Raw genomic sequence first — 55,629 nt, forward strand, 5'->3', positions numbered from 1 at the left:
GGTCACGGCCCCCCTTCCGATGGTGGGTCGGTGGGACGGCTACGATCTCCGTCCTGAGGGCGAGTCGCCGGGACGGCTAAGGCCCCCGCCCCGAGGGTGAGTTGGCGGGGAGGTCACGGCCCCCCTTCCGATGGTGGGTCGGTGGGACGGCTACGATCTCCGTCCTGAGGGCGAGTCGCCGGGACGGCTAAGGCTCCCGCCCCGAGGGTGAGTTGGCGGGGAGGTCACGGCCCCCCTTCCGAGGGTGAGTCGCCGGGACGGCTAAGGCTCCCGCCCCGAGGGCGAGTTGGCAGGACGGCTGCGACCTCCATCCCGAGGGTGAGTTGGTGGGACGGCTACGATCCCCGTCCCGAGGGCGGGTCGGGGGAACGGCTACGATCCCCGTCCCATGGACGTGGACATGATCGAGCTGACCTACCGGCCCACGCGGGCCGACATCCTCGCCGGGGTCCTGGTGCGTGAGCGCCTCCGTCGCCTGCACCTCGTCCGCTGGGGTTTCACGGCGCTCTTCGGGGCGGCCGCCCTGCTGTCCCTGGCCGCGCGGGAGGCCACCGCGGTGTCGGCCGTACTGGCCGTCTTCTGCGCCCTTCTGATCTGGGCGATGCCCCACTTCCAGGCGCATCACGCGCTGCGTACCGTCTCCTGGCAGGGGGAGTACCGCACGTCCGTCGGCGAGTCGGGGATCACGGCCGAGACCGCGCACGTGACGCTCCTCCAGCGCTGGTCGGTCTTCCGCGGCTACCGAGAGACCCGCGACCACCTCGTGCTGCTCAGCCGCGACCCGAACATCCTGCTCGTGGAGGTGCTGCCGCTGCGCGGGCTGAGCTCCGCCGAGGACGCGGAGCGGCTGCGGGAGCTGCTGGAACGACAGTTGACCCGCCTCTGAGGGGCAGGGGGACGCGCTGTTAGCCTGCTCGGCATGATCGGGAAACGCGCGAGGCTCCGCATATCCGGCTTACCGAGATCGAGCGGCCCGCAGCGTGCCCTCATCGTCGCGAGCTTCGTGAGCCGGGTGGGCAACGGTCTGTTCAACACCGCCGCGATGCTCTACTTCACGCTGGTCGTGCACCTGCCCGCAGTGCAGGTCGGCCTCGGCCTCACGATCGCCGGGCTCGTCGGGCTGCTCGCCGGGATCCCGGCCGGGAACCTGGCGGACCGGTACGGGCCGCGTACGGTCTGGCTGACGGCCGCCATGGCGCAGGCCGTGACGATGGCCGCGTTCGTCCTCATCGACGGCTGGGCCACGTTCACGCTCATCGCCACCCTGGACCGGCTGGCGGCGACGGCGGGCAACGCGGCGGGCGGGGCGCTCATCGCCCGCGCCGGAGGGGAACGCCCGGCCGCCTTCCGGGCGAGGCTCCGCACGTTCGTGAACATCGGCGTGGTCCTGGGCACCCTCGGCGCCGCCTTCGCCGTCACGGTCGACACCCGCGCGGCGTACACCGTGCTGATCCTCGCCAATGCCGCCAGTTTCGCCGGGGCCGGCCTGATCGGCCTCGTCGGCGTCCCGAACTACCAGCCCCTGCCCCGGCCCGAGGAGCACCGCCGCTGGGCCGTCCTGGCCGACCGGCCGTACGTGACCTTCACCGCGCTCTACGGCGCCATGGGCCTGCAGTACCAGACCGTCGCCCTGCTCCTGCCGATCTGGCTCGCCGCCCACACCGACGCCCCCCGCTGGACCGTGGCGGCGGTCAACGCGGTCAACAGCGGGGTGTGCATCCTGCTCCAGAGCCGGATCGGCTCCCGCGTGGAGACGCCCCGCCAGGGCGGCCGGGCGTTCCGTGTCGCCGGGCTGCTCTTCCTGGTCAGCTGCCCCCTGATGGCCCTGACGGCGGACGTCCCGGCCTGGGTCGCGCCCGTGCTCGCCATCCTCGCCGTCTGCGTCCACAGCCTCGGAGAGGTGTGGGAGTCCTCCGGCGGCTGGACCATCGCCTTCGACCTCGCCCCCGACCACGCCCAGGGCCAGTACCAGGGCTTCTTCGGCATCGGCTTCAACGCCGGGCAGGCCCTCGCCCCGGCCGTCCTCACGACCGCCGTCCTCGGCCTCGGCCACGCGGGCTGGCTGCTCCTCGGCGCCTTCTTCGCCGCCGTCGGCGCGGCGGGCCCGCCCGTGGTCGCCTGGGCGGAACGCACCCGCCGCCCCCACCCCGGCACGGCCGGCGCGGAGGAGGTCAGCGCTGCCAGAGGAACGCCGCCTCGCCGCAGTGCTGGCAGCTGAAGACGTAACCGAGGCCCCCTCCGCCGAAGTTCGCCGCGGTGGCGTAGTCGTGGCCCTCCTCCAGCTGCGCGGTGAACGCCATGTGGCGGGCGCAGGCGGGGCAGACGGGGGTCTCGTCGTCCTGGAGCCACTCCGGGGCGCCGCCCAGGCGCCCCAGGACCGGTCGACGGGTGGGGGCGTGCTCGGGGTGGGGGAGCAGAGCGGTGACCGCGCCGAGGGCCGTCTCGCCCTCGGGCGGAACGGCGGCCGGTGCGAGCTCGCCCCGGAAGAGGAAGGCGGCGTTGCCCCCGGAGGTGGCGTCCCAGTCGTCGCACATGCCGGGGTCGTTCTGGCAGAAGAAGACCGCCACCACGCCGAACGGCATCGGGAGGTGGACGAGGAACTGCATGGGCCCGCCGCACTCGCCGCACCGGGGCCAGACGAAGCCGTCCGGGACGAGCGGGACGCCTCCGGTGCGCGGGACGGGCGCATCGGCGGTCGTCGTTCCGCCGTGGATCAGGAGCATGCCGACAGCCTACGGTCGGCATCCGGAGCACGATTCCACGGACGGGGGCTAGTGGGCCTGGAGGACTCCGACGCCCGCGTGCTCCGTCGCCGCCACCGCCAGCGCGCGGACCAGCGGGTGCGGGCGGGTGCCGTCGCCCGAGAGCTCCGGCTGGAAGAGGGTGGCCAGGAAGAACGGGTGGGAGGGGAGTTCGGCGATGCGGATGCCGCCCTCCTCGTCGGCGCCCGTGAAGCGGAGGCCGTGGGCCCGCAGGGTGTCCAGGTGGCGGCTGTCCGCGCCGTAGTTGCAGTGGTAGCGCTCCGTCGTCCGCTCCGCGCCCAGCGCCTTCTCGGCGAGCGAGCCCGGGGTGACGCGTACGACGCCCTCGTGGCCCACGAGCGAGCAGGCGAGCGGCGCGATCAGCAGGTCGTCCGGGTCCGCCGAGGGGTCGTTCTCGGCGTGCGCCGCCCGCTCCAGACCGCAGACGTCCCGGGCGAACTCGATCAGGGTGTGCTGGAAGCCGGCGCAGGTGCCGAGGAACGGGATGCGGTCCTCGCGGGCCGTGCGGATCGCCGCGAGCGCCCCCGCCTCGCTCGCGTACGGGCTGCCCGGCAGCACCCACACCGCGTCGAAGCCCCGCACCGCGCCCGGCGCCTCCGCGTCGACCGTCGGGATCCAGTACGCGTCGAGGGTGAGCCCGTCCCGCTCGGCGAGGGCGTCCAGGAGGAGCGGGATGCGGACGTGCGAGCGGACGTGCGGGGAGCGGTCGCCGACCAGGGCGATCCGGGGGGTGTACGTGTTGGTGTTCATGACCGCCATGCTGGGCGGCGTCCCTCGTTCACGTCCAACGATGATTCCTGCACTCTCCATCGCGGATGCTTATCCTCACCCGGCTAGGGTGGGCGCATGACGAACGATCACGACTGGGAAGCCCGCGTCACCGCGCTCTGGGAGAGCCTCGACGCGCACGAGCCCGCCGACTTCCGCGCCCGTGTCGCCGCACTCGCCGCCGAGCGGCCCGAGGACGACGCGGCCGCCGTCTTCGAGCTGGGCGCCGCCCACGACTCCACCGGCATGCCCGAGGAGGCCGTCGTCCACTACCAGCGGGCCCTCGACCTCGGCCTCACCGGACTGCGCCGCCGCCGGGCCGTCATCCAGCTCGCCAGCAGCCTGCGCAACCTCGGCCGCCCCGACCGCAGCGTCGAACTCCTCACCGCCGAGCGCGCCCTCCCCGCCGACCGGCTCGACGCCGACGAGCAGGCCCTCTCCGGCGCCGTCGACGCCTTCCTCGCCCTCGCCCTCGCCGACACCGGCCGCGACCGCGAGGCCGCCTCCCTCGCCCTCGGCGCCCTCGCCCCCCTGCTGCCCCGCTACAACCGGTCCCTCGCGCACTACGCCAAGGACCTCCTGAAGACGCGCCAGGGCTCCTGAGTGGACCCGCACCTCCTCCGCACCTTCGTCACCGTCGCCCGGCTCGCCTCCTTCTCCGACGCCGCGCGCGACCTCGGCTACACCCAGTCCGCCGTCTCCCAGCACATCGCCGCCCTGGAGGCCGACCTCGGGCTGCCGCTGCTCACCCGGCGGCCCGTCGCCCCCACCCCCGCCGGGGAGCGGCTCCTCGAACACGCCGGGGCGCTGCTGCTCCGCCTCGACGCGGCCCGCGCCGACCTCGACCGGTTCGCCGCCGCGCCCCGCGCGACCCTGGACGTCGCCGCCTCCCCGCTCGCCCTCACCCCCCGCACCCTCGCCGCCCTGCCCGCCACCGGGGCCACCCTGCGCGGGCTGCCCCGCGAGGAGGTGCCCGCCGCCGTCGCCACCGGAGAGGCCGACGCCGGACTCGTCGACGGCATCGCCGCCCCCAGCGACCCGCTGCGGCTCACCGACGTCGCCCCGCTCGCCGCGACCGCCGTCGCCGAGGAACCCCTCGCGGTCGTCCTGCCCGCCCACCACCCGCTCGCCGGACGCCCCGGCGTCCGCCTCGACGACCTCGTCGACGCCCGCTGGCTGGACGCCCCCGACGCGGGCATCCCCCTCGACCGGCTGCGGGCCGTCCACGGCGGGCCCGCCGGGCGCGGCTTCCGCGACGCCCTGCGCTACGAGGGCACCGACACCCGCACCCTCGCGGCCCTCGCCGCCGCCGGGCACGGCCTGGCCCTCCTGCCGCTGCCCGCCGCGCGGGAGGTCCCCGGAGCGGCGGCCGTCCCCCTGGTCGCGCCCCGCCTCGTCCACCGCACCGAACTCCTCCTCCCGGCGGCGGCGGGCGGCGAACCCACCGGACCGGTGGCCGAGTTCGTACGACGGCTCAAGCGCTGACACCCGCAGTCGCTACCCTGTGCGCAACGGCGACGGAAGGCGGACGGGCGTGGGGTGGCTGCGACGAGGACCCAGGCGGGACGGCGACGACGCACCGAGGGACCCCGAGTTCGCGTACTTCTCCCAGCGCGAGGCCGCGCTCTTCCGCGGCCGGGTCCGCGAGACCTTCGCCGAACTCGGGCTCGAAGTCACCGTCTACGCCGACCACGTCATCGACGACAAGGGCCGCCGCTTCGGCCTCGGCAACCTCGCCGCCGTCTGCCACCAGGACCGGCGCGGCCCCCGCGTCTGGCCCGGCATGATCCACCGCCACGTCGGCCTCGTCGTCCGCGCCCTGGACGGCCCGTCCGCGCTCGACACCCTGCCGCCCGAGCAGATCCGCGCCCAGCTCTACCCCCGGGTCGTCAGCGGCGACGGCATCGACGCCGCCTCCTTCGGCTACGCCAGGACCGTCGCCCCCAACCTCTACGAGGTCCTCGCCCTCGACCTGCCGGAGAGCGTCATGATGCTCACCGACGAGGCCCTCGAACGGCTCGGCGACCACGCGCAGCTCCGCGACCGGGCCCTGCGCAACCTGCGCGGGCTGCCCGTCGAGGAGCACGAGACCGTCCGCGACGCCGACGGCATGTGCTTCGAGGTCATCCTCGGCGACTCCTTCTACACCGCCAGCCGCGTCCTCGACCTCGACGGCGTCGCCCGGCGCGTCACCGGCCTCCCGCTCGGCGAGCACGGCGCCCTCGTCGCCCTGCCCTTCCGCCACCAGCTCGCCTTCCACCCCATCCGGGACACCTCGATCATCCCGGCCCTCGGCGCGATGGCCTCCTTCGCCGCCGCCGGGTACGAGGACGTGCCGGGCGCCATCAGCCCGTACGTCTTCTGGTGGCGCGGCGGCACCCTCACCCAGCTCAGCGAGCACGACGAGGAGCGGGGCGAGCTGCGGATCGTCGTCGGCGACGACTTCCACGCCCTCCTGGAACGGCTCATCGCACAGGGGCCCGACCGCCACTGAGCCCAGGCCCCGACCGCCACTGAGCCCAGGGCCCCGGCCACCGCTGACCGGTCGCCCCGCTCCGGTATCCGGTCGCGCCCCGCGCCCCCGCCCGGCAGGATGCTGTACGTCGCACCGGACGCAGACGTCGAGGAGAAGCCACCATGTCGGAACAGGTCGTGCCCTTCACCGCGGACGACTACCGGGCCCGGATGGCCCGCGCCGCCGAGTCCGCCGCCGACGCCGGACTCGCGGGCGTGCTCGTCGCCCCCGGACCCGACCTCGTCTACCTCACCGGCTACCAGCCGACCGCGATCACCGAGCGCCTCACCGTCCTCGTCCTCGCCGCCGGTCAGGAACCCGTCCTCGTCGTCCCCACCCTGGAGGCGCCCGACGCCGAGAAGGCCGTCGGCGCCGCCGCGCTGACCCTGCGGGACTGGACCGACGGCAAGGACCCGTACGCCGTCACCGCCCCCCTCCTCGACGTCGACGGCCGCTTCGGCGTCAGCGACAACGCCTGGGCCATGCACCTCCTCGGCCTCCAGCAGGCCCTGCCCGGCACCTCGTACGTCTCCCTCACCGAGGCCCTGCCGATGCTCCGGGGCGTCAAGGACGCCCACGAGCTGGCCAGGATCGCGGCCGCCGGGGCCGCCGCCGACCAGGCGTACGGCGAGATCCTCAAGGTCCGCTTCGCCGGTCGCAAGGAGACCGACGTCGCCGCCGACCTCGCCCGGCTCCTCATGGAGTTCGGCCACTCCCAGGTCGACTTCACCGTCGTCGGCTCCGGCCCCAACGGCGCCAACCCGCACCACGAGGCCGGCGACCGGACCATCGAGCGCGGCGACATGGTCGTCCTCGACTTCGGCGGCCTCAAGCACGGCTACGGCTCCGACACCACCCGCACCGTCCACGTCGGCGAGCCCACCGACGAGGAGCGCCGCGTCCACGACCTCGTCCGCGAGGCCCAGCAGGCCGGCTTCGAGGCCGTCCGCCCCGGCGTCGCCTGCCAGGAGGTCGACCGCGCGGCCCGCAAGGTCATCACCGACGCCGGCTACGGCGAGTACTTCATCCACCGCACCGGCCACGGCATCGGCGTCACCACCCACGAACCCCCGTACATGATCGAGGGCGAGGAACTCCCCATCGTCCCCGGCATGTGCTTCTCCATCGAACCCGGCGTCTACCTCCCGGGCCGCTTCGGCGTCCGCATCGAGGACATCGTCACGGCCACGGAGGACGGCGCGGGCCGCCGCTTCAACAACACCCCGCGCGAGATGGCGATCGTCGAGTAGCGCCCCACCGGCCGGATCAGCCGTCGGCCAGGACGATCGCCGACTCGCCCGGGAGGCGGAGCAGTCCGTCCGCCGCCGGGGCGTCGACCGGGTCCCAGGAGGCCAGGACCCGGTCGCGGCCGTTGGAGCCGAGGGGGATGACCGCGGGCTCCCCGCCCAGGTTGACGGCGACCCGCAGGTCGCCGCGCCGGAAGACCAGCCAGCGGGCCTCCTCGTCGAAGGCGACCTTCACGCCCCCGAGGTCCGGGTCCGTCAGGTCGGGCAGGGTGCGGCGCAAGGCGATGAGCTGGCGGTGCCAGGCGAGGAGCCGCTTGTGCGGGTCCCGTTCGCGTTCGGAGCGGTCGAGGACCGAGCGGTCGCGGGTGGCCGGCTCCTGAGGGTCGGGGACCTCGTCCTCGGACCAGCCGTGCGCCGCGAACTCCCGCTTGCGGCCCCGCCGTACGGCCTCCGCGAGCTCCGGGTCGGTGTGGTCGGTGAAGTACATCCAGGGCGTGCTCGCCCCCCACTCCTCGCCCATGAACAGCATCGGCACCGAGGGGCCCGTGAGGACCAGCGTCGCCGCGCAGGCGAGCAGACCGGGGGAGAGCGAGGCCGAAAGGCGGTCGCCGAGGGCCCTGTTGCCGATCTGGTCGTGCGTCTGCGCGTAGCCCAGGAAGCGGTGGGCGGGGGTGCGCTCCCGGTCCACCGGACGCCCGTGGTGGCGGCCCCGGAAGGACGAGTACGTGCCGTCGTGGAAGAAGACCCGGGTGAGCGTCTTGGCGAGCGCCGCCATCGGGGCGCGCGCGAAGTCGGCGTAGTATCCCTGCGATTCGCCGGTCAGGGCGGTGTGCAGGGCGTGGTGGAAGTCGTCGTTCCACTGGGCGTGGACCCCGAGGCCGCCGAGCGTGCGGGGGGTCGTCGTGCGCGGGTCCGCGAGGTCGGACTCGGCGATCAGGAAGTGCTGGCGGCCCTGCTCCTTCGCCAACTCGTCCACGGCGGACGACAGTTCCTCCAGGAAGGTCAGTGCCCGCGTGTCGGCCAGGGCGTGCACCGCGTCCAGCCGCAGCCCGTCGATCCGGTAGTCCCGCAGCCAGGCGAGCGCGCTCCCCAGGAAGTACGCCCGCACCTCGTCCGAACCCGGCGCGTCCAGGTTCACCGCCGCGCCCCACGGCGTGTGGTGGGTGTCCGTGAAGTACGGCCCGAAGGACGGGAGACGGTTGCCCGACGGGCCCAGGTGGTTGTGCACCACGTCGAGGACCACGCCCATGCCGAGCCCGTGCGCCGCGTCCGTGAACCGCTTCAGCGCCTCCGGACCGCCGTACGGCTCGTGCACCGCCCACGGCGCCACCCCGTCGTACCCCCAGCCCCGCACCCCGGGGAACGGGCACAGCGGCATCAGCTCCACATGGGTGACGCCGAGGCCCGCGAGCTCCCCGAGCCGCGCGGCCGCCGCGTCGAGCGTGCCCTCCGGGGTGAAGGTGCCGACGTGCAGCTCGTACAGGACGGCGCCGCGCAGCCGCAGCCGCGGGGACCCGTTCCGCCAGGCGTACGCCGAGTGGTCGACGACCGCGCTCAGCCCGTCCGGCCCGTCGGGCAGCCGGCGCGAGCGCGGATCGGGGAGCACGGGCCCGCCGTCGAGCGAGAAGCCGTACCGGTCGCCGTCCCCGGCGGGCACCACGCCCGACCACCAGCCGTCCCGCTCCGCGTCCCGGTCCAGGGGATGGGCGGAGCCGTTCAGCTCCAGCGTCACCCGGTCACGGGCGCTCGGCGCCCACACCTCGAAGAGCACGGGAATCCCCTCGTCGACGGTCACTCACGCACGGTTACCGCGACCATCCTGGCAGTCAGGAACCCGACGCGCCCGGCACGTCCCACACGTAGTTGACCGCGTGCTCGAACGCCACGTAGCCCGCGCGGGCGAACGACGCCGCCATCGGCACGTTCCCCAGGTCCGTCGCCGCCCGGATCCGGGGCACCTCGGCGGCGGCCAGGATCCGGGTCCCCTCCGCCAGGATGTCGTCGACGTACCCGTGCCCGCGATGGGCGGGCAGCACACCGATGTACGCGATCGTGTGGTGGTAGTTGTTCCGCGCGGGGACGACGAAGCCGACCGGCTCGCCGCTCCCCGGCAGCTGGGCGACCCGCCACCACGCGCGCGGCGAGGAGTAGTTCCCGAGCTCCTCGTCGAAGTGCAGCTCCGCCGCCTCCCGCGCCGACAGGCCCGAGGCCAGGTCGGCCTGCCCGTGCGCGTCGAGCGTGCCCTCCATCACCGGCGTCATCAGCGCCACCAGGTCCTCGCGGTCCCGCACAGGACGGAACTCAAGACGACCCTTCGGCTCCGGTACGGGGGTGCCGGGCCGCCACTCCAGACGCAGCCGCTCGACCAGCGGGCGCGCGCCCGTGCGCTCCAGGACGGAGAACACCGACCCCAGGAGCGCCCGGGTCTCCGGCACCTCGCGCCAGTCCGCCGGCATGAACCGCCCGAACTCGGGGCGCCGCGCCCCCGCCGGGACCACCGCGGCCGTCGCCGTCTCCAGGAGCCGCAGACCGACCTCGGCGCGCTCCTCCTCGGACAGCTCCGGGGCGAGGTCGAAGAAGTCGAGCGCCTGCGGCCCGGCCCCCGGCGTGCCCGTCCACCAGGCGAGCCGGCCGAGGAGCCGGTCGCCGTCGAGCGCCACCCACATCCAGCCGGGGAGGCGGCGGCCGGTGGCGAGGTCGTCGGCGAGCTCGTGGTCGAGCGAGTACGTGAGGCGGAGGAACAGGTCGAGTTCCCCGGGCCCGTCGAGCGGGCGGATGACGAGGTCGGTGGTGGACGGTGCGGAAGACGTGGTCACGTCGTGGTTCCCCCGGGGGATCTGTGGTTGCAGAGCCCGCAGACCGTAACAGCGATGTCGCCGTACCGGTACGGAGTTTCCAGGTCAGCGGCCCTTCTGGACACGTCGGGGCCGACCGGCGGACAATCAGTTGCGTGACGACCCCTTTCGAGCTTCCGGCGAACTCTCCTCGGCTGACCGACGCCGAGCGGGACCGCGCGCTGGGGCTGCTCCGTGAGGGCGCCGCTCAGGGCCGCCTCTCGCACGACACCTTCCTCTTCCGGATGGAGCGCGCGCTCCAGGCCCGGCGGCCCGACGAACTCGCCCTGCTCACCGCCGACCTGAGGACCGAGGGCACCTGGACCCGGCGCGTCGTCGGCGCGGTCGAGAAGATGTCCGCGTTCACGGCGCGGATCGGGCGGGCCTGGAGCGCCGAGCGGCTGCCGAAGCTGCTCCTGCCGCACCCGGGCCCGTATCCGCTGCGGATCGGCCGCGACCCGGTCAACGGGCTGCGGCTCAGTCACGAGACGGCCTCGCGGCTGCACGCCGAACTCTCGCTCCAGAGCGGGACCTGGGTGCTGCGCGACCTCGGCTCGACGAACGGCACCACCGTCAACGGACGCCGGGTCACCGGCGCCGTGGCGGTCCGGCCGGGGGACGTCGTCGGCTTCGGCCAGATGTCCTTCCGGCTGTCGCACGACTGAAACGCACGGCACGACTGAACCGCACGGCACAAATGAACCGCACGGCACAGCTGAAATGCACGGCATGGGCTGAATCGGACCTCGTGGGCGTTCACCCGTTCGGCGGTACGCGGCGGGCGGTGGGGCCCCCGCGATGATGGGCTGGGCAGACGCGCGCCATGATCTCCGGCCGCGGCACCCACCGCCGACCGACAGGGGGCGCGATGAGCGACGAGCCGAAGCGGGGCACGGGGAACGACCTGCCTTCCGGGGGCCGCCCGCCTTCCGGGGACCGCCTGTCTCCCGGGAACCGCCTGTCCTCCGGGGATCCCTGGACGCGACTGCCGTCGATGGCGCCGGCGCCGCCCGCGGGGGCGGCCGTCCCCGGGCGGGTACGGACCCTCGCCGACCCGGCCGCCGCCGGGCCCGTCCCGCCCGGCGGGCGGACCGTCGCGCCCAGTCCGCTCGACCCCGGCGCCTCGCGCGACCCGCACGGGATCCACCGGACCCTGCGCGAGGAGTTCCCGCTCACGTACGACCCGCTGCTGCGGGCCTGGGTCCTCAGCCGGTACGCGGACGTGGCCGCCGCCCTCACCGACGCGCGCTTCACGCACGGGCACCGGCCCGGCGACCCGCCGTGCGCGCGGGCCCACGTCGACGTCGACATCGAGGCCCTGCGCGCGGTCACCGAACGGACGGCCTACGTCCTGGCCCGCCGGATCGCCGAACGGCCCCAGGCCGACCTGGTCGCCGACTTCTGCCACTGGCTGCCCGCCGGAACCGTCGCCGCCGCCGTCGGCGTGCCCTACCGCGACATGATGCGGCTCGTGCGCGGCCGGGCGGCGGGCGCGCTCGCGGGGGAGTGCGGCGGCCAGATCGCCGTACGGGAGAAGGCGCTCGCCTCCTTCCTCGGCAACGTCCTCGCCGATCCCGACCAGGTCGCCGCCCTCCGCGACGCGCCCGCCGGTCTGGTCTCCCGCGCCTGGACCGAGTCGCTGCGCCGGGACCCGCCCGTGCAGATCGCCGTGCGCCGCACCGCCGCCGAGGTGCCGGTGAGCGGCGGTGTCATCCCGGCGGGCGCGTCCGTCGCCCTGCTCGTCGGCTCGGCGGGACGCGACCCGGAGCGGTTCCGCGAGCCCGATCGTTTCGATCCCTTTCGCAACGACCCGGGCCAGCTCACCTACGGGTCGGGCTTCTGCCCGGCGGTCCTCCTGGCCGGATTCGAGGCCGAGTACGCCCTGCGGGCCCTCTTCACGGCCATGCCCCGCCTGCGTCTCGCCGACGGCTTCCGTCCCGTGTCCACGGGCCTCATCACCCGCGCTCCCCGCAGTCTCATCGTCCGGCCGGGCGGCTGAGAGGCCCCGTCCCCGCTGCTAGGGTGACGTGCGCCCGTCAACCGGACGCTTGAACTGCCACTTTCCACGGGGATTTACATATGAACATGCGCCATGTCCGTGCCATCGCCGTCTTCGGCGTCGCGGTCGTCGCCCTGACCGGCGCCCGCGGCTCGCACGGCGGCAGCTGCGGCGGCGGCCACAGCTCCGGCAGCCACAGCAGCAGCAACCACGGCGACGACCACGACGGCACCTCGGGCAGCGGCTCCGGCGGCTCCGTGTCCGGCAGCACGGGCAGCGCCGACAAGGCCATCCGCGATCTGACCGTCGACTCGTGCAAGTACGACCCGGCGACCAGGAACCTGGTCGCCCGGATCACCGTGAAGAACGACAACACGTTCGACTACGACTACGACTTCACGACGGAGTTCAAGGGCGACACGGGCACCGGTGTCGCCCCGGCCAGCGTGAGGACGACCGCCGTCGCGGTCGCCGCGGGCGCCTCCAAGAGCGTCGACGTGTCCACCCGGTACCCCGGAACCGGTGACGCCTCCGAGTACACCGAGTGCTGGGTCACGCGGGCGTCCCGCTCCTGACCTCGGACGCGGCCGGGTTCGTACGGCCCGGCCGCAGCACCGAGGCGAGCAGCAGGACGCCGGGGAGAACTCCGGCGACGGTCCTGATCGCGACGACCGGGAGGTCGAGGGCCGCGAGCGCCAGGCCCGCCGCGCCGCAGACCGCGATCGAGGCTCCGAGCGCGTGGAGCGCGGGCCTGCGCCAGGCGACCGCCAGGCCGAAGAAGTGCACGCCGACGACGAAGGCGATCCAGCCCACGGACGCCTCCGGGGCATGCAGCACGCGGGCGATCACGAAGAGTCCGGCCGCGAGCCCGGCCACCTCGACCGCCACCACGTACCAGTAGCGCCGGCCGAACCGGGTGCCGGATTCGGCCGGTGCCGATGTTGTTGCCGCCGCCCGGCCGCGCCGCCCGAGGACGGCCACCCAGAGGAACCCGGCGAGGGACAGCAGCCGTAGCGGCGCGGCGACCGCCGTCGGCAGGGCGACCGCGTTGGCCTGGATGAACACGAGTCCGAACGCGGCGCCGATGATCCGCCCGGTCTGATCTTTCGTCATGATCATCAGCTTGTCATGGCCGTGGCATCACGACTCACTCCACCCGGGCCAGCAGCGCCACCGGCCGCTCCTCGAACAGCTCCGCCAGCTTGACCTCCGTCGCCGGGCCGCCCGTGAACTCCCGTACGCCGTCGAGCGCGTCGGTCCAGCGCCCCTCGGGCAGCACCAGCTCCGTGTCCTGCCAGCCGCCCGCCCGGGCGAGCCGCAGGGAGAGCCGGGTCACGGCCGTGATCACCCGGCCGGAGCGGGCGAAGGCCAGGCAGTGCGCGGCCGCCGGGCCCTCCGCCGCCAGCGGGACGTACGTGCCGCCCGGGCCGAAGGCCTCCGGACGCGCGCGCCGCAGCCGCAGCGCCGCCCGGACCAGAGCGGTGTGGTCGTCGTCCGCGCCGACCGCGAACGGCGCCCGGTTGTCCGGGTCGACGAGCGCCCGGTACTCCCGCTCCGTGTTCTGGTAGAGCTCCGGCACCCCCGGCATCGTCAGCTGCGCGAGCAGGGCGCCCAGGGCGTGCGCCCGGATGTGCGGCTCCAGGGCGAAGGCCGCCGCCGAGGCCGCCCGGAGCGGGATCCGGCCGGGCCCGGCCGCCGCGAACTCGGCCACCGCCCGCTCGTACGCCGCGTCCGGCTCGGTCCAGCTGGTCCGCAGCCCCGCCTCCCGTACGGACTTGAGGATCGCCGGAACGAGCCGGTCGGGGTCCGGGGCGCCGAAGCCGAAGGCCGTCTGCCAGGCCGTCCACGCCACGTGCGGATCGGGCGCGGGCACCCCCGAGACCTCCGCGAGGAGCTCCGCCCACACCTCCGGGCACTGGGCGAGCACCGCGATGGCGGCCCGGACGTCCGCGCTGCGCTTGGTGTCGTGGGTGGAGAGCACGGTGCCGGTGCCCGGCCAGTCCCGGGCGATCCGCAGGCAGTACGCGTGGAACTCCTCCACCGGCACCGCCGGACGCCCCGCGTCCCCGCCGACCTCGTTCGCCGAGAGCAGCGGCGTGTACCGGTAGAAGGCCGTGTCCTCCACGGACTTGGCCCGCAGCGCGGAGGACGTCTGCGCGAACCGCGCGCGGAACGCCCGGTGTTCGGGACCGTCGCCGAGCGCGCCGAGCGCCAGGTCCCGCACGACGTCGACCGCCGCCGCCTCCTCCGGCACCGCGAACGCGGCCTTCGCGCCGCGCGCCGCCTCCGGGGTCAGCACCTCCTCGCCGCCCGTCCGGTAGGTCCGGTAGACGGGGACGCGGACGAGGAGCTCGCGGACCGCGGTGCGCAGCGCCCAGGGGGCGTGGTCCCGCAGCGCCGGGTCGGCGGCGCAGATCCGGCCGGCGATCCGGGTCAGCGCGGCCGTCTCCGAGGCCAGGTCATGGGTGACCACCTCGTACGCCGCGCGGCGCTCGGTCGCCTCCCAGCGGCCGCCCCGGTCCCCGGCCTTGCCGACGAACTCCCGGTAGACGTCGGCGAGTTCGGCGACTCCCAGCGGGTCGGTGAAGACGCCGTCGAGCCGCCGCAGCGCGTCGTACCCGGTGGTGCCCGCGACCGGCCAGGAGGCGGGCAGGGTCTCCGCGCCCGTGAGGATCTTCTCGACGACCGTCCAGCAGCGCCCGCCGGTCGCCTCCCTCAGGTCCTCCAGGTAGCCCTGCGGGTCGGCGAGCCCGTCCGGGTGGTCGATGCGCAGCCCCTCGATCACCCCGTCCGCGACCAGCTCCACGATCTTCGCGTGGCTCGCCGCGAACACCCCGGGGTCCTCCACCCGCACCCCGATGAGCTCCGAGACGGTGAAGAAGCGCCGGTAGTTGAGCTCGGTGCGGGCCAGCCGCCACCAGCCGAGCCGGTACCACTGGGCGTCGAGCAGCTCGTCGAGCGGCAGGTCCTCGGTGCCGGGGCGGAGCGGGAACTCCTGGCCGTCCAGGTGCAGGGAGCCGTCCGCGACCCGGAACCGGTCCCGTACCTCCGGGAGCCGCGCGGGCAGCACCGGGAGCAGCAGCCGCCCGTCCCCGGCCCGCCAGTCGACGTCGAACCAGCGGGCGTACGGCGAGTCCGGGCCGTCGCGGAGCACGGCGCGCAGCGCTTGGTTGTGCCGGGGGGAGGCCGCCATGTGGTTGGGCACCAGGTCCACGACCAGGCCGAGGCCGTGCGCCCGCGCGGTCGCCGCGAGTGCCCGCAGCCCCTCCTCGCCGCCCAGTTCGGCCCGTACGCGGCCGTGGTCGGTGACGTCGTAGCCGTGGGTCGAGCCGGGCACCGCCTCCAGGACCGGGGAGAGGTGCAGATGCGAGACGCCGAGGCCGGCCAGGTGCGGCACGGCGCGCTCGGCGGCCGCGAACGGGAACTCCGGCTGGAGCTGGAGCCGGTAGGTCGACGTGGGTGGATTGGGCGTCATGCGAACGTACGTACCCCGCCGGAGGGCTTCTGTGTCATCGCCCCATGCGCCCGTTCGAGTGCATCGCGTTACGTTCGCGTGATGCTTCGGATGTATCGCGACACGCTGTCCCTGCTCGGACCGGCCCTGCCGGTCGTCTCCTTCCTCGGCCGGCTGCCCACCGCCATGTGCCAGCTCGGCAGTCTGCTCCTGGTCGCCGAGACGAGCGGCTCGCTCGCCACCGCCGGCCTCACGGGCGGGGCGCTCGCCGCGGGACAGACCGTCGCCGGGCCCGTCATCGGCCGGCTCGCCGACCGGCACGGACAGCGCGGGGTCGTCCTCGCGGCCTCCCTGGCCAACGCGGTCGCCGTCACGGCCCTGGTCCTCGCCGCCCTCGCCGACGCGCCCACCGGCGCGCTCATGGTGCTGGGCGCGCTCGCCGGGGCCACCGTCCCGCAGGTCGGACCGCTCGCCCGGACCCGCTCCGTGGCCCTCGCCCGCCGCTCCGGCGCGGACGACCGGCTCGTCGGCGCGGTGCTCTCCTTCGAGGGCACCCTCGACGAGGTCTCCTTCGTCCTCGGCCCGGCCCTCGTCGGCCTCGCCGCCGCCCTCGCCCACCCGGCCGCCGCGCTCCTCCTGGCGGCGCTGCTGCTCGCCGTCTGCGGGACGGCCTTCGCCCTCCATCCGACGGCCCGGGCGATCGCGCCGGCGGCTTCCACCCGTACGAGTGCCGCCGAACGGACGCGGCTGCCGGGATCCGCGTACGCCCTGCGCGTCACGATGGTCCTCCAGGGCGCCATGTTCGGCGCCTCGCAGGCCGGGATCACCGCCCTCACCGAGGAGCTCGGCGTCCCCGCCCAGGCCGGGCTCGTCTACGCCGCCATGGGCGTCATGAGCGCCGCCGTCGGCCTCTCCATGGCCGCCGTGCCCGCCCGGATCGGGCTCACCACCCGCTGGCGCGCCGCCACCGCCGGGCTCGTCGTCCTCTCCGTACCGCTGCTGTTCGTCGGCTCCCTGGGCGCGCTGTACGCGGTCGTCATCGTCCTCGGCGCCGCCTACGCCCCGCATCTGATCACCGTCTTCGGGCTCACCGAGCGGACCGTGCCGGCCACCCGGCTCGCCGAGTCGATGGCCTTCCTCACCAGCGGGATCGTGGGCGGTCAGGCCCTGGCCCTCGCCGTCTCCGGCCGGCTCGCCGAGGGGCAGGGCGCCCCCGCCGCCTTCGCGGTGGCGGTGGGGGCGGGCGCGGCCTGCGCGGTGCTGTCCTGGACGGTCCGGGTCGCGTCTCCCGTGCGGGAAGAACTCACGCCGGCGGCGTGAGCCCCGTACGGGAAGCACTCAGGCCGGCCTCCGCAGCACCGTCAGGCTGAGCGGCGCGAGGGTCACCCGCTCGCCGGCCGTGATCTCCGGGCCCTCCTGCGGCGGCATCCCCTCCGGGTCCGAGGTGTCCACGACCATCCGCCAGCAGCGGCCGTGGCTGTCCGGGACCGCGAACTCCAGCTCCTTCGACGAGGCGTTGAACATCAGCAGGAAGGAGTCGTCGGCGATCCGCTCGCCCTGGGGGCCCGGCTCCGAGATGGCGTTGCCGTTGAGGAAGACGGTCAGTGCCTGGGCGTGCGCCGCCTGCCAGTCGCGGGAGGTCATCTCCTCGCCCTCGGGCGTGAACCAGGCGATGTCGGTCAGCTCGTCGTGGGTGCCCTCCACCGGCCGGCCGTGGAAGAAGCGGCGGCGCCGGAAGACCGGATGCTCCCGGCGCAGCCGGACCATCGCACGCGTGAAGCGCAGCAGGGTGGCCTCCGCCTCGCTGTTCTCCTTCGGCCACCGCACCCAGGAGACCTCGTTGTCCTGGCAGTACGCGTTGTTGTTGCCGCCCTGCGTCCGCCCGAACTCGTCGCCGTGGCTGAGCATCGGCACGCCCTGCGAGAGCATCAGGGTGGCGAGGAAGTTGCGCGTCTGGCGGGCGCGCAGCTCCGCGATCCCCACGTCCTCGGTCTCGCCCTCCACCCCGCAGTTCCACGACCGGTTGTAGCTCTCGCCGTCCCGGTTGCCCTCGCCGTTCGCCTCGTTGTGCTTGTCGTTGTACGAGACGAGGTCCCGCAGGGTGAAACCGTCGTGGCAGGTCACGAAGTTGACCGAGGCGAGCGGCCGCCGCCCGTCGTCCTGGTACAGGTCGGAGGAGCCGGTCAGCCGGGAGGCGAACTCGGCGAGCGTGCGCGGCTCGCCCCGCCACAGGTCCCGCACGCAGTCCCGGTACTTGCCGTTCCACTCGGTCCACAGCGGCGGGAAGTTCCCCACCTGGTAGCCGCCCTCGCCCACGTCCCACGGCTCGGCGATCAGCTTCACCTGGCTCACCACCGGGTCCTGCTGCACCAGGTCGAAGAACGAGGACAGCCGGTCCACCTCGTGGAACTGGCGGGCCAGCGTGGCCGCCAGGTCGAAGCGGAAGCCGTCCACGTGCATCTCGGTCACCCAGTACCGCAGCGAGTCCATGATCAGCTGGAGCACGTGCGGGGAGCGCATGAGCAGCGAGTTCCCGGTGCCGGTGGTGTCCGTGTAGTACCGGGGATCGTCCGCGAGCCGGTAGTACGAGGGGTTGTCCAGGCCCCGCATGGAGAGCGTCGGGCCCAGGTGGTTGCCCTCGGCGGTGTGGTTGTAGACCACGTCGAGGATGACCTCGATGCCCGCCTGGTGCAGTGCCCGGACCGCCGACTTGAACTCCAGGACCTGCTGGCCCCGGTCGCCCCAGGACGCGTAGGCGTTGTGCGGGGCGAAGAAGCCGATCGTGTTGTAGCCCCAGTAGTTGGAGAGCCCCGCGTCCACGAGCCGGTGGTCGTTCACGAACTGGTGAACGGGCATCAGTTCGAGAGCGGTGACGCCCAGTTCCTTCAGATGGCCGATGACCGAGGGGTGCGCGAGGCCCGCGTACGTCCCGCGCAGCTCCTCCGGAAGGTCCGGGTGCAGCATCGTCAGGCCCTTCACGTGGGCCTCGTAGATCACCGTGTGGTGGTACTCGGTGCGCGGACGCCGGTCGTCGCCCCAGTCGAAGTAGGGGTTCACGACCACCGAGGTCATCGTGTGCGGCCCCGAGTCGAGGTCGTTGCGCGCGTCCGGCCGCCCGAAGGGGTAGCCGTACACCGCCTCGCCCCACTTCACCTGCCCCGACACCGCGCGCGCGTACGGGTCGAGCAGCAGCTTCGCCGCGTTGCAGCGCAGCCCGCGCTCCGGCGCGTACGGGCCGTGCACCCGGAACCCGTACCGCTGACCGGGCATCACGCCCGGCAGATAGGCGTGCCGCACGAACGCGTCGGTCTCGCGCAGCTCCACCGCCGTCTCCGAGCCGTCGTCGTGCAGCAGACACAGCTCGATCCTGTGGGCGGCCTCCGAGAAGACCGCGAAGTTGGTGCCCGCTCCGTCATAGGTGGCGCCCAGGGGGTACGCCTGTCCCGGCCAGACCTGCATGGATACGACTCTTCCTCTTCTGTCCGGGTTTTGTAGGTGTTATTCGGTCAGATCCTGCCCGAAAGAGCAGCAACCTCCTAGGACTTCGCCCCGTCCTACCGGGTGACCGCAGACCATGAGGGGGACAGAGGGGGAAATGTGTACGAAATAGTCCGCCGCCACCTGGGGAAGGTGGTGGCAGGGGCGGCCATGGCGGTGACGGGAACCGCCGTCGCCGTGGCGATCAGCCTGCCGGGACAGGCAGGGGCGAACGGGGCCGCCGGAACCGGAGGGGCCATCGGCATCGCCGGAGCAGCCGGCACGAGGGCAGGGGGAGGCCCGGACGGCGCCTCCCCGCAGGGGGAGGCGGACGCACGGGCCGCGGGCTCCGCGCCGCAGCCGGCCACCGTGGCCCCGCCCCCGGCCGAGGGGGCCAAGGGCGTCGGCAGCGACCCGCTCACCGACGACGAGCTCGCACGGGCCGAGGCACTGGCGCTGACCCCGCCCGCCGCCTCCGCCCAGCACGACGTCACGGGCGGCCGGGGCCCGCAGCGCCTCGGCACCCGACTCGCCGACCCGCTGCCCGGCGACGCGTCGCGCCGCGCCGAGGTCCGCCTCTACGACTACGGGCGGGACGAGCTCATCACCGAGACCGTCAACCTCGACACCGGCAAGGTCGAGAAGTCCGGCACGCAGCGCGGGGTCCAGCCCTCCGCCCACCCCGACGAGCTCCGTGAGGCGCTCGAACTGATCCTCGCCAGTCCGCTCGGCAAGGGCGTCAAGGAGGACTACGAGGACGCCACCGGCAAGGAGCTCACCTCCAGCCGGCAGCTGTGGTTCAACGGCGACGTCTACCGCACCTACCGCGAGAGGAACGTGCCCGCGCAGCTCGCCCGTTGCGGGGAGCACCGGTGCGTCCGGCTCGTCACCAAGGTCCTCAACGGGGCCTGGATCGACACCCGGAACCTGATCGTCGACCTCTCCGCCAGGACCGTCACCCGCGTCGGCTGACCACCGCCGCACCGGTCCCCGGCCCCACGACACGTACGAGGGAGTACGTCCGCATGTCCATGCAGCTCGACCCGCGCACCCGCAAGCGGGGCGCCGTCCTGGCCGCCGCCGTCCTGCTCGGCACCGCCACGGCCGCCGCGGGCCCCGCGACCGCCGCGCCCGCCCCGCCGGCCCCGACCTCGCCCACCACGCCCGACTGCTCGGTCGCGTACCGCATCACCCAGAAGCTCGACGGCGGCACCACCTGGCGCATGTGCTGGCGCTACGACACCGACGCCGGGCTCACGCTCGACAAGATCACCTACCAGCCGCCCGGCGCCGCCGCCCCCATCAGGGTCCTCGACAGCGCCCGGCTCGCCCAGATCCACGTGCCCTACGACGACGGCGGCGCCGAGTACGACGACCTCACCGGCGCCGGCTTCGGCTACGGCCTGCAGAACCTCAAGCCGGCCGAATGCCCCGGCGGCACCCTCACCACCGTCAAGGTGACCGACGTCGGCAACGTCAAGGGCCTGTGCACCACCACGCGCGCGCGTGGACACGCGTACCGCATGGCCAGCGACGGCGGCACCAAGGTCTGGCAGGCCCAGGCCAAGGACCTGCTCGTCTACACCGTCAACAAGGTCGGCTGGTACGAGTACATCACCGAGTGGCGCTTCACCGCCGACGGCACCATCGGCGCCAACGTCGGGGCCACCGGCAGCCTCTCGCCCGTCGACTACAACGCCACCGACGGCCGCGGCTGGCCCCTCGGCAAGGGCGCCAAGGGCTACGCCACCAGCCACGCCCACAACGTCTTCTGGAAGCTCGACTTCGGCCTCGACGGCTCCACCAAGGACCGGATCGAGCAGTTCGACTCGGCCGTCACCGCGCCCACCGGCGGCGGCGGACCCACGGTGAAGACCACGAAGACCGTCGTCACCAAGGAACTCGCCGGAGACGCGAAGAACATGCGCTGGTGGCGGGTGGTCAGCGGCACCGGCAAGAACGCCGACGGCCACGCCCGCTCGTACGAGATCGTGCCCGGCCACACCGACACGCACGCGGGCCGCGGCTTCACCAAGCACGGCGTCTACTTCACCCAGTCCCGCGCCTGCGAGAAGTTCGCGAGCAACAACATCGGCAACTGCGGGCAGGGCGCCCCGGACAGCGTGGACAAATGGGTCAACGGTGAGACCCTGACCAAACCGTCCGTGTGGGTCAACATCGGGTTCCACCACATCGCCCGGGACGAGGACCAGCAGCCGATGCCCGTCCACTGGCAGGGCTTCCAGCTCGTGCCCAGGGACGTAACCGCTATGAATCCGCTCACTCCGGCAGATCTCGCCTCCCAGAACGGGCAGCCCGATCTGGGGAGTTGAGGAAGCAGCCTGACGATCCTGCTGCACCGCCCTCCGCTCGCGGAGTACCCTTCCTTGATCGTTGTCACATGGTCATCCAGTCCGCCGGAACGGGTGTCCGGGAGCAGAAGGCGGTGCGCGGGTGAGCTCGGGAGGTCTGGAGCTTCCCCCAGGGGACGCGGGTCACGAGGGGGGCCCGGCCGACCCCGCGGAGGCGCCGCCCGGAACGGTCGCGCCGCCGGGCTCGGCCGTCCCGCCGGGCGTCGTCCTGCCGCCGGGCGCGGGCACCCCGCCCGGCACGGTCACGGTCGGCCGGCCGGTGGAGATAGGCGCGGAGCTCGACTGGGACGCCGAGGCCTGGGGCGAGGTCCGCACCCGGGCCCAGCGCGCGGGCCGCGCCTACATCTGGCTCAACCTCGTCGAACAGCGGCTGCGGGCCGTGGTCGCCGCCGTCCTGCGGCCCGTGTACGAACCGGTGCACGGCGAGGAGTGGGTGGTGGCCGCCGCCGGACCGGCCGGCCAGGAATGGGTCCAGCGGGCGGTCGCCGTCCGCGAGGTCTCCCGGCGCAAGGGCTACCTCCTCGACCCGGCCGACGACAACGTCCTGAGCTTCCTGACGCTCCCGCAGCTGCGGGAGCTGATGGTGCAGCACTGGCCGTGCTTCGAGCCCTACTTCGACGACCGGCGCGAGGTCGAGCTCGCCCTCGACGAGCTGGAGGTCACGCGGAACGTGGTCTCCCGCAACCGGGCCCTCTCGCTGACCGTCCTCGCCCAGTCCGAGCGGGCCTCCGCCCGCATCCTGGAGATCCTCGGCAGCGGCGCCGGAGTGCCCTCCGCCGACCGGCTGCCCGTGGACGCGGTCGAGGACCTCGTCGGCGACCGGTACGCGGACGTCGTCTCCGTCCACCCCGACCGGGTCCGGCTCCAGCGGCAGCTGCCCGCCGAGGACCTCTTCGGCGGGGCCCGCCGCCTCGACGCCACCGGCATAGGCCTCAATCTGCTCGTGCAGAACTTCTCCGGCCGCCGCATGGTCCGCCTCGCCGAGTCCGGCTGCCGCACCCGCCTCCTCTTCCTCAACCCGGCGAGCAGCGCCGTCAAGCGCCGCGAGCGCGAACTCGGCCTGAAGAAGGGGGAGCTGAGCCGCTCGGTCGAGATGAACATCCTGCACATGCGACGGGTCCGCTCGAAACTGCGCGACCCGGGCGCCTTCCAGATCCACGTCTTCGACGAGACCCCCCGCTTCACCGCCTACCTGGTGGACGGCGACGGGCCCGACGGGGTGGGCGTCGTCCAGTCGTACCTGCGCCGGGCCCGGGGCATGGAGGCCCCCGTCCTCGTCCTGCGCGGCGGCGGACGGAACGTCGTCCGGCACGGGCAGTCCGCCCGTGACGGAGATCACGGACTCTTCGAGACGTACCGGGAGGAATTCGAGTCGGTCTGGCTCGACTCCCGGCCCGTCTCCTGACCCCCTCCGGCGCATCCGGAGGGGGCAGCGGGGGACGTTGTCAGTGGCGCGTGCGAGGGTGGTGAACACCACGGGGGAGATCACGTAAGGAGGACCCGATGGCTTGGCATGGGGAACCGCTGGTCGGCTTCGACCTGGAGACGACCGGCACCGACCCGCTGGAGGCCCGTATCGTCACGGCCTCGATCATCGAGGTCGGCGGCGGGGGGCAGGTCGGGAGCCGACGGGACTGGCTCGCCGACCCGGGCGTCCCCATCCCGGAGGAGGCCTCCGCGATCCACGGCATCAGCACCGAGCGCGCGGCCGCCGAGGGCCGCCCGGCCCGCGAGGTCGCCGACGAGATCGCGAAGATCCTCGCCGCGTACTGGGAGGACGGCGTCCCGGTCGTCGCGTACAACGCCTCCTTCGACCTCACGCTCCTCGCCGCCGAGCTGCGCCGCCACGGGCTGCCCTCCCTGGAGGAGCGGCTCGGCGGGACGGCCATCGGCCCGGTCGTCGACCCGTACACCATCGACCGGGCCGTCGACCGCTACCGGCGCGGCAAGCGGAACCTGGAAGCCGTCTGCGGGGAGTACGGCGTGGTCCTCGAAGCCGCGCACGAGGCCGCCGCCGACGCGCTCGCCGCCGTCCGGGTCGCCATCGCGATAGCCGAGCGGCACCCCCAGGTGGCCGCCCTGAACCCGGCCGAACTGCACGAGCGGCAGATCGGCTGGTACCGGGCCTGGGCCGAGAACTTCCAGGACTTCCTGCGCCGCAAGGGCGACGCGGAGGCGGTCGTCGACTCCACGTGGCCCCTGCGGTCGGCGGTCACGGTGGCCGGCTAGGAGTTCTCCTTCAGGAAGGAGAGCAGCAGCTCGTTGAGCTTCTCCGGCTGGTCCAGCTGGAGCCAGTGGCCCGCGTCCTCGACCCGCTCGTAGCGCCAGGACCCGGCGACGTACTCGCCCGTCCCGGACATCGAGCGCTCGGTGAGGAAACGGTCTCCGGTCGACCAGACGCCCATCACGGGGACCGACTCGGGCAGCGGCACCGCCGGCGGCTCGGGGCCGAACTGGACCTCCGCCGTCAGGCCCGCGCGGTAGACGTTCAGCGCGGCCGTCAGCGCGCCCGGCGCGCGCAGCTGCTCGATCACGGCCTCCGCGTCCGGGTGCTCGCCCAGCATGTCCCGCAGGTTGGCGAAGCCGTCCCGCGTCAGCCAGTCCTCGGCCACCCCGGCCAGCTGGAACAGCAGCATGTACCAGGAGCGCTGCTTCTGCTCCCAGCCCGCCGACCGGATCGCCGCCAGATGGCCCACGGACAGGATGCTCAGGCTCCGCACCTTCTCCGGGAAGAACTGGGTCACGGCCTGCGCGATGCCCGAACCCCAGTCGTGGCCCACCAGATGGACCCGGTCGAGGCCGAGGCGCGCCAGGAGCTCGACCAGGTCGCCGACGTGCTTGCCCGGGTGGAACGCCTCCGGGCCGCCCTCGGGACGGTCGGAGGCGCCGAAGCCCCGCAGGGTGGGGGCGACGGTGGTGAAACCGGCCGCGTTCAGCGCCGCGACCTGGTGGCGCCACAGGTGGTGGCTGTCGGGGAAGCCGTGCACGAGCAGTACGGCCGGTCCCTCCCCGCTCACCTCGACGTCGAGGGTCACCTCGGACAGTTCGACTCGCATCCCAACACCCCGTTCGCTACCGGCCGGTTCGACGGGCACCATGATGTCAGAACGGGTACCAGCGGACCTCGGGGTCGCCGTCCCGCAGCGAGGCCACCCGCCGCTCGAACTCGGCGAGCGCCTTCGGGTTCGAGGGCGCGTGCTGCGCCACCCACGCGCAGCTCGCGGTCTCCCGCGCCCCGCGCAGCACCGCGCACCCCTCCCACTCCCGCACGTCCCAGCCGTACGCCTCGGTGAAGGCCTCGTACGCCGCCGGGTCCAGGCCGTACCGGTCCCGGGAGAGGGCGAGGACCACGAGGTCGTGCTCCCGCAGGTCCGAGGAGAAGGTCTCCAGGTCCACCAGGACCGGCCCTTCGGGCCCGACGTGGACGTTGCGGGGGAGGGCGTCCCCGTGGATCGGGCCCGGGGCCAGGTGCGGGGTGAGCGCGGCCGCCGCCGGGGCGAAGGAGTCGCGCCGCTCCCGCAGGAACGCCGCGTCCGCCGGATCGATCGCGTCCCCCGCGAGCCGCAGCCACCGCTCGACTCCGCCGAGCAGCTCACGGCGCGGGAGGGCGAACCCCGCCGGCTCCGGCAGCGCGTGGACGGCCCGCAGCAGCGGGGCCAGATCACGGGGCTCCGTGGGCCGCACCGCCTCCGGCAGCCGGTGCCAGAGGGTGACGGGATGCCCGTCCACCAGGCGCGGCTTCTCCTCGGCCGCCCGGACCGCCGGGACACCGGCGTCTTCCAGCCAGGACGCCAGCGCGAGTTCCCGCCCGGCCCGCTCGAACAGCTCCGCGTCCCGGCCGACCTTCACCACCAGACCGCCCACCGCGAAGACCGCGTTCTCGCCCAGGGCCAGCAGCCGCGCCTCCGCGACCGGCAGCCCCGCGCCGTCCAGGATCTCCCGTGCCCGCGCCTCGTCCATCGACCTCTCCCTCACCGGTGTCTTCGCGCCAAAGTCTCCCATCCGCGCAGCTCCCGGTCCTCGCCCGCTATCGGCGCAGATGACGGATTCGCCATTACGAAACCTTGTTGAATAAGTCACAGATGGGTGAAGGGTCTTCTCCGGGCCCCCTCCATCGGACAGGGTTCGAACCGGCCACCGTGCCGCCCCCCACGAGGCGCGGTGGCCGCCCTAGATTGGGATCATGACGAAGACATACGCGGCCCTGCTCCGCGGCATCAACGTGAGCGGTCGACGCAGGGTCCCCATGGCGGAGCTCCGCGCCCTCCTCGAAGGCCTCGGGCACACGGACGTCCGCACCTACCTCCAGAGCGGGAACGCCGTCTTCGCCACCGACTCCGGCGCCGGCGAGGAAGAGCTCAGGACCACCCTGGAGGACGCGATCGAGGAGCGCTTCGGCTTCCGCGTCGACTGCCTCGTCCGCGACGGCGGCTACCTCGCCGCCGTCGCCGACGCCTGCCCCTTCCCGGCCGCCGAACTGGAGGGCAGGCAGCTCCACGCCATCTACTACTCCGAGCCCGCCGACCCCGAGCGCTTCGCCGCCATCGACCGCGAGGCCCACCTCCCCGAGGACTTCGCCCTCGGCGACCGCGTGCTCTACCTCTACACCCCCGAGGGCCTCGGGAACTCCAAGCTCGGCGAGGCGGTCTCCCGCCCGTCCGTCGTGAAGGGCCTCGTCGCCACCGGCCGGAACTGGAACACCGTGGTCAGGCTCGTCGAGATGACACGGGAGCACTGACCCCGAAGTGGCCCAGTCGGGAGATCTCCGAATGGCCCGTGGCAGCGGGCCAACTCCCCACTAGATTCATACCCATGACGAGCACCGAGACCACGAACCGCCCCAGCGTCGACTTCTACTTCGACCCCGCCTGCCCCTTCGCCTGGATAACCTCCCGCTGGATCCTGGAGGTCGAGCGCCACCGGGACATCGACCTCCGCTTCAAGGTCATGAGCCTGTACTTCCACAACGAGGGCAACGAACTCCCCGACTGGTACCGCGAGCTCGTCGACGCCTCCATCGGCCCGGTCCGGGTCGCCGCCGCGGCCGCCGAGAAGTACGGCGACGAGATCCTGAGCCCGCTCTACACGGCGTACGGCACCCGCATCCACGAGCAGAAGAACAAGGACTTCGACGCGGTCGTCGCCGAGTCCCTGGCCGAGCTCGGACTCCCCGCCGAACTCGCCGCCGCCGCCCACGACCCGGCCTACGACGAGGCCGTCCGCCGCAGCCACGACGCGGGCAAGGACCCCGAGGCCGAGGGGTACGTCGGCACCCCCACGATCCACGTCGACGGCACCGTCTGGTTCGGCCCCGTCCTGCGCGCCATCCCGCGAGGCGAGAAGGCCGCCGAACTCTTCGACAGCTTCCGCGTCCTCGCCTCCCACCCCGACCTCTTCGAGATCAAGCGCACCCGCACCGGCGGCCTCGACTTCAGCTGACCGGGCCCCTGTCGCGAAAGTTCAAGACCCGGCGCCCGGCCGCTCCGTACCGTCGACGGCATGAACGAGATCCACACCCACCTCACCGTCTGCGCCGCCGAAGCGAGCCGGGTCGCCCGCGGCGTCACCGCCGAACAGCTCGGCACCCCGTCCGTCTGCGCCGACTGGACGGTCCGCGAACTCGCCAACCACCTGGTCCTCTACTCGGCCCACGGCCTCGAACACCGCGCCCTGCGCACCCAGCTCCCCGAGGAGACCGTCCAGCGGGACTTCGCCACCGAGGACGGCTGGGCCGAGGCGTACGCCGCCCAGCTCGACCGGGCCCTGGCCGCCTGGGAGAAGCCGGAGGCCTGGGAGGGGGACGTCGACATGGGCGGCAGCGCCCTGCCGGCCACCGAGATCGCCGCCATGCTCGTCGAGGAACTCGCCCTGCACGGCTGGGACCTGGCCCGCTCCACCGGACAGGACTTCACCCTCCCCGAGGGGACGGCGGTCTTCCTCCTCGACGTGGTCGGGCGGTACGCGGAGATGTACCGCCAGTACGAGGGCTTCGCCACGGCCGTCGACGTACCGGACGACGCCCCGGCGCTCGACCGGGCGCTGGCGATGAGCGGGCGGAACCCGAAGGACTAGGCGGTCCGGGCGACCGGCCGGGCCGCCGCCTCGTACCGCTCCAGGAGCAGACGGGCCAGTTCGGGGGAGGGACCCAGGACGTCCGCGAGGACGTCGGCACCGGCCGCGCCCGCCGCGATGCGGTCCGGGAGGCGGCCCGGGGCGATGACGTACGGGGCGACGGCCACCCGGTGGACGCCCGGGTCCGTGCGCAGGGTGCGGACCGCGTCCTCCGTGCGGGGAAGGCCCCCGGCAGTCACAGCGGAGGCGAACGCGGGCCGCACGGAGCACCAACCGGTGCGCCGCAGCTCCCGCGCCGTTTCTGCGATCACCGCGATCGCCTCCGGGTCTGTGGAGCCCGCCGAGGCCAGGACGACCCCGGTCGTGGGCTTGTCGGCGGGCGTGAGGCCCGCCTCGTACAACCGCCGCTCCACCGCCGCGATCAGCAGCGGCGAGGGGCCGAGGACCTCCGCCTGGCGGACGGCCAGGGACGGGGGAGCCTGGCGCAGCACGGCGGGGATGTCGGCCTTCGCGTGGAAGGCCCGGGTGAGGAGCAGCGGCAGCGCCACGACCTCCCGCACCCCGTCCGCCGCGAGCCGGTCGAGGACGCCCGGCACCGACGGCAGGTTGAAGTCCAGGAACGCCGTCTCCACCCGCAGCCCCGGCCGCAGCGCACCGGCCCGGCGCACCAGCGCCTGGACGGTCGCCGCGTGCCGCGGGTCGCGGCTGCCGTGGGCGATCACGAGGAGGACAGGGCGGTTCATGGTCAGGCCTTCGTGAGCAGGCCGCGGCGGCGCAGGACCGCGCGCTCCAGCGGACTGAAGATGAGCAGGTCGATGGCGATGCCGACGATCAGGATCAGGATGATCGCCAGGAAGATCCCGGCCATGTCGATGTTGTTGCGACCGTTCTCCAGGAGCTGGCCGAGGCCGAGGCCCAGGTCCGGCGAGGAGGCGATGATCTCCGCGGCCATCAGCGAGCGCCAGGAGAACGCCCAGCCCTGCTTGAGACCGGCCAGGTAGCCGGGGAGCGCGGCCGGCATCACGATGTGCCAGGCGCCCTTGAGGCCCGTCGCGCCGAGCGTCTGGCCCGCCCGCAGGAAGAGCGGCGGGACCTGGTCGACGCCGGCGACGAGGCCGTTGGCGATCGACGGGACGGCGCCCAGCAGGATCACCGCGTACATCATGCTGTCGTTGAGGCCGAGCCACAGGACGGCGGGCGCCACCCAGGCCACCGAGGGCAGCGACTGGAGGCCCGCGAGGATCGGGCCGATCGCCGCGCGCACGAACTTCACGCGGGAGACGAGCAGACCCAGCGGGGTGCCGATGGCGAGCGCCAGGAGGAAGCCGAAGAGGGCCCGGGAGATGCTGGTCCAGAGGACCTGGAGGAGCGTGCCCTCCAGCCACATCGCGGTCAGGCTGTCCCACACCGCGGACGGGGCGGGCAGCTTGTAGTCGTCCGTCACCTTCAGGGTGACGAGCAGCTGCCAGACCACCAGGACGAGCACGACGGCGACGACCGGCGGCAGCACCTTCTTGACCAGCACCTGGCGGACCGGGAGCCGCGAGACGTTCACGGTGTCGAGGGCGTCCAGGCCCGCTTCGAGACCGGCCAGGTCGTCGGTGTTCGGGCTGATGTCAGTGCTGGCCATGACGGCGGATCTCCCCACGCAGGTGCTCGGTGATCTCGAGGGACAGCTCCGCGACGGCGGCGTCCTCGATGCGGCGCGGCTGAGGGATGTCGATCTTCCACTCGTGCGCGATCCGGCCGGGCCGGGACGAGAGGAGGACGACGCGCTCGGCCAGCCGCACGGCCTCGCGCACGTTGTGGGTGACGAAGAGCACCGACAGCTTCGTCTCCCGCCAGATCCGGGTCAGCTCGTCGTGCAGCACGTCCCGGGTGATGGCGTCGAGCGCGGCGAACGGCTCGTCCATCAGGAGCAGGTCGCTGTCCTGGGCGAGCGCGCGGGCCAGCGCGACCCGCTGGCGCATGCCGCCGGACAGCTCGTGGACCCGCTTGTCGTACGAGCCGCCGAGCCGGACGAGGTCGAGCAGCCGCTCGGCCTCCCCGCGCCGCTCGGCCTTGGCCACCCCGCGCAGCCGCAGGGCCAGTTCGATGTTCTTGCCCGCGGTGAGCCACGGGAAGAGGGCGTGCTCCTGGAACATCAGGGCCGGCCGGCCGCCGGGGGTCTCGATGGACCCCGCGGACGGCCGGTCGAGCCCGGCGACCAGGTTGAGCAGCGTGGACTTGCCGCAGCCCGAGGCGCCCAGGAGGGTGACGAACTCGCCGGGGGCGACATCGAGCGTGATGTCGTCGAGGACGAGCTGCCCGCCGGCGGGTCCGCCGAAGGACTTGGAGACGTGCTCGATGCGGGCGGCATGGGTCACCGCCGCACGGTCCTCGGCCTTGGCGAGCGTCGTGGTCGTGGCCATGGTCGTCACCTCCTGGGTTTCAGCTGCGGGCTGTTACTTCGCGCCGAGACCGGCGTCGGAGACCTCGGGCTGACCCGCGGCCTTCAGGACCTTGTTGAGCGGCTTCAGGTCGTAGATGCCGGACAGCTCGGGCTGCTTCAGGAGACCGGCCTTCACCGCGTGGTCGGCCTGGGTCTGCAGGGTGGCCGCCAGCGGGTCGTTGGTGAACTGGATGGACGGCCACGCGGCGTCGATCACCTTCGCGCCCAGCGCCTTGCCCGAGAGGGCCTTCAGCTTGGCGTTGGCCGAGGCCTTCGCCTTGTCCTGGTTGGCGTTGATCCACTCGTTGGTCTTCACCGAGCCGCGCAGGAACGCCTCGACGACGTCCGGGTGCTCCTTCAGGAACTTCTGCGACACGATGATGTTCGTGATGACGAACTTCTTGTCCGGCCACAGGTCGGACTCGTTGAGCAGCACCTTCGCGCCCTCGCTGACCAGCTTCGACGCGGTCGGCTCGGGTACCCAGGCGCCGTCGATGGCGCCGGAGGAGTAGGCGTTCGGGGTGACCTTGTTGTCCGTGCGGACCACGGAGACGTCGCCCTTGCCGCTCTGGGCGTCGACCTTCCAGCCCTTCTCGGAGATCCAGTTGAGGAAGGCCACGTCCTGCGTGTTGCCGAGCTGCGGGGTGGCGATCTTCTTGCCCTTGAGGTCGTCCGGGGTCTTGATCTTCGCCGGGTTCACCACGAGCTTCACGCCGCCGGAGGCCGCGCCGCCGACGATGCGGAGGTTGGTGCCCTTGGTCTTGACGTAGCCGTTGATGGACGGCGAGGGGCCGATGAAGCCGATGTCGATGGAGCCGGCGTTCAGCGCCTCGATCTCGGACGGGCCCGCGTTGAAGGTGGTGGGGACCAGCTTGGTGCCGCCCAGCTCCTTCTGGAGGATGCCCTCCTGGTCACCGACGAGCGCAGTGGCGTGCGTGAGGTTGGGGAAGTACCCGAGCCGTACGGTGTCGGCGGAGAGCTTCTCGCCCTCGGCGGCCGCCTTCTTCGGGGCGTCGTCCTTCGCGGCCTCGGAGCCGTAGCCGCAGGAGGCGAGCGCGCCGATCAGCAGCGGCAGGGCGGCAGCGGCGGCGAGGCCGCGGCGCAGGGTGGTACGGGTGGTGGCAGGCACGGGTGGAGTTCCCCTCGATTCGACTTCTCAGCGAAGTCTGCGTCTATGTCTTTCGGGGTGGAGCAGGTGGTGCGGGTGGAGCCGGTTCGCACCGCACACGCGGTACGTCGAGGTCAGCACGCACATCGCGCGACACCTCCCATGCCCGCGCCGAGGGCGCCGGAGCCGACCCGGCCGCCCTCCTTCGCGAAGGTGGCGTAGACGTTCTGTCTCATCTCAGAAATCCCACCCTTCTTCCTCGTCGACCGCGGCGACGGCCTTGGCCGTGGCGAAGGAGTCGCCCGCCATGCCGGCCGCGAGCGTGGTGCCGTCCGCGGGGTCGATCAGCAGGAACGAACCCGTACGGCGGGAGTCCGCGTACGAGTCGAGCGCGAGCGGCTCGGCCGTGCGGACCTTGACGCGGCCGATGTCGTTGGCGACCAGCTGCCCGGGGTTCGGGTGCTGGGACAGGTCGTCGAGGGTCAGCCGCGAGGGGATGTCCTTGACGATCGCCTTGACCGTGCGCGTGGTGTGCTTGAGCAGGACCCGCTGGCCGACGGTGAGCGGCTGGTCCGCCACGTGGCAGACCGTCGCCTCGACGTCCTGGCTGGTGGCCGGGGCGTCGCCGCTCGGCGCGAGCAGGTCGCCGCGCGAGATATCGATGTCGTCGGCGAGCCGGATCGTCACCGACTGCGGGGCCCAGGCGATGTCCACGGACTCGCCGAGCGCGTCGATGGCGCTGATCGTCGACTTCTTCCCCGAGGGCAGGACGGTGATCTCCTCGCCGACCCGGAAGGCACCGGCCGCGATCTGACCGGCGTAGCCCCGGTAGTCGGGGTGCTCGGCGGTCTGCGGGCGGATCACGTACTGCACCGGGAAGCGGGCGTGGCAGGCCGTCAGGTCGTGGCTGACCGGGACGGTCTCCAGGTGCTCCAGGACGGTCGGGCCGCCGTACCAGTCCATGTTCGCGGACGGCTCCACGACGTTGTCGCCGGCGAGCGCCGAGATCGGGATCGCGGTGATCTCCGGGACGCCGAGCTCGGAGGCGTACGTCGTGAACTCCTCGGCGATCGCGGCGAAGACGGACTCCTGGTAGTCGACCAGGTCCATCTTGTTGACGGCGAGGACCACGTGCGGGACGCGCAGCAGCGCGGCGACCGCGGCGTGCCGGCGGGTCTGCTCGACGACGCCGTTGCGGGCGTCGACGAGGACCACGGCCAGCTCGGCGGTGGAGGCGCCGGTGACCATGTTGCGGGTGTACTGCACGTGCCCGGGGGTGTCGGCCAGGATGAAGCGGCGGCGGGCGGTCGCGAAGTAGCGGTAGGCCACGTCGATGGTGATGCCCTGCTCGCGCTCGGCCCGCAGGCCGTCGGTGAGGAGCGCCAGGTCGGGCGCCTCCTGGCCCCGCCTGAGGGACGCGGCCTCGACGGCCTCCAGCTGGTCGGTGAGGACCGACTTGGAGTCGTGCAGGAGCCGTCCCACCAGGGTGGACTTGCCGTCGTCGACGGACCCGGCGGTGGCGAAACGCAGCAGGGTGGTGGCCGAGACGTCGGCGAACTGCTCGGTGGACGTGCTCATTAGAAGTACCCTTCGCGCTTGCGGTCTTCCATCGCGGCCTCGGACATCTTGTCGTCGGCGCGGGTGGCACCCCGCTCGGTGAGGCGGGAGGCGGCGATCTCGGCGATGACGGCGTCCAGCGTGGTGGCGTCGGAGTCGACGGCGCCGGTGCAGGACATGTCGCCGACGGTGCGGTAGCGGATGAGCCGCGTCTCGACCGTCTCGGTGTCCTTGGGGCCGCCCCACTCGCCGGCGGTCAGCCACATGCCGTTGCGGGCGAAGACCTCGCGCTCGTGGGCGAAGTAGATCTCCGGCAGCTCGATGCCCTCACGGGCGATGTACTGCCAGACGTCCAGCTCGGTCCAGTTGGAGAGCGGGAAGACGCGGACGTGCTCGCCGGGGGCGTGCCGGCCGTTGTACAGCTGCCACAGCTCGGGGCGCTGGCGGCGCGGGTCCCACTGCGAGAACTCGTCGCGCAGCGAGAACACCCGCTCCTTGGCGCGGGCCTTCTCCTCGTCGCGGCGGCCGCCGCCGAAGACGGCGTCGAAGCGGTGCTGCTGGATCGCCTCGGTCAGCGGGACGGTCTGCAGCGGGTTGCGGGTGCCGTCGGGGCGCTCGCGGAGCTTGCCGGCGTCGATGTACTCCTGCACGGAGGCCACGTGCAGCCGCAGCCCGTGCCGGGCCACCACGCGGTCGCGGTACTCGATGACCTCGGGGAAGTTGTGCCCGGTGTCGACGTGCAGCAGCGTGAAGGGGACCGGCGCGGGGGCGAAGGCCTTCAGCGCCAGGTGCAGCATGACGATGGAGTCCTTGCCGCCGGAGAAGAGGATCACCGGCCGCTCGAACTCGCCCGCCACCTCACGGAAGATGTGGACGGCCTCGGACTCCAGGGAGTCGAGGTGCGACAGCGCGAACGGACTGTCCGTGGTGTCGTGGACGTGGGCAACGGTCGTCATGCGAGGCCCCTCTCGGTGAGCAGCGCGTGGAGCTGCGCCGCGGACTCCTGCACGGTCTGGTTCTGGGACTCGATCCGGAGATCGGGGTTCTCGGGCGCCTCGTACGGGTCGTCGACGCCGGTGAGGCCGCTGATCTCGCCCGCGGCCTGCTTGGCGTAGAGGCCCTTCACGTCGCGAACGGAGCAGACCTCCACCGGGGTGGCCACGTGCACCTGGACGAAGGCGGTGCCCTCGGCCTGGTGGCGCTTGCGGACCGCCTCGCGGCTGTCGTCGTACGGGGCGATGACCGGGACCAGGACCTTCACGCCGTGCGAGGCGAGCAGCTCGGCGACGAAGCCGATCCGCTGCACGTTGGTGTGCCGGTCCTCGCGGCTGAAGCCGAGGCCCGCGGAGAGGAACTCGCGGATCTCGTCGCCGTCGAGGATCTCGACGGCGTGGCCCTCCTCGCGGAGGCGGCCGGCCAGCTCGTACGCGATGGTGGTCTTTCCGGCGCTCGGCAGGCCGGTGAGCCAGATGGTGGCACCGGTCACGTGGTTCTCCTGAAGTGTCTGAGTGTCCGTCATCCGTGCAGCCCGCATTCGGTCTTGGCCCGTCCCGCCCAGCGTCCGGCGCGGGCGTCCTCGCCCTCCAGGACGCGGCGGGTGCAGGGAGCGCAGCCGACGGAGGCGTACCCGTCCATGAGGAGCGGGTTGGTGAGGACGCCGTGCTCCGTGACGTACGCGTCGACGTCGTCCTGCGTCCAGCGGGCGATGGGGGAGACCTTGACCTTCTGCTGCTTCTCGTCCCAGCCGACGACCGGGGTGTTCGCCCGGGTCGGGGACTCGTCGCGGCGCAGGCCGGTGGCCCACGCGCCGTACGCGGTGAGGCCCTCCTCCAGCGGCTTGACCTTGCGCAGCGCGCAGCACAGGTCGGGGTCGCGGTCGTGGAGCCTCGGACCGTACTCGGCGTCCTGCTCGGCCACGGTCTGACGCGGGGTCAGGGTGATGACGTCGACGTCCATGACGGCGTCCACGGCGTCGCGGGTGCCGATGGTCTCCTCGAAGTGGTAGCCCGTGTCGAGGAAGACGACGGCCACGCCGGGCTTGACGCGCGAGGCGAGGTGGGCGACGACCGCGTCCTCCATGGAGGAGGTGACGCAGAAGCGGTCGCCGAAGGTGTCCACGGCCCAGCGGAGGATCTCCAGTGCGGAGGCGTCCTCCAGATCGCGGCCGGCCTGCTCGGCGAGTGCCTTGAGGTCGGCCGCGGTGGCGTCCTGAGTGACCGTCATATCTGTTTCCTCCCAGTGCTGCTGTCCGAAGTCGCCGGGGCGAGGAGCCCCAGGAACTTCAGCTGGAAGGCTCGACTGCACGCGGCGCATTCCCAGGCGCCGTGACCCTGCTCGTTGGGACGCAGGTCCTCGTCCCCGCAGTAGGGGCAGAAGAAGGGGGCCGCACGCTCGCTCACAGTGCCTCCTCGTTCGCTTCTCCGCCCACGCGGCGCAGAGGTGCGGCCTTCGTCGTCGGCTGCGGCCCGGCGGCCGCGTGCGCGTCGCTCACGACAGGGCCTCCTCGGAGGCGCGGGCCGCCCAGGTCGCGAAGCGCTCGCCGGTCTCGCGCTCCGCCTGGAAGCGCTTGAGGACCCGCTCCACGTAGTCCGGGAGCTCGGCGGCCGTGACCTTGAGGCCGCGGACCTTGCGGCCGAAGCCGGCCTCCAGGCCGAGGGCGCCGCCCAGGTGGACCTGGTAGCCCTCGACGCGGTTGCCCTCGTCGTCCAGGACCAGCTGGCCCTTGAGGCCGATGTCCGCGACCTGGATGCGGGCGCAGGCGTTCGGGCAGCCGTTGATGTTGATCGTCAGCGGCTCGTCGAACTCCGGGATGCGGCGCTCCAGCTCGTCGATGAGCGAGGAGCCGCGGCCCTTCGTCTCGACGATCGCGAGCTTGCAGAACTCGATGCCGGTGCAGGCCATCGTGCCGCGCCGGAACGGCGAGGGGGTGACCCGCAGGTCCAGCGCCTCCAGGGCGGAGACGAGCGACTCGACCTGCGCCTCCTCGATGTCGAGGACGAGCATCTTCTGCTCGGCGGTGGTGCGGACCCGGCCGGAGCCGTGCGCCTCGGCGGCCTCGGCGATCTTCGTCAGGGTGGCGCCGTCGACCCGGCCGACGCGCGGCGCGAAGCCGACGTAGAAGCGGCCGTCCTTCTGCTTGTGGACGCCGACGTGGTCGCGCCAGCGGCCGGCGGGCTCCTGCGGGGCGGGGCCGTCCGTCAGCTTCCGCTTCAGGTAGTCGTCCTCCAGGACCTGGCGGAACTTCTCCGGGCCCCAGTCGGCGACGAGGAACTTCAGACGGGCGCGGTTGCGCAGCCGGCGGTAGCCGTAGTCGCGGAAGATCGAGATGACGCCCTCGTAGACGTCGGGGACCTCGTCGAGGGAGACCCAGGTGCCGAGGCGGACGCCGAGCTTCGGGTTGGTGGACAGACCGCCGCCGACCCACACGTCGAAACCGGGACCGTGATCCGGGTGCTCCACGCCGACGAAGGCGATGTCGTTGATCTCGTGCGCCACGTCGAGCAGCGGCGAGCCGGAGACCGCGGACTTGAACTTGCGGGGCAGGTTGGAGAAGTCCCTGTTGCCGACGATCCGGCGGTAGATCTCCTCGATGGCGGGGGTGCCGTCGATGATCTCGTCCTCGGCGATGCCGGCGACCGGCGAGCCGAGGATGACGCGCGGGGTGTCGCCGCAGGCCTCGGTGGTGGACAGGCCGACCGCCTCCAGGCGGTTCCAGATCTCGGGGACGTCCTCGATGCGGATCCAGTGGTACTGGACGTTCTGCCGGTCCGTGATGTCGGCGGTGCCGCGGGCGAACTCCTCGGAGATCTCGCCGATGACGCGGAGCTGTTCGGTCGTCAGCCGGCCGCCGTCGATGCGGACCCGGAGCATGAAGTACTCGTCGTCCAGCTCCTCCGGCTCCAGGACACCCGTCTTGGTGCCGTCCAGCCCCTGCTTGCGCTGGGTGTAGAGACCCCACCAGCGCATGCGTCCGCGCAGGTCGTTGGGGTCGATGGAGTCGAAACCGCGCTTCGAGTAGACCGTCTCAATACGTGTCCGCACATTGAGACCGTCGTCGTCCTTCTTGAACTGCTCATTGCCGTTGAGGGGGGTGAAGTGCCCCACGGCCCACTGGCCCTCGCCACGGTGGCGCCCGGCCTTGCGGCGGGCGGTGGCAGGGGTGGGGTTTTCCGGGGTGGCGGCCATGGCGTTTCGTCCTTCGGGACTGCGAGAGGGCGGCTCTGACCTGCACACTCGCGCTCAGGTCAGAGGGGGGCGCGTCAGTGCGCAGCAGGGTGGGGCAGAGTCGGGCTTGAAAGAAATCGCGGCGGTGCTGGTTCTCTCAGCGCGCCGAACAGATGGCGCTGGACATGCGGCCGAGGTCGACGTGCCGCCGACTCACCAAGGCAATTCCAGTTCCAGACATGACGGAAGCGTGTCACGGGACTTTGGACCCAGTCCAGCATCGTCCAGGATTTGGACATAGATGTCTTGATGGGTGAGACGCTGTGTCGTGGGTCACGCGAAAGGGGCCCCGTCGGGGCCCCTTTGCCGTGGTCGGCGCGCACGGCCGACGCGGGTGGCCGGCGCGTGCGGCCGGTCCGGGCGGCCGGTGCGTCCGGTCGGCGCGTGCCTCAGGCGTGGGCGCCGGGCCACGGGCCGGGGGTCTCCGACTCCTCGACCTCCTCCACCTTGGTGTCGAAGAGCCGGAAGCCGCGCCGCTCGTAGTTGGCCATCGCGTGCGGGCCGTCGAGCGAGCAGGTGTGCAGCCAGACGCGCTTCGTGTCCTCCCGCCCCGGCCAGCGCTCGGCCAGGTCCCAGGCGCGCGCCGTCCCGAAGGAGAGGAGGTGGCCGCCGATCCGGCGCCCCCGGAAGGCGGGGATCAGGCCGAAGTAGACGATCTCGACGACACCGTCGGCCTGCGGGTCCAGCTCCACGTACCCGGCCGGCGTCCCCCGGTCGTACGCCACCCAGATCTCGGCCCCCGGCTTCTCGACGATCTCCTGCCACTGCTTGTACGTGAGCGGCAGGCGGTCGTTCCAGCGGATGTCGCCGCCGACCGCCGTATAGAGGAAGCGGCTGTACTCCGGCGAGGGGACCTCGGCCCGCGCGATCGTGATGTCGTCGCCCTCGGGGGCGGGGGAGGGGCGGAGATCGGACGGCGAGGTCTGTTCGAGGGACCAGGTGGTGAGAGTGATGCTCATGAGGTCATCGCATCATGCGGAGCGCCGGATTCCCACCCCCGTTCGGCGTCGGCGGACAGGCTGTCCGCCATGCGGACAGGGCCTCGGGGCGCATGCCCCGGAGGCGCATGACCTCGGAGGTAATCGACCCCCGCACCGCCCTCCCGGCAGGGTGAGCGCACCGGGACGGCACACGGCCGCACCCGGCTTCCGACGACACGAGGGGTACGACATGGGTACGGGGCGGCGTGGACTGGCGGGCATCGCGATGGCGACGGCGCTCGTCGCCGGAGCGGCGGTCACCGTGACGACGGCGGAGGCGCTGCCGGGCGGAGCGGCCACGGCGGCGCGCGGCGACTGCCCGGCGGCGCGGCAGAAGGTCGAGCGGCTCGAGGGCCGCGTCACCCCCAACGCCTGCGCCTTCATGGAGAGGCAGATCGCCTTCGGCGAGATGCCGACCGGCACGCCGCCCGCGCCCGGTGACCTCGCCCACCCCCGGGTCCGGGCCTACCTCGACATCTTCGACCCCGAGGCCACCCTCTGGGAGGCCGGGAGCGCCCCGCAGCGCGGCCGCACCACGATCGGCACCTCCATCACCGGCTCCCTGCGCCTGGCACCCGGCCTCACCTACCGGGGCACGGACGTGGTCGCCGACGGCAGCACCGTGATGTTCGGACAGTGGAACGAGGTCACCCTCAAGGGCCGCACCGTCGCCTATCCCCAGATCGCCCGGAACGTCCTCGGCGACGAGGGCCGCACCCTCCAGGCCCGCCGCTACTACGACCGCGCCGTCCTCTTCCGCGACACCCTGCCCGAGGCGGCCCCCACCCCGCTCTTCGCGGGCATCACGGACGAGGGATCGCCGGGGGACGGCGAGCGGCCCGGGGCCGAGCTCCGACCCGAGGCCGAGGCTGACCTCCGGCCCGAGGCCGGGGCCGACCTCCGGCCCGGGCCCGGCTTCCGGGCCCGGCCCGGGGAGACGGCGGAGCGCCTCGCCGCCTGGAACGCCGGGGACGTCGACGCGCTCCTCGCCCGCGCCGGGGGCGCACGGCTCAGCGGGCCCGGGCTCGCCGCCCCGCTGGTCTCCGAGGCGGGCAGGCGCGCCTACCTGGAGCGCCTCTTCGCCACCGCCGACCTCGACCTCAAGGCGGGCCAGGTCGCCGTCGGCGAGACCACCACCTATGTGGAGTGGCACGGGACCGCCTCCGTACGCGAAGGCGGGGCGCTCCGCACCGGTGTCCCCTTCGGGATCGTGGAGCGCTTCGGCCCCGGCGGGGAGTGGGAGCTGTACTTCGACACCCTGCCGCTGGTCGCGACCCAGGCCGAGATCGGCGCCCTCTTCCAGGAGCTGGCCTCCTAGGGCCGGTCAGGCGGGGGTCGCGGCGCGGACGGCGGGGGCGGTGGAGTGCGGCAGCAGGTCCTCGGGCCGCTCCGGGCGCAGGACCTCCACCTCGACCTCCTCCCGGAAGCGGTACGGGCGGTGCGCCAGGACCCCCGCCAGGTTCCGCCGCACCCGGGACATCTCGGCCCGTACGGTCACCGTGCGCGTACGGTCGCCGAACACGTCGTCCGCCAGCTCCGCGGCCGTCCGGCCGTCCCGGTGCAGCGCCAGGACGTAGAGGAGCTCCGCGTGGCGCGGGCTGAGCTCCTGCTGCCAGCTGCCCGCCACCCCCGAGACCGCCACCGTCCAGCGGCGCGGCCGGCTCAGGTCCAGGACCACCCGACTCGCCGCCTTCTCCGAGCCCGGCTCCTCGGGCCGGCTCTCCTCCTCGACCCGCAGCAGCCAGCCGCCCGGCAGCGGCTCCACCGCGCACACCCCGAGCGAGGGCAGCCAGATCCGGCCCGCCCCGAACGACTTGGGCAGCGGGATCCGGTCCACCGGCGCGAGCCCCGTCACCGCCGCCGTCCAGCCGTGGGCGTCCACCGCGACGGCCCGGCCGCCCACCCGGCACAGGATCGGCGCGGCCACCGCCCGCAGCCGCTCGATCGAGCGGTGGTGCCGCTCCCGCATCTCGGCCTCGGCGAGCTGCGCCACCGAGCCGACCAGGGCCAGCATCGCCGGATGGAAGCTGGACGCGGGACCGCTCACGTCCAGGATCCCCAGGAGCCGCTGGTCGCGCGGATCGTGCACGGGCGCGGCGGCGCAGGTCCAGTTGTGCAGCGACTGCACGTAGTGCTCGGCGGAGTGCACCTGCACCGCCCGGCGCATGGCGAGCGCCGTGCCGACCGCGTTCGTCCCGGTGGCGTGCTCGTCCCAGGCGGCGCCCTCCTCCAGGCAGATGCCGTTCGCCCGCCGCAGCACCGCGGAGTTCCCCTGGCGCCACAGCACCCGGCCGTGCTCGTCGGTGACCACCATGATCTGGAGGGAGGCGTCGGCGATGCCGGCGAGCCCGCCGCTCAGCGTCTGCATGACCTCGGAGAGGAGCGTGCTCCTGCGCCGCTCCTCCAGCTCGTCGCGCCGGAGCAGCACGCTGCTCGTGTCCTGGTCGGGGTCGAGACCGAGGCGGGCCATCCGCTGCCAGGAGGCGTCGATCACCGGGCGGGGCGCGATCGGCGGCCGTCGGCCGGCCAGGGTCTCCTCGCGCACCCGGTGCAGCAGCCGGGTGGCCTGGGCGGCGTCCATGGAGGCGAGCCGCTTCATGTCGAGCTGCGTGTTGTTCATCGGTCTCTCCCAGCCACCCGGGGTGCTGTATCGGTTCTGCACGGGGCAGATGTCCGGAGTGTCGGTGCCCATCGTGCCGTCCGGGACCACCCGGCGAGGCCCGGTTCGGGTAATCCTGCAACCCTTTGCAACTCTGGCGACCGACCGCCCTCCTGAGTGAGGGTGGTGCGAGCGGCGGGTGGTGCCGTGTCGGCGCAGCACCACCCCCGCTTTTCCGCGCGTACCGGCCCGGTTCAGCCGCCCGGTTCAGATCTCCACTTCAGATCTCCACCCGTGCCCGCTCCACCAGCGCCCGCAGATCCAGCGTGTGCGGGAGCGTCCCGAAGGCCGCGCCGCCGTCCCCGCCGAGCCGCGCCGCGCAGAACGCGTCCGCCACCTCCGGCGGAGCCCAGCGCACGAGCAGCGCCCCCTGGAGCACCAGCGCGAGCCGCTCCGCGAACCGCCGCGCCCGCGCCTCGATCCCCTCCAGGTCCGCCAGTTCGACGAGCACGCCCCGGATCGCCCGGTCCAGCCGGTGGTCCGCGCCCCGCGCCTCCCCGACCTCGCGGAGCAGCGCGTCGAGCGCGGCGGGTTCGGTCCGCAGCGCCCGTACGACATCCAGCGCCTGCACGTTCCCCGAGCCCTCCCAGACCGAGTTGAGCGGCGACTCCCGCAGCAGCCGGGGCATCCCCGACTCCTCCACGTACCCGTTGCCGCCCAGGCATTCGAGCGCCTCCGCCACCACCGGCACGCACCGCTTCGTCACCCAGTACTTCGCCGCCGGAACCGAGATCCGCAGCAGGGCCGACTCCTCCTGGGTCCCCGCGTCGTACGCCGCCGCGAGCCGCATCCCGAGGGCCGTCGCCGCCTCCGACTCCAGCGCCAGATCGGCCAGTACGTTCCGCATCAGGGGCTTCTCGACGAGCGGACCGCCGAAGGCCGAGCGGTACGAGGCGTGGTGCACGGCCTGCGCCACCGCCTGCCGCATCAGCGCCGCCGAACCGAGCACGCAGTCGAGGCGCGTCGCCGCCACCATGCCCATGATCGTCCGGATCCCGCGCCCCTCCTCGCCGACGCGACGGGCACAGGTCGTGCCGTCGAACTCCACCTCGGCGGAGGCGTTCGACCGGTTGCCCAGCTTGTCCTTGAGCCGCTGGAGCGCGAACGCGTTGCGCGAACCGTCCGCGAGGACCCGCGGCACCAGGAAGCAGGTCAGCCCCGCCGGAGCCTGCGCGAGGACCAGGAAGGCGTCCGACATCGGCGCCGAACAGAACCACTTGTGCCCCGTCAGGACGTACTCCCCGTCGGCCGCCAGCGGCCGGGCCTCCGTCGTGTTCGCCCGTACGTCGCTGCCGCCCTGCTTCTCCGTCATCGCCATGCCGAGCAGCGCCCCCGGCTTCTCCGCGACCGGCCGCAGCTCCCGCTCGTACACGTGCGAGAGGGCCGCCGGCTCCCAGACCGCCGCGAGCTCCGGCTCGGCGCGCAGCGCGGGCACCGCGGCATGCGTCATCGACAGCGGACAGCCGTGCCCCGCCTCCGCCTGCGAGGCCACCAGGAACCCGGCGGCCCGCCGCACATGGCCACCCGGCCGGCCCCACGCGTCCGTGAGCCCCGCCGACACCGACCGCCCCAGGAGCCGGTGCCAGGCCGGATGGAACTCGACCTCGTCGATCCGCCGCCCGTACCGGTCGTGGGTCCGCAGCCGGGGCGGGTTGCCGTTCGCCTGCTCCCCCCACTCCCGCACCTGCTCCGAACCTGAGGCCCGGCCGAGCAGTTCCAGCTCCTCCCGCGCCTCCGTCAGGAGCTCCGGCGCGAGATGCCGCTCGACCGCCTCCGACAGCGCCCGGTCGCTCGTGAAGACGTCGTATCCGGTCAGGGGAGGGGCCTGATTGGTCACGGTGTGGGTGCTCGCTGCCATGCCGATACGGTAAGCAGGTGCAGGCAGCAAGAGAAACACCCGAACGGCCCGAGCGGCGGCCCTGGAGCAGGCTCCACCGCGCGCGCGTCCTCTACCGCAACGTCTCGAAGCGGAAGATGGTCTGGCTGCTCCTCAAGGACACCGTCAACTCGTGCATCGAGTACCGGATCCTCGGCCTCGCCGCCGAGGCCGCGTTCTTCACGCTGCTGTCCCTGCCACCCCTGCTGCTCGGCCTGATCGCCGTCCTCGGCTACGCCGACGACTGGACCAACACCGACACCGTCGCCAGCATCCGGGAGAACATCCTCCACGCGGCCGGCACGGTCCTCTCCGACCGGGGCGTCCACGAGGTCGCCGAACCCCTCCTCGACGACATCACCCAGGGCAAACGGCCCGACCTGATCTCCCTCGGCTTCGCCATCGCCCTCTGGTCCGGCTCGCGCGCCGTGAACGTCTTCATCGACACCATCACCGTGATGTACGGACTCGACGGGCGCCGCGGCATCGTCAAGACCCGGCTCCTGGCCCTGCTCCTCTACATCGCGGCGCTGCTCATCGGCGCCGTCGTGCTGCCGCTCGCGGTCGTCGGCCCCGACCGGATCGTCCAACTCGTCCCCTGGGGCACCGAGGTCGTCGCCGTCCTCTACTGGCCGATCGTCATCCTGCTCTCCATCGCCTTCCTCACCACGCTCTACCACGTGTCCGTGCCCGTCAGATCGCCGTGGATCGAGGACATCCCCGGCGCCCTCATCGCGCTCGGGATGTGGGTCCTCGGCAGCTTCCTGCTGCGCATCTACCTGACCAGCCAGGTCGAGGGCCCCACCATCTACGGCTCGCTCGCCGCCCCCATCGCCGTCCTCCTCTGGATCGGCATCTCGGCCTTCGCGGTCCTCGTCGGCGCCGCCGTGAACGCCGCCATCGACCGCGTCTGGCCCTCCGTCGCCACCGCCGCCGCCCGCGAGGCCAACGAACGCGCCCGCGCCGCCCAGGCCGCCGAACTCGTCGCCCGCGTGCGCGCCGAGGCCGAGGACGTCGACGAGGACGACCCGGACATGCCCTCCGAGTTCCCCGAGCGCTGGTCCAAGTTCCTGCCCCCGGACGACGTGAAGTCCCGCCTCCACTCGGGCTGGGAGAAGGACTGACCTCCCCCGGGGTCCTAGGCTCGGAGGGTGTACGAGGAGCGCCCCGCCCTGCTCGACGGAGCCGTGCTGTGGACCCGGACCGCCGCCGGCCCCACGGCGGAACGGCCTGTCCTGCCCGACGGCTGCATGGACCTGATCTGGGCCGACGGGAGCCTCCTCGTCGCCGGACCCGACACACGCGCGTACGTGCCCGGCGAATTCGCCGCACGGTACGCGGGCATCCGCTTCGCCCCGGGGGACGCCCCCGGCTTCTTCGGCGTGCCCGCCCATGAACTCCGCGACCGCCGGGTCGCCCTCGGCGCGCTGTGGGGCGAGGCGGAGGCGCGGCGGCTCGGCGAGCGGATCGCCGAGGCCCCCGACCCGGCCGCCGCCCTGGGGGAGCTCGTCCTGCGCCGGGCCGCCGAGGCCCCCGCGCCCGACCCGCTCCTGCGGGCCGTCGTGGCGCGCCTCGCGGCGGGCCGGGCGGTCGCCGAGACGGCCGAGGCGGTCGGGCTCGGCGTCCGCGGGCTGCACCGGCGCTCGCTGGACGCCTTCGGCTACGGACCCAAGACCCTCGCCCGCGTCCTGCGCCTCCAGCGCGCGCTCGCGATGGTCCGGGCCGGGGTGCCGTACGCGGAGGCCGCCCTGCGCGCGGGCTGCGCAGACCAGGCCCACCTGGCCCGCGAGACCCGGGCCCTGGCGGGCACCACCCTGAGCGCCTACAAGGCCTCCGTGTCCGCTTCCGTGTCCGCTGTGTCCGCGAAGAGCGAGACCCCGCTGCCGTCCGGGTCGAGGACCACGGCGTAGCGCTGCCCCCACACGGCGTCCCAGGGCTTCAGATGCCCCCGGTACCCGGCGGCGACCAGCTCCTCGTACACCGCGTCCACGTCCGCCGGCGTCCCGCACCGGAAGGCGAGCTCGACGCGGTTGCCGCCCGCCGGGCGCGTCCAGCCGGGATCGAAGGAGCGGACGACGTCCTCCGTGTCCCAGGCGATCCGCAGCCCGCCGGGCAGCGCCGCCTCCACGTGCGGGGCGGACTCGGCCCCGGCCGGGACGTCCAGGCCCAGGCGCCGGTAGAACGCGAGCGAGGCGGCCATGTCGGAGACGACGAGACCGACGAGGTCGAAACGGGGAGCGATACGGGGTGCTGTGTCCATGACGCCACGGTAGGCAGGGGACCGGGAGGGGGTCTTGTACGAATCGGACGTGGCTCCGGCGGGGGCTGGTTAGGGTCGGGCCATGAGCACGCGCGCGTACGGACGGACGTCCTGGCCCTGGGCCGCGGCGGCGATCCTGCTGTTCTGGCAGACCTGGTTCCTCTTCCACGTGTACGCCACCGAGAACTCGGGCGTGCGCTGGGACTGCGACTCCGGGGGCTGCGGCACGAACGACCTCGCGGGCCCGGCGATCCCGTTCGGGGTGATCTCGGGACTGGCCGCCGCCGTGTTCGCCGCCCCCCGGCTCGGCCTCGGCGGCGCCGGGCTCGCCGCGCTCCTCGCCGCCTTCGGGCTCCTCGTGCGCCGGGAGGACGACCACGCGCTCCTCGCCGCGTACGGCATCGCCGCGCTCGGCGTGGCCCTCGTCACGGCCGGCGCGGTCCGGGCCGTGCGCCGCGGGCCGACGGCGGAGGAGGACGGACCCCCGCGCCCGCGTGGCCGGCCCGCCGTCGCCGCCCTGCTGCGCGCGCTCATCGCACCGGGCACCCTGCTCGCGGCCGTCCCGGGGACCCTCGCGGTCACCGGCCTGGTGCAGGGCGCCCTCGACGGGCCGCGCTGGATCATGATGCTCGGCCTCAACGGCACCGTCGCCCTGCTCGTCGCGCTCGGCACGGCCCGCCTGAACCACCGCCCCGGCGTGGCTCATGGCCCCGTCCCCGACGAGAGGGCCGCCCACGCGCCCGCCCGGCTGAACGCCCTCACCACGCGCGGGACCGCGTTCGTCTACGACCTGACCGTACGGCCCGAGCGGGGCGCCCCGTACCGCATCGAGGTCGAGCACCCCCTCGACCTCCAGGACGTCCGCGTCCACCGCGCGGCCCTCGTCCGCCACGACCCCCGCCGCCCCTGGCTCGTCGACCTCCCCCAGGACCCGCCCGCCGCCGCCCTCGCCCGCGCCCGCGCCACCGCCCGCACCGAGGACCCGCCCACCGCCCCGCGCCTCTGGACCCCGCCCCCGGGCACCCCGGCCCTGCTGGCCACCGGAGTGCTCACGGCGGTCGTGATGACCCTGCTCGCGACGGCCTGGGACGGGGCCTGAGGAGAGGCCTGGGGCAGGGCCTGGAAAAACCCGTGGCGCGCGCCGGAGCGCTCCGGCTACGGTGCGACACGTACGCGAGATCGCGAGAAGACGCGATCGCGAAAGACACAGGAGGTGTGACTGATGGCTGTCGTCACGAAGGGCCTCGCCCACACGCGGATGTTCATCCACACCACCTCCGCGGCCACCGGCTGACCTCACTCTTCCGTCTTTCAGCGCCGGGGCCGCCCCTGTGAAGGGTCCCCCTTGTCTTTCCCGCTTTCTTCCGTTTCCTCCGCTTCTTCTTCGCTCGACGCCCACGGCTGGGACTCCGGCTGGGCCGCCGCCTTCGCGCCGTACGCCGCCCAGGGGCTGATCCCGGGGCGCGTCGTCCGCGTCGACCGCGGTCAGTGCGACGTCGCCACCGCCGAGGGCGTCATCCGCGCCGACACGGCGTTCGTGACCCCGCACGACCCGCTGCGGGTCGTCTGCACCGGTGACTGGGCCGCCGTCGACCCGGAGGGCGCGAGCGACCCCCGGTACGTACGGGCCTGCCTGCCGCGCCGTACGGCCTTCGCGCGCTCCACCTCCTCCAAGCGCTCCGAGGGACAGATCCTCGCGGCCAACGTCGACCACGCCGTCATCACCGTCTCGCTCGCCGTCGAGCTCGACCTCGGCCGGATCGAACGCTTCCTCGCCCTGGCCTGGGAGTCCGGCGCGCAGCCGACCGTCGTCCTCAGCAAGGCCGACCTCGTGCCCGACCCCGTCGGGCTCTCCTACCTCGTCGAGGACGTGGAGACGGTCGCGCCCGGCGTGCAGGTGCTGCCCCTCAGCTCCGCCACCGGGGAAGGGCTCGACGTGCTCGCCGCGACCGTCGCCGGGGGCACGACCGTGCTGCTCGGCGTCTCCGGCGCCGGCAAGTCGACCCTCGCCAACGCGCTGGTCGGCGAGGACGTCATGGACGTCCGGGCCGCCCGCGACGTCGACGGCAAGGGCCGCCACACGACGACCACCCGCAACCTGTTCGTGCTGCCCGGCGGGGGAGTCCTCATCGACACCCCCGGACTGCGCGGTGTCGGGCTCTGGGACGCCGAGGCCGGTGTCGGCCAGGTCTTCTCCGAGATCGAGGAGCTGGCCGGGGACTGCCGCTTCCACGACTGCTCCCACGAGTCCGAGCCGGGCTGCGCCGTGACGGCCGCGATCGAGGACGGCTCGCTGTCCGTGCGCCGCCTGGAGAGCTACCAGAAGCTGATCCGCGAGAACCGGCGGATCGTGGCCAAGACCGACGCCCGGGTCCGCTCCGAGATGCTCAAGGAGTGGAAGCGCATGGGCCGGGAGGGCCGCACCGCCATGGAGATCAAGCGCGGCGGCCGGGGCCGGTAGGGCCCGTCCGGCGGCCCGTCGCCCCGACCCGATCGCGGTGTCCGAAAACCGCGAGCCGGGTCGGGGCCGCTCCCGCACACTGGGAGCCATGAGGGACGACGACACCCGCTACGAGGCGGTCAGCAGCAGGGACGCCCGGTTCGACGGAGAGTTCTTCTTCGGCGTCCGGACCACCGGGATCTACTGCCGGCCCAGTTGCCCCGCCGTCACCCCCAAGCGGCAGAACGTCTCCTTCTACCCGACGGCCGCCGCCGCCCAGGGCCACGGCTTCCGAGCCTGCCGCCGCTGCCGGCCCGACGCCGTGCCCGGCTCCGCCGAGTGGAACGTCCGGGCCGACGTCGTCGGACGCGCCATGCGGATGATCGGCGACGGCGTCGTCGACCGCGAAGGCGTCCCCGGACTCGCCGGACGCCTCGGCTACAGCACCCGGCAGGTGCAGCGCCAGCTCACCGCCGAGCTCGGCGCCGGACCCGTCGCGCTCGCCCGCGCCCAGCGGGCGCACACCGCGCGGCTGCTGCTCCAGACCACGGGCCTGCCCGTCACCGAGATCGCCTTCGCCGCCGGATTCGCCAGCGTCCGCCAGTTCAACGAGACGATCCGCGCCGTCTACGCCCGCACCCCCACCGCCCTGCGCGCCGAGGCGGGCAGCGGCGCGGGAGCCCGTACCGCCCTCGCCGCCGGAGTGCCGCTGCGGCTCGCCCACCGGGGCCCGTACGCGGCCGGCGAGGTCTTCGACCTGCTCGCCGCCGAGGCCGTGCCCCGGGTCGAGGAGGTCGTCGGCGCCCCCGGCGCCCGCACCTACCGGCGCACCCTCCGCCTCCCGTACGGCACCGGCGTCGTCTCCGTCGACGAGCGCTCCGGCGGGCGCTGGCTGGAGGCCCGCATCCACCTCGCCGAGCTGCGCGACCTGACCACCGCCGTGCACCGGCTGCGCCGCCTCTTCGACCTCGACGCCGACCCGTACGCGGTCGCCGAGCGCCTCGGCGCGGCCCCCGGGCTCGCCGCCGAGGTGGCCGCCCGGCCGGGCGTGCGCTCGCCGGGGACGGCCGAGCCCGAGGAGTTCGCGCTGCGGACGGTCCTCGGCGCCGAGGAGTCGGCCCGGCTCGTCGAGCCGTACGGTACCCCCCTGGCCACCGCCTGCGGCACCCTCACCCACGTCTTCCCCGAGCCCGCCGCCCTGACCGGCCACCCCGTCGCCGGGCCGCTGGCCCGCGCCCTCGCCGACGGAGCCGTACGCCTCGACCCCGGCGCCGACCGCGACGAGGCCCAGCGCGCCCTGCTCGCCGTCCCCGGCGTCACCGCCGAGGCCGCCGCGCTCATCCGGATGCGCGCCCTCGGCGACCCGGACGTCGCCCTCGGGGACGGGCGGGAGGCGGAGGAGTGGCGGCCGTGGCGCTCGTACGCCACCCGCTACCTCGGAAGGGGCCCCGACCGGTCGTAGTCCTCCAGGCCCCAGCTGTGGACCCGGCGCGGGTGGATCCGGACGACCTCCTCGCTGAAGGAGGGGCCCAGCAGGTGCGAGCCCACCAGGAGCTCCGCCTCGCCGCGGATCTCGATGCCCCGCACCCGCCAGGGGCGGACGCTGACGAGGTCGTCGACGACGAGCGCCACCTTCGGGTTCTTCCGCAGGTTGCGCCACTTCTTCGTCCCGCCCATGCGGATCCCGCCCACCAGGACGGTGCCGTCCTCCTGCGGGAAGTAGACCACCGGGTTCGCCTGCGGCTGCCCGGACGGGTCCACGGTCGCCATCCGGCCGAGCTTCCGGCCCTCCGTGAGATAGGCCCGCTCGGCCTCGCTGAAGCCCTCGAAATCCCTCATGGCCCCATGATCGCGCGGCCCGCCCCGCGGCGTATCGGTACGGGGACGGGTCGCGGCTCGGACCTTCGACCTAGCCCCAGAACACCGCCCCCGCCCACGCGCCCACGATCAGCAGGCAGGCGAAGAGCTCGACGAGCACGCTCGTGCCGACCGCCCGCATCACCGTCCGGGTCGCGGCCCTGGCCTGGCCGTGGCCGCCGAGGCGGAGCCGTTCCGAGAGGTAGATCCCGCCGACGAAGCCGGGGATCGCGCCCACCACCGGGATCAGGACGAAGCCCAGGACGGCGCCCACCCCCGCGTACGCCACCATGCGCCGGGTGATGCCGACGCCCCGCAGGCGGCGCGGTGGGAGCTGCCAGACGATCACCTGGGTGAGGAGGAGCAGGCCGGTCGAGGAGGCGAGCAGGATCCAGGCGAGGTCCGTCCGCTCGTGCAGCGACCACCAGAGCATCGCCGCCCACACCAGCCACGTTCCCGGCACGCCGGGAGCGAGGACCCCGAACAGGCCGAGCAGCATCACCGTCGCGATCATCAGGAGCTGCCACACACTCACGCTGCCCAGCGTGCACGACACTCGGGATTCCCGCAGGTCGCGAAGGGCGGACGGGCTACGGGGCACGAGGTACGGGGAGAACGCCGAGGACCCCGGCGGTCCCGGTACCGGCCGCGGCCAGGGCACCGCCGCCCCCGGTGTCAGCCGCGTGCGACCCAGCCCTTCTCGTACGCGTGCCAGCCGAGCTGGAGCCGGGTCGTCACCCCGGTCAGTTCCATCAGCCCCTTCACCCGCCGCTGCACGGTCCGCAGCCCCAGGTCCAGCTGCTTCGCCACGCTCGCGTCCGTCATTCCCGCGAGCAGCAGCGACAGGATCTCCAGGTCCATCACGTCCGGGCCCGGCGCCTCGTCCTCGGTGATCTGCGCGCCCGCCCCGAGCCGCAGCGGCAGCGCCTCCCGCCACACGGACTCGAACAGGCCCATGAGGGATTCGAGGAGCCCGCTCGCGTGGACGACGATCGCCGCGGGCTCGGCGCCCCGCCCGGTCAGCGGCACCATGGCCAGGGAACGGTCGGCGACGACCAGCTTCGTGGGGACCCGGTCCGCGACCCTGATCTTCTCCTCGCGGCCGAGCGCCGCGGACAGTTCGAGCAGCCCGGTCGGCAGGGTGAGCACCTCGCGCTCGATCACCACCCGGTAGCGGACCCCGCGCCCGGCCGCCTGCTCCTCCGCGTCGTTCTCCAGGCCGGAGACCACGAGCGGCTTGCCCGTCACCAGGGCGCAGACCTCCTCCTGGGCGCCCAGCTGGAGCTGGAGGAAACGATGCGTCACCGCGCTCGCCCCGGTCACCACCTCCACCAGGTCGTGCACGGCCGCCTCCTCGGCCTCCGCCCGGTACTCCTCGGCGAGCAGCGCGGCCGCCAGCTCCGCCTGCTCCAGCTCGTGGCGCTGCTGGGTGAGGAGCGCGCCGAGCGCGACCCCGGGCGGCGCCGCGACCCACCGGCCGGCGCGGGCCGAGGACTGGGCGGCGAGCCCCTGCGACTCCAGGCGGCGCAGCGCCCGCTCGGTGTCCTGCTCGGGCAGGGCGAGCCGGTGGGCGAGATCGGCGACCTCGGCCGCGCCCAGCGCGACCAGGGCGCGGTACGCGGACTCCTGGCGCTCGTCGAGACCTATCGCTCCCAGCATGGTTGCCCCACCCCTCGCCGCACCTCCGGGGAGGCGTCCCGGATCTTTCGGGGACGTTCGCCGGAGGGATTCGTTCCGTTGGTGACCTGGCGGGAAACGGCCACGGCGTATTCCCGCCTCTCCCATCATCCCTGTACCGCCCTCACCTCTGCCAATGTGGCGCCACCGCAGCACCAACAGCCTCCGGCGAAGGGCTCTTCACGCCCTTTTTCCGGAATCAGATGGGGAGAGCGATGCGTCCGATTTCGCGTACGGCCCTGGGGGCGGCGACCGCCGTCGTCCTGGCCGTCACCGCGGTCGCGCCGTCCATGGCGAATGAGCCGCAGGACGGCACGGCCGGCAAGCGACCGCTGGTCGGCAGCGAGGCCTCGGCCCGCGCCGGAGCCAAGAGCGCCACGGTGACCCTGGTCACCGGCGACCGCGTCCTGGTCACCCGGGACGCCGAGGGCGACCCGGCGGCCACGGCCCTGCCCCGCGAGGACGGGACCGTCCCCCTCGTCCAGACCCGCCGCTCCGGCCAGGACCTGTACGTCTACCCCGAGGACGCCGCCGCCGCGCTCGCCGCCGACCGCGTCGACGAGGAGCTCTTCAACGTCACGGGGCTGATCCGCCAGGGCTACGACGACGCCGCCACCGCCACGCTGCCCCTGATCGCGGTCTACGGCTCCGACCTCGCCCGCTCCGTCCCCGCCGCCCCGCGCGGCGCCAGGCGCGGCCAGGTCCTCAAGGCCGTCGACGGCGTCGCGCTCAAGACGGAGAAGAAGCAGGCCGCCACCTTCTGGGCGGAGATCAGCGCCCCGAACGCCCGCTCCGCCTCCGGCCTGAAGAAGCTCTGGCTCGACCGCAAGGTGCAGGCCACCCTGGAGCAGTCGACGAAGCAGATCCACGCCCCCGAGGCCTGGGCCGCCGGCTACGACGGCAAGGGCACCAAGGTCGCCGTCCTCGACACCGGCGCCGACGCCGAGCACCCCGACCTCAAGGGCCGCATCGTCGCCTCGGAGAACTTCACCGACTCCGACACCACCGACGACCACCAGGGCCACGGCACCCACACCATCTCCACCGTCGGCGGCTCCGGCGCCGCGAGCGACGGCAGGAAGAAGGGCGTCGCCCCCGGCGCGGACCTCCTCAACGGCAAGGTCCTCAACGACTCCGGCTCCGGCGCCGCCTCCTGGATCATCGCGGGCATGGAGTGGGCCGTCGCGCAGGGCGCCGACGTCGTCTCCATGAGCCTCGGCAGCCCCGTACCCACCGACTGCACCGATCCCATGAGCGTCGCCGCCGAGGAACTCGCCCAGAACAAGGGCACGTTGTTCGTCATCGCCGCCGGCAACTCGGGCCCCGCGCACAACACGGTCTCCTCGCCCGGCTGCGCGCCCGGCGTCCTCACCGTCGGCGCCGTCGACCGCGACGACTCCACCGCCTGGTTCTCCAGCCGCGGCCCGACGATCGTGAACCACACCCTCAAGCCCGAGATAGCCGCGCCCGGCGTCGGCATCTCCGCCGCCGCCGCGGGCGGCCGGGGCGTCTACGCGTACCAGTCGATGTCCGGTACGTCGATGGCCACCCCGCACGTCGCCGGCGCCGCCGCCATCGTCAAGCAGCGCCACCCCGACTGGACCGCCCAGCAGATCAAGGCCGCCCTCGTCGCCTCCGCCGACAGCGGGGTTCCCGGCGACGTCCGCGAGGTCGGCGGCGGCCGTCTCGACGTCGAGGCCGCCATCGAGCAGACCGTCCTCGGCGCCCCCGCCGTCCAGGGCGGCACCTTCGACTGGCCGCAGGACAAGAGCGACCGCACCACCGTCTCCGTGCCGTACACCAACACCTCCGACGCACCGGTCACCCTCGACCTCGCCGTCGAGAAGGTCACCGGCAACGACGGATCCGCCGTCAAGTCCCCGGTCGCCCGCCTCGGCAGGCGCACCGTCACCGTCCCCGCCGGCGCCACCGCCGAGGTCCCGCTCGCCCTCGACCCCGACGCCCGCCTGGAGCGCGCCCAGTACGGCGACGTCACCGGACGCGTCCTCGCCACCGGCCCCGGCGGCATCCACGTCTCCACCCCGTTCTCCCTGTACGTGGAGCCCGAGACCGTCACCCTCCGCGTCAAGCTGATCGACCGTCAGGGCAACCCGGCCTCCGGCGCCTCCTCCCTCGACGTCATCGGCACCGACACCGCCAGCGGCGAGCGCCGCTTCAACGACGGAGCCGCCGACCAGGTCTACCGCCTGCGCCCCGGCAGCTACTTCCTCTCCTCCTTCGTCACCACGCCCGACGAGGGCGAGGGCGCCACGCTGAACGACTCGCTCAGCTACCTCGGCCGCCCGCAGGTCGAGATCAAGAAGGACACCACCGTCGTCCTCGACGCCCGCAAGGCGCACAAGCTGTCGGTCAGGACCGACCGGGCCTCCGAACCCCGCGGCGCCACCCTGGCGTTCGCCCGCTCCTGGGACGACTTCTGGCTGCACGCTGGAACCGCCGCAGGACCGCGCACCATCCGCGGCTACTACGCCTCCGTCGAAGGCAAGGCCGACGAGGGCGACTTCGAGTTCGGCAGCTACTGGCGCGCCGCCGCCCCGCAGCTCACCTCGCTGACCACCGGCGACGGCACGGTCCTGCACCCGCTGACCGGCTCCCTCGGCTCCGACAACCTCGACGGCACCGGCTCCGCCCGCCTCGTCGACGCCGGAACGGGCACGCCGGCCGAGCTCAAGGCCGCCGGGGTCCAGGGCCGCATCGCCCTCGTCCGGCTCCCGGACGACACCACCTTCGCGGGCACCCTCGCCCGGAACGCCAAGGCCGCCGGCGCCGTCGCCGTCGTCACGTACCACTCGGCCCCCGGCCGCTGGTACCCGAGCGGCGGCTTCACCGGCAACGGCCTGCCGGTCCTCTCCGTCCCGTCCACGGAGGCCACCGCGCTCCTCGGCGAGCTGGCCGCCGGAGAGGTCACCCTCTCCTGGAAGGGCACCGCGAAGAGCCCGTACCTCTACAACCTCGCCTTCCCGGAGACCGCCGCGATCCGCGACGACAAGGAGTACCGGGTCCGCGACGCCGAGCTCGGCCGCACGGACTCGACCTACGGCTCGGCCGGCATCGCCACCGACTTCACGGACTTCCCGGCCGCCTACCGCCCCAACGGCGTCGGCATCTCCTTCGGCTCCCTCGAAACCGTCCCCGCGCCCGGCACCCGCACCGAGTACTACTCCGCCGGTGACACCGCCTGGCGGCAGATGGTCAACAGCAGCTTCCCCTTCGGGGAGGTCATGATGGGCGCCCTCCGCACGTACACCCCCGGCGAGCGGCGCACCGAGAAGTGGTACGACGGCGTCATCGCCCCCACCGCGCCCCGCGACGCCACCGGGAAGCCGGTCCTCGCAGCCGAGCGGCAGGGCAACCTCATCGGCTTCGCGAACGCCATGTGGGGCGACCGCACCCACTACGCCGAGCCCGGCTCCTTCGGCGACATCGGGAACCTGCGCCTGAGCCGCGACGGCGAGCTCCTCGGCGAGAGCAGCTGGCCGTCCGGAGTGTTCGAAGTACCGGCCGAAGCCGGGACGTACACGCTCGAACAGAACACCATGAAGATCGGCAACAGGGTCTGGGCCCGCTCCCTTTCCGTCAACTCGGTGTGGAAATTCACCTCCAAGCTTGACGAGAGCGTCTATTCTCAGGGCATCCCGATTCTCTTCCCCCGGTACGACCTTCCGGAGGACGGCCTCAAGACCCTCGCCGCGACCGACGGCCAACACATCGGCCTCAGCGCGACGGGTCACGCGGGCTACACCCCCGCGGCGCTCACCTCGGCGAAGCTCTCGTACTCCTACGACGGGGGCACGACCTGGACCGAAGCGCAGGTCACCCAGCAGGGCGACGGCTGGACCGCGACCGTGAACCACGCGGGCGCGACCGGCAAGCAGGTCACCCTGAAAACCGAACTGACGGATGCCAACGGCAACTCCGTCACCCAGACCGTGGTCCGCGCCTACGACGTGCGCTGATCACGCCGGTCCGCCGGGCGTCCTTCCCGTGGGGGGTGGGGCCGCCCGGCGGACCACCCATTCGCAGCAACGGTTTTTCTGGTGTCCCGTTTTCGGACGCCGCCCGCGGTGGACAATAAGGGCATGACTCAGCAGGGGGACAACTGGTGGGACAAGCTCTACGACGAGTCGGCGCCGGACACGGCCCCGACGGTCTCGGGTGACACGCTCGACGACCACTTCGACACGACACCGCGCGCGACGCCGCCCCGGACGGACCGCACGCCCCGGGCGGACCTGACGCCGAAGCCGGAACCGGCGACCACGCCGCCGGCCCGGCCCGCGGCCTCCGTGCCGTCCGGCCCGCCCCCGGTACCGCCCGGGCCCGCGGTGCCCCCGTCGCCGCCGCCCCCGCCGCCCTCCAGCCCGAGCAGGCTCCCGGAGCCGCCGCCGCGGCCGGCACCGCCCGCGCCGCCCGTGGCCTCCGCGCCTCCCGCGCCCCGGCAGGTGCCCCCCGTGCCCGGTTCGGCGCCCTGGGAGGCGCCCGAAGGTGCCGGGCCCCGGACTTTCCCGGGGCCGCCGGCCCCGCCGCCTCCGTCGCCGGTCGCCGCGCCCGTCGAGGCGCCCACCGTGCAGGTGCCCTTGCTGCCGGAGGTGGAGGGGGAGTCGGAGGAGGGTCCTGAACTCACCGTCGAGATCGCCGTGTCCGTGCCCCGGCCCAGGACCGGGTTCGTCGGCAGCAGGCCGCCCACGTACGAGGCGGAGCCCACCGCGCTGCCCGTCGCCCGTCCCGGTGAGCTCGGCGAACTGGTGGCCGACACCGTCCTCGACGGCGCGCGCTACGGCACCTGCACCCTGCGCGCCGCCTCCGTGCGCGGCGACTCGGCGCGCTACCGGGGCGAACCCCGCCGCGACGCCCTGCTCACCGCGCGCTTCGGGCACGACGAGGCCGCGCTCGTCCTCGTCGCCGTCGCCGCGGGCTCCCGCGCCGCCGAGGACGCCCATGTGGCCGCCGCCGACGCCTGCCACTGGATCGCCGAGGCCGTCTGCCGCAGCCACGCCCGGCTCTCCGAGGACATCAGGTCCGGCCGCCGCGGCGACCTC

At 73.5% G+C, this 55,629-nt stretch carries 52 protein-coding genes (1 of these 52 only partly in view); 25 read left to right on the forward strand and 27 right to left on the reverse strand.

Translation table 11 applies throughout. The annotated features are described in order from the left end of the window. Positions 1 to 388: 388 nt before the first annotated feature. The gene (locus ACH4TP_RS09820) at positions 389 to 886 is read left to right on the forward strand and encodes a YcxB family protein (RefSeq protein ID WP_398436900.1); all 498 of its coding nucleotides are present in this window, start codon (positions 389 to 391) and stop codon (positions 884 to 886) included. A 33-nt stretch (positions 887 to 919) separates the two neighbouring features. After that, on the forward strand, positions 920 to 2,218 hold the full coding sequence (locus ACH4TP_RS09825) for an MFS transporter (protein ID WP_398436902.1): 1,299 nt from the start codon (positions 920 to 922) through the stop codon (positions 2,216 to 2,218). Here the strand turns inward: ACH4TP_RS09825 and ACH4TP_RS09830 are convergent. Both ACH4TP_RS09830 and ACH4TP_RS09835 read right to left on the reverse strand, forming a co-directional pair. Beyond that, entirely contained in the window at positions 2,172 to 2,723 is a 552-nt protein-coding gene (locus ACH4TP_RS09830; RefSeq protein WP_389227019.1) for a hypothetical protein, read from the reverse strand. The two genes, ACH4TP_RS09825 and ACH4TP_RS09830, sit on opposite strands and share 47 nt — an antisense overlap. A gap of 48 nt (positions 2,724 to 2,771) precedes the next feature. Continuing rightward, positions 2,772 to 3,512, reverse strand: coding sequence for a hypothetical protein (locus ACH4TP_RS09835; protein WP_398436904.1), 741 nt, complete (start codon positions 3,510 to 3,512; stop codon positions 2,772 to 2,774). A gap of 96 nt (positions 3,513 to 3,608) precedes the next feature. On the opposite strand from ACH4TP_RS09835, the gene ACH4TP_RS09840 reads away from it, so the two are divergent. From ACH4TP_RS09840 to ACH4TP_RS09855, 4 genes are all read left to right on the forward strand, one after another. Further along, positions 3,609 to 4,133, forward strand: a complete 525-nt coding sequence (locus ACH4TP_RS09840; protein ID WP_389227025.1) for a tetratricopeptide repeat protein — start codon at positions 3,609 to 3,611, stop codon at positions 4,131 to 4,133. Then, complete coding sequence (locus ACH4TP_RS09845) at positions 4,134 to 5,015, forward strand: LysR family transcriptional regulator (RefSeq protein ID WP_389227028.1); 882 nt, start codon at positions 4,134 to 4,136, stop codon at positions 5,013 to 5,015. A gap of 49 nt (positions 5,016 to 5,064) precedes the next feature. Further along, positions 5,065 to 6,024, forward strand: a complete 960-nt coding sequence (locus tag ACH4TP_RS09850; RefSeq protein WP_389227031.1) for a hypothetical protein — start codon at positions 5,065 to 5,067, stop codon at positions 6,022 to 6,024. A 143-nt stretch (positions 6,025 to 6,167) separates the two neighbouring features. After that, positions 6,168 to 7,295 (forward strand): aminopeptidase P family protein, encoded by a 1,128-nt coding sequence (locus ACH4TP_RS09855; RefSeq protein WP_398185616.1) that lies wholly within the window; start codon positions 6,168 to 6,170, stop codon positions 7,293 to 7,295. 16 nt (positions 7,296 to 7,311) lie between these two features. On the opposite strand, the gene treZ is transcribed toward ACH4TP_RS09855, so the two are convergent. Then, on the reverse strand, positions 7,312 to 9,063 hold the full coding sequence (gene treZ, locus ACH4TP_RS09860; RefSeq protein WP_398437818.1) for a malto-oligosyltrehalose trehalohydrolase: 1,752 nt from the start codon (positions 9,061 to 9,063) through the stop codon (positions 7,312 to 7,314). A gap of 55 nt (positions 9,064 to 9,118) precedes the next feature. Further along, positions 9,119 to 10,108 (reverse strand): GNAT family N-acetyltransferase, encoded by a 990-nt coding sequence (locus ACH4TP_RS09865; RefSeq protein WP_398185613.1) that lies wholly within the window; start codon positions 10,106 to 10,108, stop codon positions 9,119 to 9,121. 134 nt (positions 10,109 to 10,242) lie between these two features. Here ACH4TP_RS09865 and ACH4TP_RS09870 point away from each other — a divergent pair, with 134 nt between their 5' ends. The 3 genes from ACH4TP_RS09870 to ACH4TP_RS09880 all read left to right on the forward strand — a co-directional run bounded on the left by ACH4TP_RS09870 (position 10,243) and on the right by ACH4TP_RS09880 (position 12,700). After that, positions 10,243 to 10,791, forward strand: a complete 549-nt coding sequence (locus ACH4TP_RS09870) for an FHA domain-containing protein (RefSeq protein ID WP_398185610.1) — start codon at positions 10,243 to 10,245, stop codon at positions 10,789 to 10,791. A gap of 329 nt (positions 10,792 to 11,120) precedes the next feature. Then, entirely contained in the window at positions 11,121 to 12,125 is a 1,005-nt protein-coding gene (locus ACH4TP_RS09875) for a cytochrome P450 (RefSeq protein WP_389227043.1), read from the forward strand. An 86-nt stretch (positions 12,126 to 12,211) separates the two neighbouring features. Further along, a complete protein-coding gene (locus ACH4TP_RS09880; protein WP_398185607.1) occupies positions 12,212 to 12,700 on the forward strand; it encodes a hypothetical protein in 489 nt (162 codons plus the stop codon). Here the strand turns inward: ACH4TP_RS09880 and ACH4TP_RS09885 are convergent. Then, positions 12,678 to 13,238 carry a hypothetical protein gene (locus tag ACH4TP_RS09885; RefSeq protein ID WP_389227049.1) on the reverse strand — a complete coding sequence of 187 codons (561 nt, stop codon included), beginning with the start codon at positions 13,236 to 13,238 and terminating at the stop codon, positions 12,678 to 12,680. The genes ACH4TP_RS09880 and ACH4TP_RS09885 overlap by 23 nt on opposite strands. Positions 13,239 to 13,272: 34 nt before the next feature. Continuing rightward, a complete protein-coding gene (gene treY, locus ACH4TP_RS09890) occupies positions 13,273 to 15,600 on the reverse strand; it encodes a malto-oligosyltrehalose synthase (protein WP_398436908.1) in 2,328 nt (775 codons plus the stop codon). Positions 15,601 to 15,690: 90 nt separating this feature from the next. Between treY and ACH4TP_RS09895 the strand changes: the two genes are divergently transcribed. Beyond that, the gene (locus ACH4TP_RS09895) at positions 15,691 to 16,899 is read left to right on the forward strand and encodes an MFS transporter (protein WP_398437820.1); all 1,209 of its coding nucleotides are present in this window, start codon (positions 15,691 to 15,693) and stop codon (positions 16,897 to 16,899) included. A gap of 18 nt (positions 16,900 to 16,917) precedes the next feature. Here ACH4TP_RS09895 and glgX read toward each other — a convergent pair whose 3' ends face one another. Then, the gene (gene glgX / locus ACH4TP_RS09900) at positions 16,918 to 19,038 is read right to left on the reverse strand and encodes a glycogen debranching protein GlgX (RefSeq protein WP_389227055.1); all 2,121 of its coding nucleotides are present in this window, start codon (positions 19,036 to 19,038) and stop codon (positions 16,918 to 16,920) included. A gap of 138 nt (positions 19,039 to 19,176) precedes the next feature. Between glgX and ACH4TP_RS09905 the strand changes: the two genes are divergently transcribed. From ACH4TP_RS09905 to ACH4TP_RS09920, 4 genes are all read left to right on the forward strand, one after another. After that, positions 19,177 to 20,028: a Tat pathway signal sequence domain protein gene (locus ACH4TP_RS09905; RefSeq protein ID WP_398436910.1), complete on the forward strand. Its 852-nt coding sequence runs from the start codon at positions 19,177 to 19,179 to the stop codon at positions 20,026 to 20,028. A 53-nt stretch (positions 20,029 to 20,081) separates the two neighbouring features. Beyond that, positions 20,082 to 21,389, forward strand: coding sequence for a copper amine oxidase (locus ACH4TP_RS09910; RefSeq protein WP_389227060.1), 1,308 nt, complete (start codon positions 20,082 to 20,084; stop codon positions 21,387 to 21,389). Between the two features lie 121 nt (positions 21,390 to 21,510). After that, positions 21,511 to 22,833, forward strand: a complete 1,323-nt coding sequence (locus tag ACH4TP_RS09915; protein ID WP_389227063.1) for an SAV2148 family HEPN domain-containing protein — start codon at positions 21,511 to 21,513, stop codon at positions 22,831 to 22,833. 98 nt (positions 22,834 to 22,931) lie between these two features. Further along, positions 22,932 to 23,657: a 3'-5' exonuclease gene (locus tag ACH4TP_RS09920; RefSeq protein WP_398185591.1), complete on the forward strand. Its 726-nt coding sequence runs from the start codon at positions 22,932 to 22,934 to the stop codon at positions 23,655 to 23,657. On the opposite strand, the gene ACH4TP_RS09925 is transcribed toward ACH4TP_RS09920, so the two are convergent. Both ACH4TP_RS09925 and ACH4TP_RS09930 read right to left on the reverse strand, forming a co-directional pair. Further along, positions 23,654 to 24,484, reverse strand: coding sequence for an alpha/beta fold hydrolase (locus ACH4TP_RS09925; protein WP_398436912.1), 831 nt, complete (start codon positions 24,482 to 24,484; stop codon positions 23,654 to 23,656). The two genes, ACH4TP_RS09920 and ACH4TP_RS09925, sit on opposite strands and share 4 nt — an antisense overlap. A gap of 46 nt (positions 24,485 to 24,530) precedes the next feature. Next, entirely contained in the window at positions 24,531 to 25,388 is an 858-nt protein-coding gene (locus ACH4TP_RS09930) for a phosphotransferase enzyme family protein (protein WP_398436914.1), read from the reverse strand. Between the two features lie 223 nt (positions 25,389 to 25,611). On the opposite strand from ACH4TP_RS09930, the gene ACH4TP_RS09935 reads away from it, so the two are divergent. From ACH4TP_RS09935 to ACH4TP_RS09945, 3 genes are all read left to right on the forward strand, one after another. Continuing rightward, the gene (locus ACH4TP_RS09935; protein ID WP_398436916.1) at positions 25,612 to 26,166 is read left to right on the forward strand and encodes a DUF1697 domain-containing protein; all 555 of its coding nucleotides are present in this window, start codon (positions 25,612 to 25,614) and stop codon (positions 26,164 to 26,166) included. Positions 26,167 to 26,240: 74 nt separating this feature from the next. Continuing rightward, positions 26,241 to 26,867, forward strand: coding sequence for a DsbA family protein (locus tag ACH4TP_RS09940; RefSeq protein ID WP_398436918.1), 627 nt, complete (start codon positions 26,241 to 26,243; stop codon positions 26,865 to 26,867). A gap of 60 nt (positions 26,868 to 26,927) precedes the next feature. After that, positions 26,928 to 27,500 (forward strand): TIGR03086 family metal-binding protein, encoded by a 573-nt coding sequence (locus ACH4TP_RS09945; RefSeq protein ID WP_398185575.1) that lies wholly within the window; start codon positions 26,928 to 26,930, stop codon positions 27,498 to 27,500. On the opposite strand, the gene ACH4TP_RS09950 is transcribed toward ACH4TP_RS09945, so the two are convergent. The 12 genes from ACH4TP_RS09950 to ACH4TP_RS10005 form a co-directional block, all read right to left on the reverse strand. Then, complete coding sequence (locus tag ACH4TP_RS09950; RefSeq protein ID WP_398185572.1) at positions 27,497 to 28,243, reverse strand: sirohydrochlorin chelatase; 747 nt, start codon at positions 28,241 to 28,243, stop codon at positions 27,497 to 27,499. The two genes, ACH4TP_RS09945 and ACH4TP_RS09950, sit on opposite strands and share 4 nt — an antisense overlap. A 2-nt stretch (positions 28,244 to 28,245) precedes the next feature. Beyond that, complete coding sequence (locus ACH4TP_RS09955; protein WP_389227088.1) at positions 28,246 to 29,130, reverse strand: ABC transporter permease; 885 nt, start codon at positions 29,128 to 29,130, stop codon at positions 28,246 to 28,248. Continuing rightward, a complete protein-coding gene (locus ACH4TP_RS09960; protein WP_389227091.1) occupies positions 29,117 to 29,911 on the reverse strand; it encodes an ABC transporter ATP-binding protein in 795 nt (264 codons plus the stop codon). The genes ACH4TP_RS09955 and ACH4TP_RS09960 overlap by 14 nt, the downstream gene beginning before the upstream one ends. A gap of 33 nt (positions 29,912 to 29,944) precedes the next feature. After that, positions 29,945 to 31,060, reverse strand: coding sequence for an aliphatic sulfonate ABC transporter substrate-binding protein (locus ACH4TP_RS09965; protein WP_389227094.1), 1,116 nt, complete (start codon positions 31,058 to 31,060; stop codon positions 29,945 to 29,947). Positions 31,061 to 31,276: 216 nt separating this feature from the next. Continuing rightward, positions 31,277 to 32,617 carry a sulfate adenylyltransferase subunit 1 gene (locus tag ACH4TP_RS09970; protein ID WP_389227097.1) on the reverse strand — a complete coding sequence of 447 codons (1,341 nt, stop codon included), beginning with the start codon at positions 32,615 to 32,617 and terminating at the stop codon, positions 31,277 to 31,279. Further along, the gene (gene cysD / locus ACH4TP_RS09975) at positions 32,617 to 33,552 is read right to left on the reverse strand and encodes a sulfate adenylyltransferase subunit CysD (RefSeq protein WP_389227100.1); all 936 of its coding nucleotides are present in this window, start codon (positions 33,550 to 33,552) and stop codon (positions 32,617 to 32,619) included. The genes ACH4TP_RS09970 and cysD overlap by 1 nt, the downstream gene beginning before the upstream one ends. Then, positions 33,549 to 34,130, reverse strand: a complete 582-nt coding sequence (cysC, locus tag ACH4TP_RS09980) for an adenylyl-sulfate kinase (protein ID WP_389227103.1) — start codon at positions 34,128 to 34,130, stop codon at positions 33,549 to 33,551. The genes cysD and cysC overlap by 4 nt, the downstream gene beginning before the upstream one ends. Continuing rightward, positions 34,112 to 34,819: a phosphoadenylyl-sulfate reductase gene (locus ACH4TP_RS09985; RefSeq protein WP_398185566.1), complete on the reverse strand. Its 708-nt coding sequence runs from the start codon at positions 34,817 to 34,819 to the stop codon at positions 34,112 to 34,114. Before ACH4TP_RS09985 ends, cysC begins: the two co-directional genes overlap by 19 nt. Beyond that, a complete protein-coding gene (locus tag ACH4TP_RS09990; RefSeq protein WP_389227109.1) occupies positions 34,816 to 34,995 on the reverse strand; it encodes a hypothetical protein in 180 nt (59 codons plus the stop codon). Before ACH4TP_RS09990 ends, ACH4TP_RS09985 begins: the two co-directional genes overlap by 4 nt. A gap of 88 nt (positions 34,996 to 35,083) precedes the next feature. Beyond that, a complete protein-coding gene (locus ACH4TP_RS09995; protein WP_398436922.1) occupies positions 35,084 to 36,781 on the reverse strand; it encodes a nitrite/sulfite reductase in 1,698 nt (565 codons plus the stop codon). A 136-nt stretch (positions 36,782 to 36,917) separates the two neighbouring features. After that, the gene (locus ACH4TP_RS10000) at positions 36,918 to 37,001 is read right to left on the reverse strand and encodes a putative leader peptide (RefSeq protein WP_351188065.1); all 84 of its coding nucleotides are present in this window, start codon (positions 36,999 to 37,001) and stop codon (positions 36,918 to 36,920) included. 208 nt (positions 37,002 to 37,209) lie between these two features. After that, positions 37,210 to 37,779: a GNAT family N-acetyltransferase gene (locus ACH4TP_RS10005; protein WP_389227115.1), complete on the reverse strand. Its 570-nt coding sequence runs from the start codon at positions 37,777 to 37,779 to the stop codon at positions 37,210 to 37,212. A gap of 211 nt (positions 37,780 to 37,990) precedes the next feature. Between ACH4TP_RS10005 and ACH4TP_RS10010 the strand changes: the two genes are divergently transcribed. Continuing rightward, complete coding sequence (locus ACH4TP_RS10010; protein ID WP_398436924.1) at positions 37,991 to 39,118, forward strand: hypothetical protein; 1,128 nt, start codon at positions 37,991 to 37,993, stop codon at positions 39,116 to 39,118. A gap of 6 nt (positions 39,119 to 39,124) precedes the next feature. Here the strand turns inward: ACH4TP_RS10010 and ACH4TP_RS10015 are convergent, their stop codons facing one another. Both ACH4TP_RS10015 and ACH4TP_RS10020 read right to left on the reverse strand, forming a co-directional pair. Next, positions 39,125 to 40,420 carry a GAF domain-containing protein gene (locus ACH4TP_RS10015; protein ID WP_398185555.1) on the reverse strand — a complete coding sequence of 432 codons (1,296 nt, stop codon included), beginning with the start codon at positions 40,418 to 40,420 and terminating at the stop codon, positions 39,125 to 39,127. Between the two features lie 259 nt (positions 40,421 to 40,679). After that, the gene (locus tag ACH4TP_RS10020; protein WP_398436926.1) at positions 40,680 to 42,317 is read right to left on the reverse strand and encodes an acyl-CoA dehydrogenase family protein; all 1,638 of its coding nucleotides are present in this window, start codon (positions 42,315 to 42,317) and stop codon (positions 40,680 to 40,682) included. A 17-nt stretch (positions 42,318 to 42,334) separates the two neighbouring features. On the opposite strand from ACH4TP_RS10020, the gene ACH4TP_RS10025 reads away from it, so the two are divergent. After that, positions 42,335 to 43,459: a YihY/virulence factor BrkB family protein gene (locus ACH4TP_RS10025; RefSeq protein ID WP_389227127.1), complete on the forward strand. Its 1,125-nt coding sequence runs from the start codon at positions 42,335 to 42,337 to the stop codon at positions 43,457 to 43,459. 27 nt (positions 43,460 to 43,486) lie between these two features. Continuing rightward, positions 43,487 to 44,245: a DUF6597 domain-containing transcriptional factor gene (locus ACH4TP_RS10030; RefSeq protein WP_398436928.1), complete on the forward strand. Its 759-nt coding sequence runs from the start codon at positions 43,487 to 43,489 to the stop codon at positions 44,243 to 44,245. Here ACH4TP_RS10030 and ACH4TP_RS10035 read toward each other — a convergent pair. Continuing rightward, positions 44,158 to 44,595 carry a VOC family protein gene (locus ACH4TP_RS10035; RefSeq protein WP_398436930.1) on the reverse strand — a complete coding sequence of 146 codons (438 nt, stop codon included), beginning with the start codon at positions 44,593 to 44,595 and terminating at the stop codon, positions 44,158 to 44,160. The genes ACH4TP_RS10030 and ACH4TP_RS10035 overlap by 88 nt on opposite strands. An 82-nt stretch (positions 44,596 to 44,677) precedes the next feature. On the opposite strand from ACH4TP_RS10035, the gene ACH4TP_RS10040 reads away from it, so the two are divergent. The 3 genes from ACH4TP_RS10040 to ACH4TP_RS10050 all read left to right on the forward strand — a co-directional run bounded on the left by ACH4TP_RS10040 (position 44,678) and on the right by ACH4TP_RS10050 (position 48,497). Continuing rightward, positions 44,678 to 45,694 carry a hypothetical protein gene (locus tag ACH4TP_RS10040; RefSeq protein WP_398436932.1) on the forward strand — a complete coding sequence of 339 codons (1,017 nt, stop codon included), beginning with the start codon at positions 44,678 to 44,680 and terminating at the stop codon, positions 45,692 to 45,694. Between the two features lie 246 nt (positions 45,695 to 45,940). Beyond that, complete coding sequence (gene rsgA / locus ACH4TP_RS10045) at positions 45,941 to 47,056, forward strand: ribosome small subunit-dependent GTPase A (RefSeq protein ID WP_398436934.1); 1,116 nt, start codon at positions 45,941 to 45,943, stop codon at positions 47,054 to 47,056. Between the two features lie 88 nt (positions 47,057 to 47,144). Next, positions 47,145 to 48,497 (forward strand): DNA-3-methyladenine glycosylase 2 family protein, encoded by a 1,353-nt coding sequence (locus tag ACH4TP_RS10050; RefSeq protein WP_389227141.1) that lies wholly within the window; start codon positions 47,145 to 47,147, stop codon positions 48,495 to 48,497. Here ACH4TP_RS10050 and ACH4TP_RS10055 read toward each other — a convergent pair. From ACH4TP_RS10055 to ACH4TP_RS10065, 3 genes are all read right to left on the reverse strand, one after another. Continuing rightward, on the reverse strand, positions 48,467 to 48,874 hold the full coding sequence (locus tag ACH4TP_RS10055) for a PPOX class F420-dependent oxidoreductase (protein ID WP_398185533.1): 408 nt from the start codon (positions 48,872 to 48,874) through the stop codon (positions 48,467 to 48,469). The two genes, ACH4TP_RS10050 and ACH4TP_RS10055, sit on opposite strands and share 31 nt — an antisense overlap. Positions 48,875 to 48,944: 70 nt before the next feature. After that, positions 48,945 to 49,427, reverse strand: coding sequence for a DUF456 domain-containing protein (locus ACH4TP_RS10060; protein WP_389227147.1), 483 nt, complete (start codon positions 49,425 to 49,427; stop codon positions 48,945 to 48,947). A 140-nt stretch (positions 49,428 to 49,567) separates the two neighbouring features. Then, positions 49,568 to 50,551 carry a helix-turn-helix domain-containing protein gene (locus ACH4TP_RS10065; protein WP_389227150.1) on the reverse strand — a complete coding sequence of 328 codons (984 nt, stop codon included), beginning with the start codon at positions 50,549 to 50,551 and terminating at the stop codon, positions 49,568 to 49,570. Positions 50,552 to 50,784: 233 nt separating this feature from the next. Between ACH4TP_RS10065 and ACH4TP_RS10070 the strand changes: the two genes are divergently transcribed. Next, positions 50,785 to 54,546, forward strand: coding sequence for a S8 family peptidase (locus ACH4TP_RS10070; RefSeq protein ID WP_398185529.1), 3,762 nt, complete (start codon positions 50,785 to 50,787; stop codon positions 54,544 to 54,546). Positions 54,547 to 54,669: 123 nt separating this feature from the next. Beyond that, positions 54,670 to 55,629, forward strand: partial view of a protein phosphatase 2C domain-containing protein gene (locus ACH4TP_RS10075; RefSeq protein ID WP_398436938.1) — the 5' portion only. 597 nt of this gene lie beyond the right edge of the window; the window shows 960 of its 1,557 coding nt (coding positions 1-960); its start codon is at positions 54,670 to 54,672; its stop codon lies off the right edge, out of view.

It is taken from the genome of Streptomyces sp. NPDC021012 (assembly GCF_044333355.1).
Lineage (GTDB): Bacteria > Actinomycetota > Actinomycetes > Streptomycetales > Streptomycetaceae > Streptomyces.

Excerpts from the sequence above, each read along its gene's own strand:
- ACH4TP_RS09820 (WP_398436900.1), top strand. The coding sequence starts at position 389 with ATGGACGTGGACATGATCGAGCTGACCTACCGGCCCACGCGGGCCGAC.
- ACH4TP_RS09825 (WP_398436902.1), top strand. The coding sequence starts at position 920 with ATGATCGGGAAACGCGCGAGGCTCCGCATATCCGGCTTACCGAGATCG.
- ACH4TP_RS09830 (WP_389227019.1), bottom strand. The coding sequence starts at position 2,723 with ATGCTCCTGATCCACGGCGGAACGACGACCGCCGATGCGCCCGTCCCG.
- ACH4TP_RS09835 (WP_398436904.1), bottom strand. The coding sequence starts at position 3,512 with ATGAACACCAACACGTACACCCCCCGGATCGCCCTGGTCGGCGACCGC.
- ACH4TP_RS09840 (WP_389227025.1), top strand. The coding sequence starts at position 3,609 with ATGACGAACGATCACGACTGGGAAGCCCGCGTCACCGCGCTCTGGGAG.
- ACH4TP_RS09855 (WP_398185616.1), top strand. The coding sequence starts at position 6,168 with ATGTCGGAACAGGTCGTGCCCTTCACCGCGGACGACTACCGGGCCCGG.
- ACH4TP_RS09875 (WP_389227043.1), top strand. The coding sequence starts at position 11,121 with ATGGCGCCGGCGCCGCCCGCGGGGGCGGCCGTCCCCGGGCGGGTACGG.
- ACH4TP_RS09880 (WP_398185607.1), top strand. The coding sequence starts at position 12,212 with ATGCGCCATGTCCGTGCCATCGCCGTCTTCGGCGTCGCGGTCGTCGCC.
- ACH4TP_RS09885 (WP_389227049.1), bottom strand. The coding sequence starts at position 13,238 with ATGACGAAAGATCAGACCGGGCGGATCATCGGCGCCGCGTTCGGACTC.
- treY (WP_398436908.1), bottom strand. The coding sequence starts at position 15,600 with ATGACGCCCAATCCACCCACGTCGACCTACCGGCTCCAGCTCCAGCCG.
- ACH4TP_RS09895 (WP_398437820.1), top strand. The coding sequence starts at position 15,691 with ATGTATCGCGACACGCTGTCCCTGCTCGGACCGGCCCTGCCGGTCGTC.
- glgX (WP_389227055.1), bottom strand. The coding sequence starts at position 19,038 with ATGCAGGTCTGGCCGGGACAGGCGTACCCCCTGGGCGCCACCTATGAC.
- ACH4TP_RS09910 (WP_389227060.1), top strand. The coding sequence starts at position 20,082 with ATGTCCATGCAGCTCGACCCGCGCACCCGCAAGCGGGGCGCCGTCCTG.
- ACH4TP_RS09920 (WP_398185591.1), top strand. The coding sequence starts at position 22,932 with ATGGCTTGGCATGGGGAACCGCTGGTCGGCTTCGACCTGGAGACGACC.
- ACH4TP_RS09925 (WP_398436912.1), bottom strand. The coding sequence starts at position 24,484 with ATGCGAGTCGAACTGTCCGAGGTGACCCTCGACGTCGAGGTGAGCGGG.
- ACH4TP_RS09930 (WP_398436914.1), bottom strand. The coding sequence starts at position 25,388 with ATGGACGAGGCGCGGGCACGGGAGATCCTGGACGGCGCGGGGCTGCCG.
- ACH4TP_RS09935 (WP_398436916.1), top strand. The coding sequence starts at position 25,612 with ATGACGAAGACATACGCGGCCCTGCTCCGCGGCATCAACGTGAGCGGT.
- ACH4TP_RS09940 (WP_398436918.1), top strand. The coding sequence starts at position 26,241 with ATGACGAGCACCGAGACCACGAACCGCCCCAGCGTCGACTTCTACTTC.
- ACH4TP_RS09945 (WP_398185575.1), top strand. The coding sequence starts at position 26,928 with ATGAACGAGATCCACACCCACCTCACCGTCTGCGCCGCCGAAGCGAGC.
- ACH4TP_RS09950 (WP_398185572.1), bottom strand. The coding sequence starts at position 28,243 with ATGAACCGCCCTGTCCTCCTCGTGATCGCCCACGGCAGCCGCGACCCG.
- ACH4TP_RS09955 (WP_389227088.1), bottom strand. The coding sequence starts at position 29,130 with ATGGCCAGCACTGACATCAGCCCGAACACCGACGACCTGGCCGGTCTC.
- ACH4TP_RS09960 (WP_389227091.1), bottom strand. The coding sequence starts at position 29,911 with ATGGCCACGACCACGACGCTCGCCAAGGCCGAGGACCGTGCGGCGGTG.
- ACH4TP_RS09970 (WP_389227097.1), bottom strand. The coding sequence starts at position 32,617 with ATGAGCACGTCCACCGAGCAGTTCGCCGACGTCTCGGCCACCACCCTG.
- cysD (WP_389227100.1), bottom strand. The coding sequence starts at position 33,552 with ATGACGACCGTTGCCCACGTCCACGACACCACGGACAGTCCGTTCGCG.
- cysC (WP_389227103.1), bottom strand. The coding sequence starts at position 34,130 with ATGCGGGCTGCACGGATGACGGACACTCAGACACTTCAGGAGAACCAC.
- ACH4TP_RS09985 (WP_398185566.1), bottom strand. The coding sequence starts at position 34,819 with ATGACGGTCACTCAGGACGCCACCGCGGCCGACCTCAAGGCACTCGCC.
- ACH4TP_RS09995 (WP_398436922.1), bottom strand. The coding sequence starts at position 36,781 with ATGGCCGCCACCCCGGAAAACCCCACCCCTGCCACCGCCCGCCGCAAG.
- ACH4TP_RS10000 (WP_351188065.1), bottom strand. The coding sequence starts at position 37,001 with ATGTCTGGAACTGGAATTGCCTTGGTGAGTCGGCGGCACGTCGACCTC.
- ACH4TP_RS10005 (WP_389227115.1), bottom strand. The coding sequence starts at position 37,779 with ATGAGCATCACTCTCACCACCTGGTCCCTCGAACAGACCTCGCCGTCC.
- ACH4TP_RS10010 (WP_398436924.1), top strand. The coding sequence starts at position 37,991 with ATGGGTACGGGGCGGCGTGGACTGGCGGGCATCGCGATGGCGACGGCG.
- ACH4TP_RS10015 (WP_398185555.1), bottom strand. The coding sequence starts at position 40,420 with ATGAACAACACGCAGCTCGACATGAAGCGGCTCGCCTCCATGGACGCC.
- ACH4TP_RS10020 (WP_398436926.1), bottom strand. The coding sequence starts at position 42,317 with ATGGCAGCGAGCACCCACACCGTGACCAATCAGGCCCCTCCCCTGACC.
- ACH4TP_RS10035 (WP_398436930.1), bottom strand. The coding sequence starts at position 44,595 with ATGGACACAGCACCCCGTATCGCTCCCCGTTTCGACCTCGTCGGTCTC.
- ACH4TP_RS10040 (WP_398436932.1), top strand. The coding sequence starts at position 44,678 with ATGAGCACGCGCGCGTACGGACGGACGTCCTGGCCCTGGGCCGCGGCG.
- ACH4TP_RS10050 (WP_389227141.1), top strand. The coding sequence starts at position 47,145 with ATGAGGGACGACGACACCCGCTACGAGGCGGTCAGCAGCAGGGACGCC.
- ACH4TP_RS10055 (WP_398185533.1), bottom strand. The coding sequence starts at position 48,874 with ATGAGGGATTTCGAGGGCTTCAGCGAGGCCGAGCGGGCCTATCTCACG.
- ACH4TP_RS10065 (WP_389227150.1), bottom strand. The coding sequence starts at position 50,551 with ATGCTGGGAGCGATAGGTCTCGACGAGCGCCAGGAGTCCGCGTACCGC.
- ACH4TP_RS10070 (WP_398185529.1), top strand. The coding sequence starts at position 50,785 with ATGCGTCCGATTTCGCGTACGGCCCTGGGGGCGGCGACCGCCGTCGTC.